Raw genomic sequence first — 53,137 nt, forward strand, 5'->3', positions numbered from 1 at the left:
GGTTTCTTTTTGTATTCCACCAGCAAAAAAACGGGGCTGTCTCTCAGGTCATTTTATGACCCTTTTGAGACAGCCCCGCGAGTCCGATTCATACAGGCTTTGCTTATGGCTCTTCCGTCCGTCAATCGCCGCGGAATGCCCGCTTCATCCGGTCAAAGAAAGACTGCTCCTGTTCATGCGTCTCTTCGCCGTTGAGCGAGGCGAACTGGCGCAGAAGGTCCTTCTGCTCGTCGCTCAGCCGGCTAGGCGTTACGACGACCACGCGGACATGCTGGTCGCCGCTGCCGGTTCCGCGCAGGCGCGGAACGCCCTTGCCTTTGAGCCGGAAGAACGTGCCCGTCTGGGTGCCTGCCGGTATCTTAAGCTTGACCTTCTCGGTCAGCGTCGGAATCTCAATCTCGTCGCCGAGCGCCGCCTGGGCGAACGTCAGCGGCACTTCGCAGAGAATGTCGTCGTTCTCGCGCACGAAGAAATCATGCGGCTTTACCCGGATAATAATGTACAGATCGCCGGAAGGGCCGCCGCGCAGGCCGCCTTCGCCTTCGCCGCTCATGCGGAGCTGGGCGCCGTCGTCGACACCCGCCGGAATCCGCACATGGATTTTACGCTGCTTCTTGACCTTCCCCGCTCCGCCGCAGGTGTGGCACTTCTCCTTGATGATCTTGCCGGTGCCGCCGCAGTTGGAGCAGGAACGGCGGTTGACCATCCGGCCCAGCGGCGTGTTCTGTACAACCTCCTGCTGGCCGCTGCCGTGGCAGACGCCGCAGACCTGCGGCTTCGTTCCCGGCTTGGCGCCGGTGCCGAAGCAGGTATCGCAGTCCTCGGTCCGCGGAATGGTAATATCGGTTTCTTTGCCGAAGACCGCTTCCTTGAACTCGATCGTCATCGTATACTGCAGATCGTTGCCCCGCTGCGGAGCATTCGGATCGCGCCGGCCGCCGCCGCCGAAGAACATATCGAAGATATCGCCGAGACCGCCAAAATCGCCGCCGCCGAAGCCGCCGCCCATTCCCTGGTTCGGATCGATGTGCCCGTACTGGTCGTAACGGGCCCGCTGCTGTCCGTCGCTGAGGACATCATAGGCTTCCTTGACTTCCTTGAACTTGGCCTCGGCGTCCGGCGCTTTGTTCACGTCCGGATGGTACTGGCGCGCCAGCTTCCGGTAGGCCTTCTTGATTTCGTCGTCCGAAGCGCCTTTGTCTATGCCCAGCACCTCATAGTAATCCCTCTTGTCCGCCATCGGTCCTCACCTCCGTTTCCCCTTGCATTCTGTTCAACCTGTGCACTTTGCCTGCAATCAAGCAAAAACGGCTGCACCGTCCCGGTAAGGGACGGCAACCGTTTTGTAGAAATCGGCCTACGCTCCGCGCCCTAGCGCGTCCGGTCGGCTTATTTCTTGTCTTGGTCGTCCACGACTTCGTAGTCGGCGTCGACGACATTGTCTTTCTTCGCTCCGGCCTCGCCTGCCGCTTCGGCTCCTGCGCCTTCGGCCTGGGCTGCCTGCTCATACAGCTTCACGGAGAGCTGCTGTACCACTTCGGTCAGCGCTTCGACCGCTGCGTTGATCTCTTCCAGATTGTCAGTTCCTGCGGCTTCCTTCAGCTTATCCTTCGCGGCATTGGCCTTCTCGACTTCGGAAGCATCGGCCTTGTCGCCGAGGTCCTTGATCAGCTTCTCGGTGGAGTAGATGAGCTGGTCGGCGTTGTTCTTCGCTTCCACCAGTTCCTTGCGTTTGCGGTCTTCTTCCGCATGCAGCTGGGCATCCTTCATCATCTGTTCCACTTCGGCGTCGCTCAGGCCGCTGGAAGACGTAATCGTAATCTTCTGGCTCTTGCCGGTTCCCTTATCGGTAGCCGATACGTTGACGATCCCGTTGGCATCGATGTCAAAGGTAACTTCGATCTGCGGTACGCCGCGCGGTGCCGGCGGAATGTCGTTCAGCATGAATTTGCCCAGCGTCTTGTTGCCGCTTGCCATCTGGCGTTCGCCCTGCAGGACATGGATTTCCACGCTCGGCTGGTTGTCGGCAAAGGTGGAGAACACCTGCGACTTGCTGGTCGGAATCGTTGTGTTGCGCTCAATCATCTTCGTGAACACGCCGCCTGCAGTCTCAATGCCCAGGGACAGCGGCGTTACGTCGAGCAGCACGACGTCTTTGACGTCGCCTGTCAGCACGCCAGCCTGAACGGCAGCGCCCAGAGCAACCACTTCGTCCGGGTTAACGCCCTTGTGCGGCTCTTTGCCCGTCAGGCGTTTGATCGCTTCCTGAACAGCCGGAATACGGGTCGATCCGCCGACCAGCACGATGCGGTCGAGATCGGCCGGGGTCATGCCGGCATCGGTGAGCGCCTGGCGTGTCGGTCCGAGTGTGCGTTCTACCAGATCGGCGGTCAGCTCGTCGAATTTCGCGCGGGTCAGGTTGACTTCCAAGTGCTGCGGCACGCCGTCGACCACGGTGATGAACGGCAGCGATACCGTAGTGGTCAGCACGCCGGACAGTTCTTTCTTCGCCTTCTCGGCGGCATCCTTCAGGCGCTGTACAGCCGCCTTGTCTTTGCCCAGGTCAATGCCCTGTTCCTTCTTGAACTCGGCAACCAGGTAATCGATGATCTTCTGGTCGAAGTCGTCGCCGCCGAGGCGGTTGTCGCCGCTGGTCGCTTTAACTTCAAAGAAGCCGTCGCCCAGTTCCAAAATGGAGACGTCAAAGGTGCCGCCGCCCAGGTCATAGACGAGGATCGTCTGATCTTCGGCTTTTTCCAGGCCGTAGGCCAGGGCCGCAGCCGTCGGTTCGTTCACGATGCGCAGTACTTCAAGACCGGCAATCTTGCCGGCGTCCTTGGTCGCTTGACGCTGGGCGTCGTTGAAGTAGGCCGGTACCGTGATAACCGCCTGCGTCACCGTCTGGCCGAGGTAAGCTTCGGCGTCGGATTTCAGCTTCTGCAGAATCATAGCGGAAATTTCCTGAGGAGAATATTCCTTGCCGTCGATGTTCTCTTTGTGGTTCGTGCCCATGTGGCGCTTGATCGAAATGATCGTGCGGTCCGGGTTCGTGATGGCCTGGCGCTTCGCCGTCTCGCCGACGATGCGTTCGCCGTCCTTCTTGAAGCCTACAACCGAAGGAGTCGTGCGCGCGCCTTCCGGGTTAGGGATAACGACGGCTTCGCCGCCTTCCATTACAGCCACGCAGGAGTTGGTGGTTCCCAAGTCAATGCCGATAACTTTGCTCACTGTGATTGCCTCCTAAAAGTTTTTACGGAGCTATGCTTCCTGAATTTACTTCGCAGTAAAAACTGCTTCGGAAGCATAAGCCAAGTTTTTACGGAGCTTATGCTTCCTGAATGTACTTCGCAGTAAAAACTGCTTCGAAAGCATAAACCAAGTTTTTACGGAGCTATGCTTCCTGTATTTACTTCGCAGTAAAACTGCTTCGGAAGCATAAGCCAAGTTTTTACGGAGCTTATGCCCAAGCCCTTAAACGCTGACTTTGACCATGGCCGGACGAAGCACTTTATCCTTCAGCAGGTAGCCCTTCTGGACTTCCTCCGTTACGATGCCTTCTTCATGCTCGTCGCTCTCCACCTGCATAATCGCCTGATGGAATTCCGGGTTGAACGGTTGTCCTGCCGCTTCCATTACGGTCAGGCCTTCCGACTTCAACACGCCGTCCAGTTGACGGAAAATCATGTTCACGCCCTTGGCGAACGCTTCGGACTCACTTCCGGCCGGCGCTGTCGCAAGCGCCCGTTCAAAGTTGTCCAGAACGGGAAGCAGCTCGGTCACGAGCTTGGCCGTTGCGTACTGGGCCAGCTCTTCCTTCTCTTTCTGCGTGCGCCGGCGGAAATTATCATAGTCGGCCTGCACCCGCAGCAGACGGCCCTGGCTCTCTTCCACCAGCGCCTGAAGGCGCCGGCTCTCTTCCGAAGCTGCATTCGCAGCCGCCGGTTCGGCTTCAGAAGCCGCTTCTGCCGTCTCTATCGCTTCGGCCTGATCGGCCGCCGTTTCCTCATTCACAGCGGCATTGCCTTCCATTTCTCCGGCAACGCCTGTCTCTTGAACCTGTTCCTCTTTCAAGTCTGTTCACCTCCTTAGAATGCGTCACCGCTGTCTATCAGACACACTAAACTCACTTATACCAGTGTGCCAGCATCGCTGTCAAATTTTGCGAGAGTGCGTTCATAATGCCCATCACGCGGGCGTACTCCATCCGGGTCGGCCCCAGGATGCCGATGCTGCCCACCGCCTGGCCGTCCAGCGAATACGTGGCGGTAATCAGGCTGCAATTGGCAAAAGCCTCATGATCGTTCTCGGTGCCGATCCGCACCTGAATGCCGGAGTTCGCCGGCGCCGGGGTCAGAAGCTTCAGCAGCGTCGGCCGCTCTTCCAGAAGGTCGAGAATATCCTTGACCTTGTCGACATCCTTGAATTCGGGCTGGGTCAGCATATTGGTCGTGCCGCTCAGGTACACGCGCTGCTCGCTGTCGTTGTCCAGCGCCGCATCCAGCATGCCCATCAGCTCTTCGTAATGCGTAATATGCCGCTGCATCTCTTCGGCCAGCTCGTTGTAGAGCCGGGTCTTCAGCTTATAAAGAGGAACCCCGACGAGCCGGCGGTTCAGCATATTGACCATCTTCTCCATCTCGGAGAGCGAGATTTCCGGAGGAACGCTGACCGTCCGGTTCTCGACCTGCCCGGTGCTGGTTACAATAATCGCCACCGCCGTCCGGTCATCCAGAGGCAGCAGCTGGAAATGGCGCAGAGAAGTATGAAAAACCTCCGGTCCCAGCAGGATGGAAGTGTAGTTCGTCATATTGGACAGAATCAGAGCCGCGTGCTGGATCACCTGTTCCGTTTCGTTCAGCTTCTCGGCAAAAAAAGACCGGATCGTTCCGGCTTCGTCCAGCTCCGCCGCGCTTCCGGGAACGAGATGATCGACATAATAGCGGTAGCCCTTGTGCGAAGGAATCCGGCCCGCCGACGTATGCGGCTGCTCCAGATATCCGAGCTCTTCCAGGTCTGCCATTTCATTGCGGATAGTAGCGGGACTGTATCCGACATCTCCGCGTTTGGAGATGCTTCGCGACCCTACCGGCTCGGCCGAACGAATATAGTCGTCAACAATCGCATTCAGTATCATTCTCTGACGTTCGGTTAACATTAGCATTCCCTCCCGGCGGTTGTCGTTATCCATTTCGTTAGCACTCATCGAAGACGAGTGCTAACCGCTACTACAAAAATACCAAATTCCAGGCTGCATTGTCAAGCGCAGACACGAATGCAGCACGGGAATTCGGCGTATAATTGCGCGGGTCTGCGGACAGGACAAAGCCCTCCTTCTTCGGGGAAGGGAGGGGCTTCCAACGTCCGCAGCTACCGACGGTTCTTCAGCCGCATCTTCTAGGAAGAGGCTGATTCTTCGCGCCGGAACCGGAAGAGCTTGACCAGCTCCATCAGCACAACGGCGCCGAGCGCGAGTCCGGCTGCGGGCAGCCAGTGCTCCAGGGCGAAGTCACCGGGAATCGAGAAGAACCGGCGGATGCCCGGCAGTACCGTCAAGCCGTACAGCAGCAGACAGACGGCAACCGCGCCCAGCACATACTTATTGGCCAGAAATCCGGCCTGTACAGACGTCTGCGAGTTCGACCGGGCGGCGAACGTCTGCAGCGTGCGTGCCAGAATCAGCGTGGTGAACGCCATGGCGACGCTGATCTCGGATGAATAGCCGAGTCCGATCGCCTGGGAAGTAATGACGGCCGCGCCGATAAAGAGACCGCGGATCAGCACGACGCGCAGCGTCCCTCCGGCGAACAGCCCTTCCTTGATATCACGCGGCCGGCGGTTCATAACGTCGGGCTCCGCTTTCTCCAGGCCCAGCGCAATCGCGGGCAGCGAATCGTTCACGAGATTGATGAAGAGAAGCTGAATGGCCGTGAACGGGTTGATCCAGTCCATCAGAAGCGCGAAGAAGATGGCGAGGATCGCGCCGAGATTGCCGGCGAAGAGGTAGGCAATCGCTTTTTTGATATTGTCAAAAACAGTCCGTCCCACGCTTACCGCCTGGACGATCGAGACAAAGTTGTCGTCCGCCAGAATCATCGCGGCCGCATCCTTGGCGACATCGGTGCCGCTGCCCATGGCCACGCCGATGTCGGCCTGCTTCAGCGCCGGAGCATCGTTGACGCCGTCGCCGGTCATAGCTGTTATCTTGCCTTTGCGCTGCCAGGCGCGGACGATCCGGATCTTGTTCTCCGGCGATACGCGGGCGTAGACGCCGATGGATTCCAGCTTCCGGTCCAGTTCTTCGTCGCTCATCGCGTCCAGCTCCTGGCCCGTTACGGCAATTTCCCCCTCGCCCATCAGACCGATGTCGCGTCCGATCGCCTGGGCGGTCGTCTTATGGTCGCCGGTTATCATGATCGTCCGGATGCCCGCGCGGTTCGCCTCTTCGATTGAACCGTAGACCTCTTCGCGGGGCGGGTCGATCATGGCTGTCAGTCCGACCAGCACTAGGCCCCGCTCATCTTCGGGTCCGACATCCGCGCTGTTGTCTTCGGCCCGCTTGTACGCATAGGCCAGCACCCGGAGCGCCCTCGACGAGAACGCCTCGTTCGCTTCCACGAATCCGCGCCGCAGTTCTTCGGTCAGCGGCGCTTCTTCGCCGTTCAGGAAGACCCGGTCGCAGCGGTTGAACAGCACATCGGGTCCGCCCTTGGTCAGCAGCGTCTTCCTGCCTTCGAATGTATGCACCGTCGTCATCAGCTTGCGGTCGGAATCGAACGGCACCTCGGCCTCGCGGGGGAAGTTCTCCCGAATCTCCCGGTAGTCCCGGTTCCGGCTGTCGCTGAACGCAATCAGCGCCACCTCAGTCGGATCGCCGAGCTGCTTGCCCTCTTCATTGATATGCGAATCATTGCACAGCACGGCGATATGCAGCAGCCGCCGCTCCGCCTCGGACCATTCCTCCTGCTTGTCGGAGAACAGATGATGCCCGGCCTGGGGCAGATAATAATCCACGACCGTCATCTGATTCTGGGTCAGCGTGCCGGTCTTGTCCGTACAGATCACCCCCGCCGAACCGAGCGATTCCACCGCCGGCAGCCGCCGGATGATCGCGTGCCGCTTGGCCATCTTGCTTGTGCCGACCGACAGGACAATGGTCACAATCGAGGACAGGGCTTCCGGGATGGCGGCAACGGCCACCGCCACGGCGAACATCAGCGCGTCCAGGATGGCGGGCATGAGATCGCCGCCGTCCGACGAGAGCCAGACTCGCAGCGCCTGGACGCCGAAGATCACAATGCACAGCAGCAGGATGGCGATGCCGAGCTTTTTGCCGAAATCCTCAAGCTTGCGCTGCAGCGGCGTCTGCTTCGCCTCCGCACTCTCGATCAGTCCGGCGATCTTGCCGATCTCGGTGCCGCTTCCCGTCTCGGTAACGATCAGCCGGCCCCGGCCGTAGACGATCAGCGAACCGCTGAAGACCAGATTGCGCCGGTCGCCGAGCGGCACCTCCTCCGCAATCGGTTCAACGATCTTGTCGACCGGCTCGGATTCTCCCGTCAGCATCCCCTCTTCGACGCGCAGGCTCTCCGCTTCCAGCAGCCGTCCGTCCGCGGGCACGTAGTCCCCGGCTTCCAGAAGCACAACATCGCCCCGCGCCAGCTCCCGGGCGGGAAGCCGCAGCGTCTCTCCGCCGCGTCTCACCTTGGCTTCCGGCGCGGCCATCTTCCGGAGCGCATCCAGCGAACTCTCGGCCTTCAAGGTCTGCACGACGCTGATGACCGCGTTCAGCACCAGCACGCCTGCGATGATCAGTGATTCGGCCGCATGCCCAAGCGCGATCTGCACGCCGGCTGCAACCAGCAGCACGATGACGAGCGGATCGCGGAAGTTCTCCGCGAACAGCTTCCATACCGGAACCCGGCTCGCCCCCTTGAGTTCGTTATATCCCTGTTCTTCCAGCCTCCGCTGCGCCTCATCGCTGCTGAGACCCTGGTCGGCGCTGCCGAGCGCCTCCAGCACCTCGGCGGATGTACGGCGGTAATATTCCATCTGACGCACGCACCTTTCCGTAGATTCTCCCTGGCTTTACGCATGTTCCCCCTATTCTGTCCACCCTCTTTATTATTACCCGCCCGGCTCAACATGATCTTCTCTGCGGCGCACCGGCTGAATGGATGCGAACAAAGCCCTCTTCCGGTATCCACGGAAGAGGGCTTTGGCGAACATATGACATAGACCGACCGGCACCAGGCGGCAGAGCGCCGGACCGGACGGCTCACGAATTCTCGGGAATTCCGCTAGGACAACAGCTTCAGCACAGCGATTTCATCGCAGGCATGCTGCTTCGGACAGTTGACGCAGTCCGTCCAGACTTTCTCCGGAAAAATCTCTTTATCCACGACCCGGAATCCGTTCTTCAGGAAGAAGCTTACGGCGTAGGTGAGAGCCATAATCTTCGGGATGCCCTGCTTGCGGGCTTCCTCGGTCAATTTCTCCACGATCAGGGAGCCGATTCCAAGTCCTTTGCATTCTTCGCGCAGACCCAGCGAGCGAATCTCGACCAGATCGCTGCCCAGACGGCAGAGCGAACCGCAGCCGACCACCTTCCCGTTCACCTCGGCAACGACGAAGTGACGGAGCTGGCGCCTGAGAGCTTCCCGGGATCTGGGCAGCATAATTCCGCGCTGCGCATATTCCTCGATCATCAGGTACAGCGGCTCGATATCCTCCACGGTTGCATTGCGGCATACCGCGGCGTTCGGGACAGTTGGCAGCGTCTTGGGCTTTGCAAGCACTTGTCTTCACTCCCTCGTCAAATACTATGAATAAATATACATCACAGTGTATGACAATTCAAGCGGTAATTTCAAAATTAAATCTCTTCAACCGTCCCGACGAACTCGCCGAATACGTCGTTGCCGAACAGAATTCCCTTGCTGCTGAGCCGGTAGGTGCCCCCTTCGCGCTCCAGCAGCCCGGCGCTTACCAGCTTATGCAGCTGCGGGCCAAAAATATCCTCCACCGGCCGCCCGAACTGCGCTTGGAAATCCTCGCCGCAAATCCCGTCCAGCATACGCAGCCCGACCATCATGAAATCCTCCATCGCTTCGGCTTCCGGTACGGCATGCGTCTCCAGCCGCGGCAGCCCCGAGCGGCAGGCTTCATTGTACGGATTGACGCCCTTGATGTTGACATGCCGCAGACGCTTCGCATAGCCGTGCGCTCCCGCACCGAGTCCGTAATAATCGCGGTTGCGCCAATAGGCAATGTTGTGGCGGCTCTCCTTGCCCGGCTTGGCGAAATTGCTGATTTCGTACTGCTTGTATCCGGCCGCGGCCATCTCTTCCATCAGGAGCTGATACATCCGCAGCTCGTCCTCTTCATTGGGAAGCGGCAGCTGATTCTTGTTGAACAGTGTGTGGAACAGCGTATTCTCCTCTACCTTCAGGCTGTAGATCGAGTAATGGGGCAGATTCAGCTCCAGCGCCCGGCGGACGCTCTCGGCCAGCATATCCACCGTCTGGTTCGGCAGGCCGAACATGAGGTCGATGGAGAGGTTATCGAGTCCGGCGGCCCGGGCATTCTCCAGGCTGCGGTAGACATCGTCGGTATTGTGAATCCGCCCGATTCCGCCCAGCAGGTCGTTCTGGAAGGCCTGCACGCCGAAGCTGACGCGGTTGACGCCCCCCTCCTTCATCACGGCCAGCTTATCCGGATCGGTCGTTCCCGGGTTCGCTTCCATCGAGAACTCGATATCTTCGGCCCAGTTCGGAAAATGCTTGCGGACACTCGCCAGGAAGAACGCCATCTCGTCGGGCTTCAGCACCGTCGGCGTACCGCCGCCGACAAAGATGCTGCGGATCGTCCCCGGCGGGTTGTCCCGCACCGTCAGCTCCATCTCGCGGTCCAGGGCCCGCAAATAGTCCATGACCGGCTGATCCTTCAGCACATAGGAATTGAAATCACAATAGAAGCATTTATTCGTGCAGAACGGAATATGAATATAGACCGCTTCCGGCGGGGAGCCGACGGGCCGTTGCATTTGGCTTACGGAATTCATGGGATTCCCTCCTTCGGGATTATCGGTGGTGGTCTTTCTGCCAAAAAGAAAAAGGAAGCCTGACGGCTTCCTCGTGCCTGCGGCGCTCAGCTATTCGTCGATCTTCAGAACCGCCATAAAGGCTTCCTGCGGCACCTCGACGCTGCCGACCTGCTTCATCCGCTTCTTGCCTTCCTTCTGCTTCTCCAGCAACTTCCGCTTACGCGAGATATCGCCGCCGTAGCACTTGGCAAGCACGTTCTTGCGCATAGCCTTGACGGTCTCGCGGGCGACTACCTTCGTGCCGACGGATGCCTGGATCGGCACCTCGAACATCTGGCGCGGGATAATGCCGCGCAGCTTCTCGCAGATAATCCGGCCCCGATTATAGGCCCGGTCCCGGTGGACGATGAACGACAGCGCATCCACCTGCTCGCCGTTCAGCAGAATGTCCATCTTCACCAGATTGGACTGGCGATATCCGGAGATTTCGTAGTCGAACGAAGCATAACCCTTCGTTCCCGATTTCAGCTGGTCGAAGAAGTCGTAGACGATCTCCGACAGCGGGATCTGATACGTAATGGTAACGCGCGTCGTATCCAGGTACTCCATATTGACGAATTCGCCGCGCTTGTTCTGGCACAGCTCCATGACCGTTCCGACGTAGTCGTTCGGGACGATGATCGCGGCTTTCACAAAAGGCTCTTCGACATAGTCGATCTTGCCGACTTCCGGGTAGTTCGACGGGTTGTCGATCTGAAGCTCTTCCCCGTTCGTCAGCTTGATGCGATAGATTACACTCGGCGCGGTCGTAATCAGCGGAATATTGAACTCGCGCTCGATCCGCTCCTGGATAATCTCCATATGCAGCAGGCCGAGGAAGCCGCAGCGGAAGCCGAAGCCGAGCGCGCTCGACGTCTCCGGCTCGAAGCTCAAGGAAGCGTCGTTGAGCTGGAGCTTCTCCAGCGCTTCGCGCAGGTCGTTGTAATCGGAAGTCTCGATCGGGTACAGGCCGCAGTAAACCATCGGGTTGATCTTCCGGTAACCCGGAAGCGGCTCGGGTGCAGGAGTTTTGGCGTCCGTAACCGTATCGCCGACCCGGGTATCGCCCACATGCTTGATGCCGGCCACAATGAAGCCGACGTCTCCGGGAAGCAGCTCTTCCACAATACTCATTCTCGGCATGAACGCTCCGACTTCGATAACCTCGAACGATTTGTCGGTCGCCATCATCTTGATCTTCGAACCGGCGCGGATACTGCCGTCCACCACCCGGACGTAGACGATAACGCCTTTGTACGGATCATAATGGGAGTCGAAGATCAGCGCTTTGAGCGGATTGTCCATGCTTCCGCTCGGAGGCGGAACCTGCTTGACCACCTGCTCCAGAATCTCCTTGATGCCGATGCCCGCTTTGGCCGAAGCCAGAACCGCTTCGCTCGCGTCAAGGCCGATGACATCCTCGATCTCCTGCTTCACCCGTTCGGGATCGGCGCTCGGCAGGTCGATCTTGTTGATGACCGGCAGAATCTCCAGGTTGTTGTCCAGCGCCAGATACACGTTGGCGAGCGTCTGGGCTTCGATCCCCTGGGCGGCATCGACAACGAGCAGCGCGCCTTCGCAGGCGGCAAGGCTCCGCGATACTTCATACGTGAAGTCTACATGTCCCGGGGTATCGATCAGGTTCAGCAGATACTCCTGCCCGTCGTCGGCCTTGTAGCCGAGCCGGACAGCCTGCAGCTTGATCGTAATCCCGCGTTCGCGTTCCAGGTCCATCTGGTCCAGCACCTGCTCCTGCATCTCGCGGGAGCTGAGGGCGCCCGTGTATTCCAGAATCCGGTCGGCCAGCGTCGATTTGCCATGGTCTATATGTGCGATAATCGAGAAATTGCGGATTTGTTGTTGTCTCTTCTGAACGTCAGTCATTCCTTACCCCCACAGACAGCCTGTTGTTAATCCCCTTATTATATCAGCAGAGCCTGCGCCCAGCAATCCCGAAGGGCGGGAGCCGTCATTCTCCGGAGTCGAACAGGGATACAATCCAGCGGATGCCCGCGCGCGAGGCGTCCTGAAGCAGTCCGGCCGTCTTGTCGGCCAGCACATCGACCGGCGGCTCCGGCGCTTCCGGCACGAGAATCTGGCCGGGGGTCAGCGCCGCTTCCTTCCCGGAAGGCAGTTCGCCGCCTCCGGGGTCCGGCAGCACGGTCTGCCCGCCGGAGGACTTGGCACTCTCCGGCGAAACGGCCGTTCCCGCGCCGGAGCTTCCGGTCCCGGCTGCGGCTGTTCCCGCGGCCCCGGCACTTCCGGACGGCAGAAGCGTCACCGGAATGTACAGGTAGCCGCCCCCGCCGTCCGGCTCGACCCGGTAGCCGGTCACGGCCCCGGTTCCGGCCGCCGGGGCTGCGGCGGCCGGTTGATTCCCGGCGGGCAGCACGCGGTAGCCCGGCACCGGGGAAGAGACGGCGGCTTTCCCGCCGCCGAACTGCATGCCCACCAGAACGCCGATCCCGATCCACAGGCCGAGTACGGCGATTTTTTTGCCAGCCCGGTTCATATCCGTTCCTCCCTCTTCTTCTAATTGGCGGGTGCATCCGCCTTCTGGGCCTCATGGCCGCTCCAGTAGACATCGGCAATGGCTTCGCCCAGCGCGTCTGCCGTCCGCTTCAGTTCTTCCTTCGTACTGTCAACGCCGCCGATCTCGATCAGCACGCTGTTGGGAGACAGCGACTGATTGTATTCGCCGTTGCCCTGCGCCGAAGTCTTTCCCCAGATGCCGCGCGAAATTCCGGGATACTGCTTCTCCAGCCGCTGATGAATCGCGTTGGCGAACGCTTCATTCTTCTTCCAGTCCTTGTTCTCGTGGCCGAGAATGAAGTAGATCTGCGCATAGGACTGCCCGCCGATTACCGTTGTCGTCTTGTCGTGGCGCTGGGAGTCCCGGTGAATGTCGATCATCTCGTCCAGCTCGCCGTTGGCCGCCATCGCCGATTTGACCGTCATCCGGGAGTATTTATAGGAGAAATTCCAATTGTAGTCCGGCATCGTGGAGGCATAATCCTGCGTGGAATGCAGCGTGCCGATGCCTCTCTTCTCCAGGACGGAGGCGACATAGGAGCCGACCAGCATGACATTCCGGTCGGGATCGGCCGAGCTTGGGTTGTCGCTTGCCGTTCCGAGCAGCGGATTATAAGACTCTCTTGCATGGGAATGGTAGATGAGCACCCGTTTCACTGCGGGATCGCCTTCGCCGCTGCTTCCGGCGCCGCCTTGGCCCTGGCTGTCCGGGGCGGCTGATTCGGCCGGCTGCCCGGACGGACCCGGGGACGATGCGGCCGCTGCCGGGTCAGGGGACGGTGCAGGGTCTGTCGACGGCGCAGGGTCCGGGGCAGCCTGTCCGCCGGTTCCCGGATGGTAATCGGCCGGAGCGCCGCCTGCCCCGCCCGAACCCCGGCGAAGCAGCACCGGATCGTCGGCGGCCAGACCCGGAACTTCGCGGGCAATCAGGCTCTTGGGATCGGAAGGATTGATGCTGGTCAGCATCTCCAGCACAAAGGCCGTTACTTTGTTCCCCGACAGCGCCGAACCCTCTTTCGCCTTCGGGAGATGCGCCACCTCCATGCCGAGCATCTCCTTGAAGAACCCGCCGGACAGCGAAGCGGCCAGACCCTGCATCGACGGCAGGGGGGACGGGTTCAGCTTGTGTCCGGCCGCTCCTCCCGCACCCAACAGAACGAAGAAGAGCAGGGAGCCCGCCGAGAGCAGCAGCAGCGTCCGTCCCAAAGCCAGCATGTCCAGGAAGCGGCTGCGCAGCCGCGCCAGGTTCCAGAGTTGAAACCAGTGTCTGTTCATTATCGTTATGTCCTCCTTGCACCCTCTGTAATCTCTTATACTCCCAATCTATGAGGAAGAGGAGAACGATAGAACAGATTCGCCTGCAAAAAGAGACAGGCCGTCATCCCGAAATGTCCCCGGAAGTCCGGCCTGTCCTGTACCCGGATTACGCCGCGCCTTCGCCGCAGCGCCGCCTGTGGTCAGTGCGTATACGCCCCGACATTGCCGGGATCGACGGCTTCATGAAGCGCAGCGTTGAGGCCGCTCGCCACGACATTCGCAATATCTTCAATAAACTCGTCAATCTCTTTCGGCGTAACGATGAGGTCATGTCCGAGCGGCTCCAGCACTTCCTTGACCAGCGAGAGCCGTTCCTGCTCGGAGATGTCGTTGAGCAAGCCCATGATCCGCTTCGTGTGCGGCGCTCCCGTTCCGCCGAAATGCGAGCTCATCATCTCCAGCACATTGTTGACGATGGTGGAGGCGTAGCAGACCGTCGGAACGCCGATGGCGATGCACGGAACGCCGAGCACTTCCTTCGTCAGCCCCCGGCGCTTGTTCCCGATGCCCGAGCCGGGATGAATGCCGATGTCGGCAATCTGGATCGTCGTGTTGACCCGTTCCAGCGAACGAGAGGCCAGCGCGTCGATGGCAATAACGGCCGCGGGCTTCGTTCGTTCGACAATCCCCTGGACGATATCGCTGGACTCGATCCCGGTCAGCCCGAGCACGCCGGGCGCAATGGCGCTGACGCTCCGGTAGCCGGGAGAGACCTGATCCGGCACCAGCTCATAGAACTGGCGGGTAATCAAGGCGTTCTCCACGACGAGCGGACCGAGGGAATCGGGCGTCACATTCCAGTTGCCGAGGCCGACGATCAGTACAGGCGCATCCTTGCCGATGCCGATCCGGGCCATGAACTCCTCGAATTCACGGGCGAATGCCTCGGCGACCTTCTGCTGAAGGCCGGTGTCTCCGGTACGCAGACCGGGCACTTCCAGCGTCACATAGTTGCCCAGGCTGCGGCCGATCGCCTGCGAACCTGCGGCGGTTGTAACGCTGAGCCGGGTGATGGTAATGCCGTCCGCTTCCTCTACATTCTCGCTTACTCCGGGAATGGTACGGGCTCCGCCCCGGGCCGCCAATTCCCGCGCTTCGATGGCAAGATCCGTGCGAACGCCGTACAGGCTCAAATCAAGCTGCATTCCAGTCAGCCTCCTTGGATTAGGGTTGTTTCTATTGTGCGGGAAGGAAGGAGCATTTATACAGGGGAGGAAAGAAGGGAAGCCGCTGATTTTTCAGGAGATAACCACGGTTTGCTTGTTGCATTTTGGGAAGGCGCATGCTAAACTATTTTAAGTTGTGAGTCACAGAGATTTGTACTGCCTTACAGGAGGTGAATGCAATGCCAAACATTAAATCCGCGGTTAAACGCGTCAAGACGACCGAAAAACGCCGTGCCCTGAACGCTTCCCAGAAGTCTGCGCTTCGTACAGCTGTTAAAGCAGCCGACGTTGCTCTGCAAGGAACGGAAGTAGAAACCGCTCAGGTTGCTTTCCAGGCTGCTTCCAAGAAGCTGGACAAGGCCGTTACTAAAGGTCTGGTTCACAAGAATGCGGCTGCCCGCAAGAAATCCCGCCTGGCGAAGAAACTGAACGCTCTTAAGGCGCAAGCCTAAGAAGCTATCATAATGAACAGATGAAGAACCTGAACGCCTTCCTTCCGGAAAGCGGTCAGGTTTTTTTGTGCTATTCGGGAACAAAAAAAGACCGTCCTGCCGACGGTCCCCTTTTGCGAGGCAGGACATCCTCCTTCAATCCGCAGCGGTTCCCTGCGGAGCCAGCCGCAGAATGAACAGCTCCAGGCCAAGCACCTTATCCACGCCGCCGGTCTTCATCTGATAATCCAGATCCGCCAGCCGGCTTAAGATATCGCGAAGCTGGCCGGCCCCGAACTTGCGGGCCTGTTCGCCCGCCAGCTTCACCGCATAGGGATGGACGCCGATCTGGGAAGCGATCTGGCCTTGGGCATAGCTCTGGGACGACAGCTCTTTGACTTGGAGTATAATCCGGAACTGCCGCGTAATCAGCGCGGCAATCTTGATCGGTTCCTCCTTCTGCTTCAGCAACTCGTGGAGCATATCCAGCGCCTGATCCAGCCGGAGCGCAGCAATATGCTCGACGAGCGCAAATACATTCTGCTCCATTCCTTTGGCCACCAGACTCTCGACCGCCGCCGCATCCACCGTTCCGCCGGTTCCCGCGAACAGGCACAGCTTGTCCATCTCGGCCGTCAGCCCCTGAAGCCCGGTCCCGGCGCTTGCAATCAGCGCTTCGGCCGCACCGCTGGCGGCCTGGCAGCCCCGGCTGGCGATGCCCCGCTCCACCCAGCGCAGCAGTTCCTCCGCGCCGAGCGGATTGAACGCCAGCACCGTGCCCGCGGTCTTCATCGTTTTGACAATTTTCTTGCGCTCATCGAGCTTGTCGCTGTTCACCAGGAATACCAGGACGCTGAAGTCGGCCGGCGCATTCAGGTAATCCTGAAGCGCCTCGATCCGGTGGTCCAGCTTGGCGTTCTCCTTGCCTGAGGTGAAGAGGGCCGCATCCCGCACCAGCAGCAGCTTGCGGGGGACCATGAACGGCACCGTCTCAGCCTCCTCCACCACCGCCTGGATCGGCGTCTCCGAGAGATCGAACGGAATGACCGCGAAATCCCGGTCTTCCTTAGAAATCAGTTGTTCCTCCAGAAACTGGACGAATTCATTCATACGAAACTTCTCGCTGCCGTACAGGCAGTATACCGGCGATATCCGGCCTTGTCTGATGTCTTTGGCCGCGCTTTTGGCATCCAAACTGCTTCACGTCCTTTGCTTGCCGCACCTCGGGCGGCCACTCTTCTCTATCCAGTGTACCACAAGCCTCCCTCACCGGCACCGTCCCGCCCGCTCCCCCGGACACGCGAAGGAACCCGGACGGAAAGTCCGGGCTCCTTCTATTCTGGACGGATCATCTATATAAACGGGTGCGGGCAGGCTCTAGAAACCGCTCCGCCGCCGGTCATACCAAGGGTTCCCGCGCACTTGACGCCGCCCTGTATGTCCCGTCCTTCTGCTTCTATTGTATTCTCCGGTTCAACGAAAGGTTCCGTACTCTTCCGTTCCTTGCACAAAAACGGCCGTCGATCTTACGGAGCGCTGCTGGCCCCGGTTCCTTCTGCGCCCGCTGAGGGGGCGGGAGTCGGTTCCGGTTCGGCGCGGACTGCGGGCCTGTACTGCTCCGTCCGTTCCTCTTCGCCGCTTCGGACGGTATAGACGAAGGTCTTCCCGTCGGCCGACCAGCCTCCGCTGACCCATTCTCCGGCAAGCGCCACCGAATTCAGCCGCTGCCCTTCCCGGTAGCTTCCTTGCTCCGGGATACTGTAGAAGTTCAAGCGCCCGTTCTCCAGCCGGGCTGTATACAGGCCATCCGGGGAGGTCCAGGACGAGTCGGCAGCCTCGGCGGGAGCCAGCCCCATTATGCCCGCGGAACCGCCGCCGGCGCTTCTCTCTTCCGGTTCAGCCATAATAGACATTTGGAGCGAATCGTGATCCGCCGCGCCAGGATCGGAGGACGGTGCGGAAGAAGGCGCTGCGGCCTTCTTCTGCTGCGTACCCTGGCGCAGGTCCTTCCGGACATCCGAACCGGAGGCGTCAGTTGCAGGAGTCTTCGCCGAAGGCTGCTTCCGATCCGCCGGTTGCTTCGCCGCCGCAGCGTCCCTGTCCTCGCCGCCGGTCTGGCCGGTGGCGGGAGCGGCTTCAGAAGGCGCCGCCTCTTGGCCAAGCGCATTTGCTGAAGAAGCCGCATTTGCCTGGTCCGGAGCCTGGGCAGCCGTTGCCGCAGCTCCGTCCGGTTCGCCTTCCGGCACGGCAGCCCCTTGCCCCGAGTTCGCTTCCGCATCCGGCGAAGCAGCGGCCGCCGAAGGAGCTGCCGCGTCCTTGGTGCCGGTATCCTGGACGGATAACAGGCTGTTCTCCACTTGAGCGTCGGGAAGCTCCTTGGGCATATTAAAAATCGCAATGCCCAAAATCAGCGCCGCCGCTGCCGCACCGATTCCGAACCGTCCGCCCATTCCCATGCCGCCGCGCCGCCGCGAACGGTCTCCGGAGCGGCGGGTCATTTCGTTCTGCGCGTCCTTCGCCGCCGACAGACCGGCAGGCGGGCGGACTACGGGAGATGACTCCCCTGCCGCCGCCCGGTCGATCTCGTCCAGCCGGGGCAGGATGGCGTCGACCAGGCTGAACGGAGGCCGAACCTCCGGCAGCCGTTCCAGCTCCATGGAGAGCAGCTTCAATTGAGTAAATTCCTCGGCGCAATCCGGGCAGCCGTCGATATGCCGGAACAGCTCAGCCGCTTCCTCACGGCTCAAGTCATGATCCAGATAGCGATGCATCCATTCTCTCACCTCCGCGCAGCTCATCCCGTTACACCACCTTTCTGATAATCCTGTAGTCGGCTCTGCAGCTGCTGGCGGGCCCGGAACAAATAAGACTTCACCGTATTCAGGGGCAGACCCAGACAGTCCGCAATCTCGTTGTAAGACAAATCCTGCAGGTAGCGAAGCACAACCACCGTCCGGTGATGCTCGGGAAGCTGGTCGATCGCCTCGCGGATATCCTCGGCCAGATAGGAGGAGAGCACTTCGCGCTCCACATTCTGCTTCGATGTGAACACCATTTCGTGCTCATCGATGGATACCGTCGGCTTGGCCTTTCTGAACTTGTCGATGCATATATTCGTGACAATGCGCTGTACCCAGGTCTTGAACTGGGCTTTCTCTTCATAGGAATTAATCTTCGTGTAGACGCGGACCAGCGCTTCCTGGGAAGCGTCCAGCGCATCCTGTTCATTATGAAGAATATAGAAGGCCGTCTTGTAGACCTGTCCTTCGATCTGTCGCAATAGGGTGATTAGAGCGTCGCGATCGCCCGATTGAGCGGCTCTGATGAGTCCCTGCTCCACCACGAAGGTTCCCCCTCTCATGCAATCTTACTGACGGGCAAGACTGCGGAATAGTTGCAGACCCGATGCTGCGTTCCGGACTTCATTTGTGACAATTTATGCACCCGGTCAACCTTATGTATAAATGACCCATCCGGGAGATTCCTAATCTAGCATACTAGGGAAGTCCCGGGCAATCAAATCCCAAGTCTTTCTCCGCCAACAGGCAAAAGAGCCGGGAGCAAAACCGCTCCCGGCCCGTCTCACGCGCACGCCCCGCCCGGCGGGCGGTGGCCCCTTAGCCTTGCGCCGTATAAGCGGCTCCGGAGCCGCTTATACGGCGCACCCGGAACCGCCCCGCATGTCAGTCCCAGATCAGCTTCAACGTATGGGTCCCGTCCGCCCCGGTGTAGGTCAGCGAGCCGTCCTCCCGCCTCTCGTAAGAGACCGGCGTTTCTTCCGTCTCCGAATCGGGGTGATAGATTCGCGCCTTCCGTTCATACCCGCCGTTCCCGTCCGGGGTGCTGTAGATATAGAAAAGCGCCGCCTGCTCGTTGTCGATGCCCATCTCGAACTGATAGCCGCCTACCGAATGAAAAGAGACAATTTCCTTGGCTTCCGCCTCTCCGGTTGTCCCGACATTCTTCAGATCCAAGAGCCATAGCTTCTCCTCGCTGGGCTGGGCGGCGCCCGGTAGATGGGCGCTCGTAGACATCAACACATAGGGGCCGACATTGAACAGCGAGTTCAGCCGCATATCGGCGTCGGCTCGGGCCTGCTCCAGATAGACGGTCATCGGCAAGGTGCAGATCAGCCGGGCATCCGTCGCTTCCGCCGACAGCACGCCTTCCTTCTTGGGGCTTAAATACAGCTTGTACGGCGTTGCGGCGTGCTCATCGAGCGTGCCTCTGCCCAGGAGCTTCGGCAGCGGGAACCAGACGATGCCCTCGGGCGACTCCGCCGCATCGACGGCGTATTTCAGCTGCTCGTCCGGCACCTCAATCGAATAGGTGCCGCTCGGCAGCTTGAACTCGGCAGCGGGCGGCGATGGGGCCGGGGACGATGAGGCGGCGGGCGAAGCCGGCGAGAACGAAGGCGCACTGCTGGCAGCCGCCGGCTCCGTGGCCTGCGGCGCGCCGGTCTCGCCCGGCACTGCGGCGGAGGCGGCAGGCCCCGGCGAAGCAGCCGGGGCGGCCGAGACGGCGGCGGCCGATCCGCCGCCGGGCGCTACCCGGGCGGCGGGCCCGGGGCCGCCGTCCCCGCCGCCGGCAAGCTGCGCGGCCGCCGCCACGAGCAGCAGCGCCGCTGCGGCGCCCGCCGCGGCCAGCGCGCGGCGCCGGGTCTGCGGGCGTGCCGCGGCCGCCCGCTCGATGCGGGCCGCAAGCTCCGGCGTCATGCCGCCGGAGCGGTACGGCCCGTCCGCCGCCCGGCCGTACCACGTCGGCCGGGCCTCTTCAGGGGCCTCCGCCTCCGGGCCGGAGGCCTGCCGGTTCAGATAGGGCTTGTCCTGCCTTTCTTCGTCCTTCATTCGCTCTCCTCCTTCTCCAGCGCCTGCCGCACCTTCGCTCTCGCCCGCGCCAGCCGCGATTTCACCGTTCCGGGCGCTACGCCCAGCAGTCTTGCCATCTCTTCTCCGGTCAGATCATACCGGATGTCGAGCACCAGCGCTTCCCGGTAAGGCACCGGAAGCGCCATAATGATTCTCCAGATCGCATCTGTGTACTGGCGGCCCAGCGCCTCCCGCTCCGCGGACGGCGCAGCTTCCGCATCCCGTCTGCCGGTGAAGAAAGGCAGGCTCCTCAGCCGCAGGCTGCGCCGCCAGTTCAGCGCCTGATTGCGGGCAATGGTCAGCAGCCAGGTTTTTACCGTCGAACCGCCGCGGAATGAAGACAGATGCGTGTAAGCTCTCAGAAAGGTCTCCTGGCACACCTCGTCCGCCTGATCCCGGCTTCCCGTCAGAAAATAAGCATAATTCCATATATCATCGCCATACTCCGCCATCAGTTCCCGAAGGGTCCTGTCCGGAGATGATACCATGGCGCGAAGATCGTCTCTCTCCGGCATTTTGTCACGCTCCCGTATAATAAGACACCCGGAGCAGCCAAAGGTTCCCGTTTCTCCACAAAAAAACATTTTCTTTCTTTCAATATGAAATAAGAATATGCCCTAAGAAAGCACTCTTCGCAATCGCTCAACTTCACTAGACCCGATCCCTCCTTGCTGGTTCTGCTGGTTCTGCTGGTTCTGCTGGTTCTTCCGTTCTACTGGATCTGCAGGTTTATCGGTCTACCGGTTCTGCCGGGTCGGTTCCGCCTGTGCCGGTTCCTCCAGCCGATGCCGAACCTGCAGCGTTCCATCTTCGATCCGCATCTGCACCTCTCCCTGCCGGTCAGTCCGGCAGATCTCTGTCCCGGCCGCCGTCAGCCGGGACAGCACCTCCTGCCCCGGATGCCCGTACAGGTTATTCTTCCCCACGGAGATGACCGCCGCTGCCGGATTCCAATAGCGCAGCCATTGCTCACTGCTTGAGGTCCGGCTGCCGTGGTGGGCGACTTTCAGCACATCGACATGTTCTGCGGGTGCGGTCCCGGAACGGGAGGCCGCTTGGGCAGCGACCGTGTCCCGCTCCTGTTCCTTCTCCATATCCCCGGTGAACAGGAAGCTGCGGCCGCTCAAGGTCAGCTTGAAGACCACCGACCTGTTGTTCTGCTCCTTGCAGACCGGCAGTTCCTTCCGTTCTCCCCCGTTCGTTCCTGCCGCCCCCTCCCCGCCCTCCGGCCCAAGGAACTCAAGTGTCGTACTGCCGTCCGGCGCAAGACGCATTCCCCGGTGAACGGCATACAGACGCACCTTCTTGTCCAGCGCAGTCTGCATCAGCTTCCGGTAGGCATCCGTATCGGCGATTGTACCGTTGAAGAGCAGCGCCGACACCGGTATCTCTTCCAGCACTGCCTGAAGGCCTCCGGCATGATCCTGGTCGCCGTGCGTCAGAATGACGGCATCCAGCCGGTGAATGCCCCGCTTCTTGAGCAGCGGAACCAGCGTCTTCCGGCCCACCTCATACGGGTCGCGCCGCATCCGCCAGGGCTCTTTCTTCCCGAAGCTGACGGTTCCTCCGCCATCGACCAGAATATGGCCGCCCGAGGGGGTCTCGATCAGGATGCTGTCGCCCTGGCCCACATCCAGAAAGCTGACGGAACCTTCCGCCGACAGAAACGCCGTCCGGTAGCCGAAGACCAGCAGCCCGGCAAGCGATGCCGCCAGCAGGGACGCGGACAGGCCAAGGGCGCGAGACCGGACATCGTTCGTCCCCTTCCGGCGTTCCGCCTCGATCTTCTTCAGCAGGCCGGGATTCAGCGGTCTTGTCTCGTCGATGCCGAATACCGGCGCATTGCGCCTGTCCGCCCGGAGGCTCAGACTCTTCAGCAGGCCGTACAGCAGGCCGTAGTAGGCTGCGATCCATAACGGACTCGGGGAAGGCCAGATCATCGATCCGGCGAGATCCGCGCACCCGTCCACGGCGGCGAATGTAGCCCGGTTCATCCCGTGCACGGCATAGGCCAGACCGGACGCGCCCGCCTTCCAGACCGGAGCCAGCAGCAGCGCGGCGGTACCCGCCGGAAGCACAACGAAGCTGATGAACGGCACCAGCGCCAGGTTGGCGGCGAACGACAGCAGCGCGAACTGATTGAAGTAACAGATCGTCAGCGGAAAAGAAACCAGCTGCGCCGCCGCCGTAACGGCCACTGCGCCGCGAAGCCGCTTCGGCAGCGCCGATAAGAGCGGCGCCGCCAGGGGAACAAAGACCAGCAGTCCGGCTGTAACCAGAAAGGACAGCTGAAACCCGACATCCGTCAGATGATACGGATTCCAGAGCAGCATCATGAGCCCTGCCGCGCAGAGCAGATGCAGTCCGTCCTTGAGCACGCCCCGGCGCGAGGCGTACAGGCCAATCATCGACATCAGACCCGCCCGGATTACCGAAGGCCCGGCTCCGGTAAGCAGCACATACAGCGGAACTAGAAGCAGCGCAGCCGTAAGCGAGGTTTCGCGCGTCAGCCGGAGCCGGGCCAGCAGGAACAGCAGGCAGCCGACGAATACAGCCACATGCATGCCGCTGATCGCCAGAATATGCGTCAATCCAAGCTTGGAGAAATCGCGGTATGTACCCGGATCCAGGTCATCCTGCATCCCGATAATCAGCCCTTTGAGATACCCGGCATCCTTGTCGTCAAAAATCCGGTCCAGTTCCAAAGCCATGCCGCTGCGCAGGCGGTCCGCCCACCGCAGCGGCAGCCGCAGACTGAAGCCGGCAAGCGGGGTTACCTTCGCCTGCGAAGCGCCTTGGGCGGTCAGGAGCCAGTGAATGCGATGGTTATGCAGATAACGGCGGTAATCGAAACCGCCGAAATTGCGCGGACCTGCAGGCTGCTCCAGATTGCCCGCCAGTCTGATCCGGTCCCCCCTCTGCCAGCCGCCAACGATTCCAATCTCTTCTTCGGCGGCCAGCTTGAGCTGGACCTGTACGATCTCGTCCCGCTCGGAGAAACTGTTCGCATCCGCCTGCTCTTCGTCGGAACCGCTCTCCGAAAGAGAGGGTAGCCCCCCGGTAGTTCCGGTGTTCCTGGTCGCTCCGGCGATTCCGGCGATTCCGGTGGTTCCGATGGTTCCGGTAGTTTCGGTAGTTCCGGTGGTTCCGGCGGTTTCGGTATGTCCTGTTCGGCCATCCCGGATTTCTCCCAGCTTCAGCTTGAAGCTGACTTTATCGCCGTCCCGTTCCACCGTAGAGACGATAATACCCGATGCTGCCACCGGTGCTCCATCCGGTTCTCCCGCCGCGGTCTCCAGCACTTGCGGCAGAAGGCTGACATTGCGGCCTTCAGTCCAGGCTCCGTAGAGGGTGCCGATCACCAGAGCGGCCCACAGCATCGCCGCCCAGCGGACGGCCCGTCCCGCGGATGAGGGCGGTCGTCTTCCGCTGTACAGACAGAAGCCCGTCGCTGCCAGCGCCGCCCCCAGACAGAGCGCCATGCTTCCGGAGGGGTGCAGCAGGGCGACGGCCAGCCCTGCGGTCCAGGCTGCCGTGACGGCAATCAGCGGTCTTCGGTACATCGCAATCCCTCTTTTCTGACATAATGGAATCTTTAAAAGCTGCCGGGGCGTTAGACGCCAAAGAACCCCTGCCGTGTGCATCTTGCGATGCGGCAGGGGTTCTTCCCCGGTCAATCCTTATTCGAATTCTCCCGCGATCCGGGTTCTCTAGTCGATGGCCTCCAGCAGCGTCTCCCTCGGCGGCTCGTAGCCTTCAAGCCGGCGAAACAGAATGCCCTTGGCGTTCATCATGTCCTCCACCTTATCCATATCCTTTCGGTACGGACGGTTGTAGACGATTTCTCGCACCCCGCTGTTGGCCAACATGTTCGCGCAGGTCCAGCACGGCTCGTCGGTCACGTAGACCGTACTGCCTTCCCGGTCGGTACGGTCCGTGAACAGCAGCAGATTCTGCTCGGCATGGATCGTACGGATGCAGCGCTGCTTCTTCACCATCCGTTCCACGCCGTCCTCCATCTTGCGTTCGTACTGCTCGGCCACCATGCATCCCGCTTCAGAACAGTCGGGGAGGCCCATCGGCGCTCCGTTATAGGCGGTGCCGAGCAGCTTCTTGCCTTGAACCAGCACAGCGCCGACATGGCGCCGTGGACAGCGCGAACGGGTGGATACCATGAAGGCAATATCCATGAAATAGGTGTCCCAATCCTTGCGATTCTCCGTGGTCATGTCACTGATCTCCATTTTATGTGCGCATTTTGCCCTATTGTAGCATAACCCCGGCCTGTGTACTACGGGCTTAGCCCCGCCGCCTTCCGAATTCAAAAAGCGACCGCACGCTCAAGCTTCTCCAGCAGCTTCGGACCAATTCCTTTGACCCGTCCCAGATCGGCCAGGTCCCTGAACGGTCCGCCGCCGGCACGCTCGTCCAGAATGGCCTGCGCCTTCTTCTCTCCGATTCCGGGCAGCTCGGTCAGCTCAGCGAGCCCTGCGGTATTGACATTGATCCGCCCGTCCTTCGGGATGCCGGAAGAAGGGGGCGCGGAAGCTCGCGTTGTTCCTGCGCCAATGCCAGCGGCAGCCGTGCCCGCGATCTCCGGGGAAGCGGCGTCGCCGGCTCCGGTGCCCGCGGCTGCCCGGATACCCGAGCCGGCCGGTTCCTTGGCAGCCGGTGCCTTCGCGGCTGCTTCGATGACGCCCGCTGCGGCGCCGGCGGCTTCGGTGACGCCCGCCGGGGCGGCGGCCGGCGTTCCCGGCGCGGCCGAGGCCGAGAGCCGCCCGGCCATTTCGCCATTCAGCGTCTCCCAGCCGCTGATCCCCCGGTCCGTCTGGATGGCGGACCCGATCCAGATCCCGCCGGCAAGCGCCAGAACCAGTCCGGCGGCGATTCGTATTTTGCCCATAATCGTCTTCCTCTCCTTAAATATGCCGGATTCCCAGGCATGAGCCCGGGGTTCGGCGCATACACATAACGAAGAACTTTGCCGTCACGATACTAGCGCGAAGGGAGGTTAACACAGGATGAAAGCGGGATTTATCGGTACCGGCAGCATGGGCAGCCTCCTGATCGACGCTCTTCTGTCTTCGGGCGCGCTCCAGGCCGCCGATGTGCTGGCCAGCAACCGCAGTCCGCAGAAGCTGATCCGGCTCGCGCAGCGTTACCCCGGCCTTTCGCTCTGCAGCCGCAATTCGGAGACCGCGGCAGGCAGCGATCTTCTGTTCCTGTGCGTCAAACCGCTGGAGTTCAAGGCGCTGATCGACGAGATCGGTCCCGTGCTCCGCGCCGAGCAGATCGTCGTCTCCATCACAAGCCCCGTTCAGCTGCATCACCTGGAGAGCGTCCTGCCCTGCAAGATCGCCAAAATCATACCGAGCATCACCCACCGCGTATTCAGCGGCGCCTCACTGTGCATCTTCGGCAGCCGGCTCGGCGAAGACGACCGCCGCTTGCTGCTGAAGCTGTTCTCCCATATAGGCATCCCGGCCGAAATTCACGAGGAACACACCCGGATCGCTTCCGACTTCTCCAGCTGCGGGCCCGCGTTCGTCAGCTATTTCCTGGAACGCTGGGTCGAGGCCGCCGTCCGGGAGACCGGGATCGACGAACGGCTTGCCGTCCGGCTTGCCGGCGAAATGCTGCTGGGGACCGGCCGGCTGCTTACCGAAGGCGAATTCAGCCCCCAGGAGCTTCAAGAACGGGTTGCCGTTCCCGGAGGCATTACGGCCGAAGCCCTGAATCATCTTCGCCGCAGTCTGGACGGCGTCTTTGAGCAGCTGATTGAGACTACGCAGGGCAAGTACGAGGAGGACATCGCCAAGCTGGACCGGCTGTTCGGCCGGGACAGCGTCATTCAGGAGCCGCTGGACCGCTGACCTTGGTTCGCCCGCCCCTCGTGCCAGCGCCAAAAAGCCCGCAGGCAGAGTTCTCTCTGCACTGCGGGCTTGGCGTGCTTCGCCTGCCCCGAAAGATGTTAACCGGATGGTCGGACTTAACCGACGACGATATTCACCAGCTTGCCCGGTACCGCAATGATTTTGCGGACCGTTTTGCCTGCGGTTGCGGCTGCGACGTTCGGAAGAGCGAGCGCATGCTTCTGCATGTCTTCCTGTCCGAGTTCGGCGGCAATCACCGTACGTTCGACAATTTTGCCGTTGACCTGAACGACGATCTCCACTTCCGCATCCACGGTGAGCTTCTCGTCGAACGCCGGCCAAGGCACGTAGCTGATGCCGCCTTCGTGGCCGAGTCGTTCCCACAGCTCTTCGGCGATATGAGGAGCAAGCGGTGACAGCATTTGAACGAAGCTCTCCATCGCGGCTCTCGGCAGCGTATCCTGCTTGTAGGCATCGTTGATAAAGATCATCAGCTGGCTGATCGCCGTGTTGAAGCGCAGGGCCTCGAAGTCTTCGGTAACCTTCTTGACCGATTTATGCCAGGTCCGCTTGAACTCTTCGTTACCGCCTTCCGGCTGAATCTTCGGATTCAGGCTGCCGTCTTCGGCCACGAACAGGCGCCAGACGCGCGAGAGGAAGCGGTGAATGCCTTCCACCCCGGACGCGCTCCACGGCTTCGTCGCTTCCAGAGGACCCATGAACATCTCGTAGACGCGCAGCGTATCGGCGCCGAACTCGCCGACAATCTCGTCGGGATTGATAACGTTGCCGCGCGATTTGCTCATCTTCTCGTTGTTCGTTCCCAGGATCATCCCCTGGTTCACGAGCTTGTGGAACGGCTCCTTCGTGCTGACTACGCCGATATCGTACAGCACCTTATGCCAAAAGCGGGCGTACAGCAGATGCAGCACGGCATGCTCGGCGCCGCCGATGTACAGATCGACCGGCAGCCATTCCTTCTGCTTCTGCGGCGAGCACAGCTCCTGGTCGTTGTGCGGATCGATGTAGCGCAGATAGTACCAGCAGCTTCCCGCCCATTGCGGCATCGTGTTGGTCTCGCGGCGCGCCTTCATGCCCGTCTCCGGATCGACGGTCTCCACCCAATCCGTCACATTGGCCAGCGGCGATTCGCCGGTGCCCGACGGCTTCACGACATCGACATCGGGCAGCATCAGCGGCAGCTGATCCTCCGGGACGGTCTTCATTGTGCCGTCCTCCAGATGAAGAATCGGAATCGGTTCCCCCCAATAACGCTGGCGGCTGAACAGCCAGTCGCGCAGCCGGTAGGTAACTTTGCCTTTCCCGGCCCCCTTCTCCTCGAGCCGGGCAATCATAGCGGCGATGGCGGCGGCATTGTCCAGACCGTTCAGGAAGTCCGAATTGACATGCGGACCGTCTCCGGTAAAGGCCTCCTTCTCAACATCTCCGCCCTGTACCACTTCCACAATGTCCAGTCCGAATTGCTTAGCGAACTCCCAGTCGCGGGTGTCATGCCCCGGAACGGCCATAATCGCACCGGTTCCGTACCCGGCCAGAACATAATCCGCAATCCAGATCGGCAGACGCGCGCCGCTGACCGGATTGACCGCATACGCCCCGGTGAAGACGCCGCTCTTCTCCTTCGCAAGGTCTGTGCGCTCCAGATCGCTCTTGCGCGCGGCCTTGTCGCGGTACTCGTCTACGGCAGCGCGCTGCGCCTCGGTTGTAATCGCGCCCACCAGCTCATGCTCCGGCGCAAGTACGCAGTAGGTGGCTCCGAACAGCGTATCGGGACGGGTCGTGAACACCGTTAGCGATTCGTCCCGGCCTTCAATGCCGAAGGCGACTTCCGCGCCCTTCGACTTGCCGATCCAGTTGCGCTGCATATCCTTGATGCTCTCGGACCAGTCCAGCTCCTCCAGATCTTCCAGCAGCCGCTCGGCGTATTCGGTAATGCGCAGCACCCACTGGCGCATCGGCTTGCGGATGACGGGATGGCCGCCGCGCTCGCTCTTGCCGTCGATGACCTCTTCATTGGCCAGCACCGTTCCAAGCGCTGGACACCAGTTCACCGCCACTTCGTCGACATAAGCCAGCCCTTTGTTGTAGAGCTGGATGAAGATCCACTGCGTCCATTTATAGTACGACGGATCGGTCGTGCTGATCTCCCGGTCCCAATCGTACGAGAAGCCGAGCGATTTGATCTGCCGGCGGAAATTGTCGATATTCTTCTTCGTGAATTCACGCGGGTCGTTGCCGGTATCAATGGCATACTGTTCGGCCGGAAGGCCGAAGGCGTCCCAACCCATCGGATGGAGCACGTTGTAGCCGCGCATCCGCTTGTAGCGGGAGACGATATCCGTTGCCGTATAGCCTTCCGGATGGCCGACATGCAGTCCGGCTCCCGAAGGATACGGGAACATGTCCAGCGCATAGAACTTCGGCTTCTCCGGGTCTTCTCCAGTCTTGAATGTATGCTGCTCTTCCCAATACTTCTGCCATTTCGGCTCCACCTTCTGCGCTTGATAACCCTGCGCGGAAGGCATGTTCTCCTTGATGTCGCTCATGGACATTTCCTCCTAGAATGAATGAAATCCCCCACAAAGTGAGGAGTTGCTCCGATCCTTGGTCGGGGTATCCGGCTAGGACTTCCGTTCCCGCTGGCGCAATCGCCATTAAAAAAGCTCCCCGTCCCTAGCGTTATCGCTAGGGACGAGAAGCCTGAAGTTCCCGTGGTACCACCCTAGTTAGCCGGCGCCATGCTTTGGCCGCCTGCTCACTTGTACACCCGGTAACGGAGGTGAACCGGCGGCGCCTACCGTGCGCCGGAATATTGCGCCGTTACCAGGAAGCCTCTCGCAAGAGATGTTCCATCGGCTGAATCTTCCGCTGCCGCACCTTCGGGCCGCTGCTCCGAGGCGAGTTCGCTCTTCCTGCCAACCGGCTCGCACCAAGAAGCGCCGGCTCTCTGAATGGCATGGCTTGTAAGCTACTGATCCTCATCGTCGCGTATCCCCAACATTATAACCAACGCATGTCATTCTAGTCAATCCGCGTCCGGTTCATATAATAGACTCCCGCATGATGGAGCACGACCTTCCCGGCGGCGAAGATCGGCACCGCCAGAATCAGCCCGACGATGCCGCCGACTTCACCGCCGACCAGCAGCGCAAGAATAATCAGAAGCGGATGAAGATGAAGCGTCCGTCCCACCACATACGGCGAGACGATGTTGCTCTCCACCATCTGGCACAGCGTATTGACGACCACGACATAGAGAACGAGCCGGAATGAAACCGTCGAAGCCATGATGACCGCAGGAGCGGCCCCGAGAAAAGGGCCCAGATAAGGGACAATATCGAAGACCGCCACCATTCCTGCGAACAGAAGCGGATAGGGCATGCCGATGATGGTGTAGCCGATATAGGCGAGCAGTCCGATGACGAGGCAGACAATAAATTGGCCGCGGATGTAGCTGCCGAGCGCAGCGTCGATCTCGCGCAGCAGCTTCACCGTGGATTTGCGGCGCGACCGGGGCAGGCACGAGACCAGCAGCCGCTCGAACACGTCAAAATCCTTCAAGATATAGAAAACCAGGAACGGCACGATAAAAGCGTCGAACAGAATTCCGATGGTCGTGCCGATATGGTCCAGCAGATTAGAGATTCCATGGGCCAGCCGGTTCTCCATCTCCACCAGCCAGCTGTCCATTCCCCGCCCGACTCCCGGCGGGATGATTCCGGTATCCATGCTGCGCATCATGCCCTGAGCCCTGAGGGTCATCTCCGGCAGGTGCTCGTTCAGTTCCTCCAGCTGCTTCAGGAACATCGGAATCAGATTAATGGCGATCACCGTCAATACCGTCAGGAAGACGGTATAGATCAGCAGAACGGCCACGCCGCGCGGCATCTTGCGTTTGCCGAGCCGGGCTACGACCGGATTCAGCACATAGGAGACGATGATGGCGGCAACAAACGGAGCCAGCACCGCTTTGAGGAACAGATAGACGCCGTGCAGCATGGGCCGCAGCAGCCAGAAGAAATACAAGATGATCAGAACAAGCAGAAGCCCGATCAATCGTCGGAACCCTTTTCCCTGAAGCCACTCTTCCACATTCTTCCCTCCCGGTCCGATCCTGGTGGAACGCATGTACAGTCAGTATGTGTGGAAGATGCGGGAATTAACCGTTGGACCGAGGAAATCTTGGAATTTTGTTATGCCGCTTGGGAAGTTGGTATGGCCTCGACCAGAAGAGCAGAGTACGATAATTCCGAAATATAAAACGCTTACATTTTAAGGAGGAATGTTTCGGATGACAAGGTTCAAACGGTTCGGCAGCGGTGCTCTTCTCCTGCTTCTTATTACGCTGATGGCGGGTACCCCTTCCGCTTCGGCCGCTACTACCTTCTGGGAGCCCCTGACTTATTTTAATTCTTCCACCTGGCAGAAGGCGGACGGCTATTCCAACGGCGGCATGTTCAACTGCACCTGGCGGGCCAACAACATTTCGTTCACCAGCGGCGGACAGCTTCGGCTTGCATTGACCAGTTCAGCTTCCAACAAATTCGACGGAGCCGAAATGCGGTCCGTGAACAAGTACGGGTACGGCAAATATGAAGTGAGCATGATGCCGGCCAAGAATACGGGCATTGTCTCCTCGTTCTTCACGTACACCGGTCCTTCAGACGGAGCGCCTTGGGATGAGATCGACATCGAGTTCCTGGGCAAGGACACTACCAAGGTGCAGTTCAACTACTATACCAACGGCGCCGGCGGCCATGAGAAAATCGTCGATCTCGGCTTCGACGCCTCGAAGGGATATCATACGTATGCCTTCGACTGGCAGCCGGGCTCCATCAAATGGTATGTCGACGGCGTGCTGAAGCACACGGCTACAAGCAATATTCCGTCCCATCCCGGTAAAATTATGATGAACCTCTGGAACGGCACGGGCGTTGATTCTTGGCTGGGCTCCTATAACGGTGCCAATCCGCTCTACGCTTACTACGATTGGGTCAAATTTACCGGCAACTGATTTCTCCCTCTCCCGGGCTCCGGCTCTCGCCTATCGCGATAGCCGGAGCTTGCTGCGTCGGCCCCTCCCATCTTCACAATTTGTTATCCGTCTTGTCATCTTGGTATAGCGGCGGCGGATACCCGCTCCGTACAATGAAGACAAGAACAAACGCAGGAGGAGCAGATCTGTGAAGCGCAGCAAATGGATCCTGGCAGGGGCGGCCGCTCTGGGCGTGACCGCGGCCGTATGGGGAGCCGCCGAACGGGCTCCCGCCTCTCCAACCGCCTCCGGAGGATGGGAGGATTCTCTGGACGCTTACCGTCCGGATAAGTGGCACAAAGCCGACGGGTATTCCAACGGCAGCATGTTCGACTGTACCTGGAGAGCCGATAATGCGGCGTTTGCCGGAGACGGCTTGTTGACTCTGTCGCTGACGAAGGCGGCGGACGGCGGGCGCGACGGCGCCGAGTACCGTTCTTCCGGGAAGTATGGTTACGGGCGTTACGAGGTCCGGATGAAGCCGGCGGCCAATCCGGGAATCGTATCTTCTTTCTTTACTTATACCGGTCCTTCGGAGGGCGAGCCCTGGGATGAGATTGATATCGAATTTCTCGGCAAGAACACGACGCAGGTTCAATTCAATTATTTTACCAACGGAGAAGGCGGCCACGAGCATGTGGCGGATCTCGGCTTTGACGCCTCCCGGGAGTTTCACACCTACGGATTTCAGTGGAGCCGGGAGGCGATCACCTGGTATATTGACGGCAAGCCGGTCCATACCGCAACGGACAACCTTCCTTCTGCGCCGGGCCGGGTCATGATGAATCTCTGGAACGGGACAGGCGTCGACTCCTGGCTGGAACCGTATGACGGCCAGGCGCCGCTGTACGCTTATTATGATTGGGTCCGGCATACCCCGGAATAGCGAAGGGCAAATCCCTGTCGCATACAAGAAACCGCCTTAAATTAAGGCGGTTTCTTGTCCCTGCGGCCGTCAGCGCTTCTCCTTGTCCCAGCGGTTGACTTCCCGCGTCATGGCGTCTCCGCCGTACTCGCGCCACTTGCCGACGAAGTCGTCAAACTCGCCGAGGCTGCCGTCTGCAAATATGATTCGCTGATACGTCTTCTGCTCCAGCTTGCGCAACAGTTCCCTGTCGGCTTCCATGGCCGGAATCGGCGGTCCGGTATACTGCTCCTTGCGGGAGGCGTCCTTCTGGCTCAGCAGCACCGGCGCAATATCCTTCGGAATCTCCTTGGTGACACGGGACGGAATCCGGGCCCCGTCGAAGGTCAGCGTGTAGGAGGCCACCCGAATTCCCCCAAGCGGGAGCGCGGAGGGCTCAATGCTGGGCTTGCCGTTCACCATCGTCCAATCGTATCCTTCCGCAAGTCCGTTCGCGAACTCGCCGGTAGACGTGGCGTAGGAGTCGAACAGGTAGTTCTGGTACGTGAACAGAATCTCGGGATGCTTCATTCGCTTGTTGATAAGAATGGCTCCATTGACGGGCAGAGAGCCTCTTCGCTGCACCATTCCTCCGGGACCGGAAGGTATGGCCACGGGAACAACGGCCGACTTCGGTTCCTGGGCGGCGAGCTTCGACAGCGGCCAGCCTCTCATCCAGTAGGGACCGGCTATGATCCCCGCCTTGCCGGAGACAAAGAGATTGGCGGCCCCTTCTTCATCGAACCAGGCGCTGTCCATGGACACATATCCTTTCATCACCCAGTCCTTCATCTGTTCGATGCCCTTGCGGGCTGCCGGCTGGACGGAGCCGTACGCCAGCGAGCCGTCGGATTCGCGGTTCCATTGCTCGGGAACGATGCCGTAAGCGCCGAAGATCCAGCTGCTGTCTCCCATCCAGGTATTGGGTCCGTTCCGGAAGCTGACGGCCAGACCGAACGTATCCTTCTTCCCGTTGCCGTCCGGATCCCGGTTCGTGAAGGCATCCAGTACCCGTTCCAGCTCGTCCATGGTTCGCGGGACGGGCAGGCTTAGCCGATTCAGCCAGTCCTGACGAATCCAGAGAATCGGATCGGAGCTGTACTCATAATCCATAATGGGGATGGCATACTGCTCTCCATTTCTCACAAAGGCATCCCAGGCGGAAGGATCTTCGGCCACCGCCTTCTTCCAGACCGGCGACGCATAGCGTTCGAACAGGCTGCCGACCTCCCGGAACTGACCGGAGCCGATCAGCTCCTGAATGACGTCGGCGTCCCGGGTTGTGACCACATCGGGCATATTGCCCTTGGCCAGCTCCAGGCGAAGCTTGTTGGCGTAGGTCTCCGTTGTGCCGGAGATCGTCCACAAATAACGAATCCGGATGCCGAGCCGTTCTTCGGCCCACTCGGTGTGGACATTGTGCTCCAGGCTCTCGTCCTGCTTGAAGGTCAAATTGGGATTCACGGAACCGACCGTATACAGGTCTACAGGCGGATTGTACCGTCCCTGCTTCGCATCAAAGACGATGTCCGTCTTGGCCGGTCCGGTTCCCGGCTCATCGGCATGGTTCCCCGGGGAACAGCTTGGCAGCATAAGCAGCATGGCAAGCAGCGCGATTCGATGTTTCATGGTGTCTCCCGCTTTCTCACGATTTCTGAAAGAATTAAACCGATTGTATCACAGGCCCTCTGCCGCCCTGTGATATAATTTTTTCATTATTATGCAAAGGATGATCCTATGGCACGGCGGGCAAATCTGTTTGTCAAACTGGTAGCGCTTCTTCTTACGCTCATCTCTGTAACGCTGCTGTTCTACGGAAGGTCTTACCGCAGGGACGTCAGCGTCATTACGAACCAGATCAAGATTACCGACCTGAATCATCTGGAGTTCTTCGCCCAGCAGATGGACAACAACATTAACCAGCTGGCCGGCAATATGTATGCGCTTCAGCGGGACCCGACGATCCGCGATTATGAGCATATTCGCCAGCTCGGGCATCTGGTCGATCCGAATCAGACCAACCTTACCGTGTTGGAGAAGCTCTCCCTCCAGACCGGCTCCAGCACCTGGGAGAATCAGGTCGCCCTGTACAAGCCGCAGAGCGGCGAGACGCTCGGTTCCGATTCGTCGATTCTCTTGGATTCCTCCATGCTGAACCGGCCGCTCCCGGAGAACTGGGAATACATCCGGTCGGCAGAAGGCGGGGATACGGCCGGATTTCAGCTGGTGCTGTCCGATCCCGCAGAGAGCCGCACCGATCCGAAGCAGGCCGAACTTCTCATGACGGTCTTTTTTCCGGTCTCCAATCTGGAGCGCATGTTCGAAACCTACCAGTCGCAGAACATCGGCGATACGTTTCTGTATCATCCCTATTTCGGCTTCATCCTTTCCCGGAACGCCGACCGGGACAAGGCCCGCCAGCTGTCCGCCGCGCTGCCGGAGGAGGGAACCCGGGAATCCTCAAAGATCGTCGCTTTGAGCGAAGGGCGTTATCTCGTCAGCTCCGTGTCTTCCTCCGCCATCGGCTGGAGAATCGTTCATTACTCGCCTCTGGAAGAGATCATCCAGCCGATCAAGGGCAGCCGGTATTCCTTTCTAACGGCCTCGATTCTTCTCCTTGCCATGAGCCTGTTCTTCTCCCTGCACCTCTACAAGCAGGTTCAGAAGCCGGTCAGCCTGCTTCTCCGCTCGCTGAACCGGATGAAGGAAGGACGCTGGTCCACACGCATCCATGTCCGGACGAATGCGGAATTCACGATGCTCAACGAGGAGTTCAACGACATGGCAGCGACGATTCAATCGCTGATCGAGCAGGTGTATCTGGAGCAGATCCGGGCCAAGGACGCGCATTTGAAACAATTGCAATCCCAGATCAACCCGCATTTTCTGTATAACTGCCTCTTCTTCATCAAGAGCAAAGCCGGCATCGGCGATACGGAAGCGGTGGAAGCCATGGCGCTGAGTCTCGGCGAGTATTACCGCTATATGACGAAACTCGACCACTCCCTGACGACTCTCCGGGACGAGCTTCGGCTGCTGGAGAATTACCTGGCGATCCAGAACTTGCGCAAGCAGCGCATCCGCTATCATCTGGAGGTTCCGGAAGACATGCTTGGCCTGGAGATTCCGCGGCTGCTGATTCAGCCGGTGGTGGAGAACAGCATCATTCACGGCATCGAGAAGAAAATCGGCCAGGGCTGCATCCGGATCAGCGCCTGCCGGACCCGCGAAGCGATCCTCGTCACCGTAGAGGACAACGGTGCCGGCATGACCGACGAGGCGATCAGCCGGCTGTACGCCAGACTGAACGATCCGGTCCGGGAAGACCGTCCCGACGAAGGCGGCTGCGGTCTCTGGAACGTCCAGCAGCGGCTGAAGCATCATTACGGCGAAGCCTCCGGACTAAGAATCGCTTCGGTGCCCGAGGGCGGACTGCAAATTATACTTCATATGGAACAACACAAGGAGGTCCCTGATGCACCACATTCTGCTGGTTGACGACGAGCCTTACGTCGTCGATGACTTGTCCATCTCCGTTAACTGGGGAGAACTGGGCTTTGAACAGGTTCATAAAGCCTACTCCGGGCGCGAAGCGCTGGAGATTCTTCAGCACAATCCTGTCGATATTGTAGTGACGGATATCAATATGCCGGAAATGTCCGGTCTGGAGCTCATTGCGGCCATCCGCAGCCGCTGGAAGCCTACCCGGGTGGTCATGCTGACCGGATATGCCGAGTTCGAATACGCCCGCAAGGCGATTGAGGAGCAGGCCAGCGCCTATCTCCTGAAGCCGATCTCCAACGACGAGCTGATCGAAGTGATCGGCCGTCTTCAGCAGGAGCTGCGCGAGGAATGGAGCTCGAAGGCTTCCTATCAGCGGACCCTGCAGACCTTCCGGGAGCATCTGCCGCTGCTTCGGGACCGTCTGCTGGGCGAGCTGCTTCAGGGACGCAAGCTTCCCTCCGCTCAGCTTGCCGAACGGCTGGAGCAGTTCGATCTGCCTCTGCGTCCCGGCCGCCCCGTCTGTCTGGCCGTGGTGCGGCCGGAAGAATTTTTCCGCAATCAGGACATGAACAGCATGCTGCTCTTCGAGTATGCGATTCTGAATATTGCGCATGAGCTTTTTCAGGACGGCTTCCATATCTGGTCCTGCAAGGATGTGCATGACTACCTCGTTATTCTGCTTCAGCCCCGGGCCGAAGAGGAAGAGACGGGCGAATGGGAACGTCAGGTAACTCAGAGCGCGTATCAGCTTCAGAATCATGTCGGCATGCTGATGGGCGGAGGTCTCTCGGTCGTCACGACGGATTGGGGCAGCTTCCCCGGCCAGGTCTACAGCCTCTATCAATCCGCCATTTCCGCAATCCGGCAGCATATCGGCAGCGAGAAGGGCATTTATCTGAATGCCGCGAGCTCCGCTGGCGCTCCCCAGGTAGAAATCCTTCAGCCGCTCTATGAGCCTCCCATGCTGTTCCATATGTTCGAGGCCAACAACTGGGAAGGAATTCAGGCCAAGCTGGATGCAATCATTGGAGAGATGCAGCGCAATCCCGATCTCTCCCTCGAGCATATCCATGAAGTCCGGCTTCATCTGGAGACGGCCTTCTACTACTTCGCCCACAAGAACAACCGGCTGCTCAGCGATATTGTCGGCAATCCGCTGCTGGAGCCCTCTCTGTTTCAGACCCCGGACAAGCTGGGGCAGTGGGCCGAGGCCATGATCGAACGGCTGCGGGATTATTTCGACTCCGAACGGCGCGACAACCGTCTGGGTCTGATACACCGGGTCCACGCCTATATCGACGCCAACCTGCATTACGTGTCGCTTCAGTCAATTGCCGACCATGTCGGGATGCATCCCGTGTATCTGTCCAAAATGTACAAGCTGGAGACAGGCAGGCGCATCAGCGATTACATCAGCGGAGCGAAGATGGAAAAAGCGGCGTATCTGCTGACTCATACGCCGCTTAAAATATACGAGATTTCCGCCGAACTCGGCTATTCCAACGCCCACTACTTCATCAAGCTGTTCAAGGAGTACGCGGGAATGACGCCGCAGGATTTCCGCGACCGGGCGCTCTAGCGCCCGGCTGCTTCAAACTTCAGCTCCACCTCATGCAGGCCTCCGTCGGCCAGGAGAGGAATCCGCCCATTCTCCAGAGGCTTCCCGTCCATCGTCAGCACCGCCGTGTCGTCCTTCACCCGCCGGAATCCTTCCGGCTTGACGATCCGGATGTGATAGGCCGCCCCTTCCAGCCTCAGCGTATAAGACAGCTCGGTGTCCGTATCCGCAAGGACGGGGTCGAGCGCAAGCCCATCCGCCTTGTATTCCAGCCCAAGCGCCGCCATCAGCGACAGCGTGAGCCAGGTTGACGTTCCGCTCAGCATCGGACCGATGTTCTCTCCGGTCTCGCTGTTGTTGTATTGGGTGCAGAATCTCGGGTTGCCGCAGACGGCGAACGGGTCGTCCATTGTACGGAATGGAAATACCCGGTCCATCAGCCGGTGTCCGCTCTGTCCCAGACGCGCCGCGAGCGCCGGGTCCTGCACTTCCTTGGCCCCCTTGAACATCGCAGCCGCCGCCATCATGCAGGCGTGCTTGAACACGCCGCCGTTCTCCCGGTCACCCGGGAAGTATTCGTCGGAAGCCGTATGCGAGGATACGCGTCCTAGCGCGACGGACGAGACCAGCTTCAGCCCGTAAGGCGTCCAGAGCCGCCGATCAAGCGTATCCAGCATAATCTTGATCTGCTCTTCGTCGGCGCAGCCGGAGAGCACGCTCCAGCTGAAGGAATTCAGGAAGTACGAACCGTCGTGGCCCGGATCGGCGGACAAGCCGTCGCCGGCCGCTCCGAGAAAGGCATACTCGCCGTCCGGGTACCGGTTGAACAATACGCGGGCATAGAAGTCCTCTTTCCAGGCATGCTTCTGAATCCGTTCGCGCAGCTCTGCGCCAAAATCCGCAAGTTCAGCCGCGTAAGCCCCGCTGCCCTTCTTCTCCGCCAGCTCCGCCAGTTCATCCACCGCCAGCTTGAGCAGGAAGGCGTTCATGACGCTCTCGGAATAGTCGCTCTCCAGCGGGTCGCCGAAGGTGCCGCCCGCTTCCAGCTGGCGCCGGTAGCGCGCTTCCTTGTCCGGGCCGTTGATGCAGGTGCTGTCCAGCTTCAGGCAGTCGTTCCAGTCCGCATAATCGAGCAGCGGGAGCCCGTGACGCCCGACCGAAATCCGCCCCGAATACGTAATGATCGCCTGCAGTGTCTCAAAGACGGGACGCTGGCGCGAAGTTCCCGCTATCCCGCACGGTTCCTCCAGAAACTCGATATCGCCCGTCAGCATGACGTACCGGTATACCGCCTGAATCAGCCAGAGCGCATCATCCGACCACTTTCCGGGCTCTTTGCCGACCCAGAAGAAGTTGTGGTAGGCATAGCCGAACTCGAATACCATGCCGGTCCACTCTTTCAGCAGACTGCGGACCAGATCGCGGCGCCCCATGCCGACAAAATAATACATCGACGCATACAAATCCTGAATTTCCCGGAACCCGATTTCCCGGTATCCTTTCTGGGTCTGGCAGAAAGAACGCGAGACAAAGGTCTGATACAGCACCTGGAACGGCAGATTGCGGTTCACATAGGCGTCCAGCGGCTCCGACCCGGAAGCAAGCTGCAAAAATTGCCCGTACTCGCGGACAAAGCCGCGCGCTTCTTCCAATGCCGCTTCGGCGGTCTCCGGCGAAGCGAACCGCGCAAGCAGAGCGGCGACTTCATCTTTAAGCGCGTCGTCGCTCCAGACGCCGCCGGCCTTCTCCGAGACCAGTCCGGTGAGCTGGTCAACGGCTACGGTTGCTCCGGCCGCGATCTCAAGCGGAGCGGCGACGGCGAAGAAGCCCGGTCCCTTGCGGTTCAGCACGCTGCTCAGCCTAAGCGCACCCGAAGGGCGGTGCAGCGAGCCGGTCCCGACAAATTCGTTGTAGCTGACGCTGTATTCGCGCGGCAGCTCGGGGCCGTTCGGACCATGGACGACCATGGAATGGAACCGCAGGTCCGTCCGTCCCGCTTGCGGATAATAATCGGGACTGACGGCAGCCACCGCTCCGTCTTCGTTCCGAAGCACGCCGCCCTGCATAATGACATTGCTGTACAGCACATCCTCGAACAGCGCATTCGGAGCGGCCGAACCGAACATGCCGGTGTAGACGAGTCTCAACCGCCGGGACGTCTCCCCGTGGTTGGCAATATCAATCCGCTGCACTTCGGTCGCCAGCGGCTCGCCTGCCCGCTGCGGAAGAATAAAGAGCGTTCGTGTAATCTCCAGCCCGCAGCGGGTCCGGTAGCGGATGACCGTCATGTTCTGGGAATGGGTGCACACCGCCGATTCGATCCGGGCATCCCCCGGTTCCGCCGAGTAGAAGATCTGTTCGCCGTCCTCCAGCAGATAGAACTGGCGGTTGGCCGGAAATCCGTTCTCTTCCTGCCGCATATCCCAGCGGGTAGCCAACACCTGGGTCGCCGCGTGCGACCGGAAGCTTCCCCCGCCCAGCCGGTCTACGACGCTCTTGGGCGTAGTCTGAAGCGCATGGTCGAAGCCGATCCGGTTGCCGAGCAGCAGATTGACCCCGAAGTGCGGGCCGGGCAGCGGACTCCGCAGATCCAGAATATGCTCGCCGTCCTTGTTCAGCGAACCCGCCCAGCCGGCGGCTTCATCCAGCAGGCGCAGCGCCTCCCGGACGGCCGCAGCCGGAACCGCCGCCTCCCGGATCTCAAGGTCGGCTCCGCGCACATGCAGCGACAGCCCTTCGCTTCCTCTGCCCAGGGTCAGCAGCGCCGAAGCGCCGCTTCCCGCCGGGGGAAGAAGGGCAGCCATGCCCGGAAGCGACAGCAGTTCCCGGATCGCCGGCAGCCGGTAAGGCAAGCCGGCTACCCCGATCGCAGCCTCGTGCGAAGAATCCGCAAATACCGCGCTGACCGGGGCATCCGGAGCGATCAGCCCGGAGAATGCCTCTCTCAGCACGTCTTCAGGCGACTTCTTCAATTCTCTTGCAGCCAAGTAATTCAGCATATGAATCTTCCTTCCTGGCACAGCCGGATCAGCCCTTGACGGCCCCGGCGGTCATGCCGCTGATAAAGTATTTCTGGGTCATGAAGAACGTCACCATAACCGGAAGCGTAACCACCGTCGATGCGGCCATCAGCAGATCATAGCGGGTATTGTATTGTCCGACAAAGAGCCGGATGCCGACCGGGATGGTCTGGACATCGGAGCTGGTCGTCAGCACCCAGGCGAAGAGCAGTTCATCCCAGGCCGTCAGGAAGATGAAGATACCGGTCGCGATAATGCCCGGCAGGGAGAGCGGCAGGATGATTTTGTAGAAAGCCTGGAATTTGGTGCAGCCGTCAATCACCGCCGACTCCTCCAGATCCCGGGGGATGGAGACGAAGAAACCGCGCATAATCCAGATACTGATCGGCGTATAGAAAGCCGTATAGACCAGAATCATGCCCCAGTACGTGTCGATCATCGGGAGACCGAACGTATTTTTGATCCACAGGAACATCAGATAAATCGGGAACAGGAACATGATGCCCGGGATGAGCTGGGTGGAGATAATGCTCATGCTGAACAGCTTGGAACCCGGGAATTCAAACCGGGCGAGCGCATAGCCCGCCATCACCGCAAAGGCGCCGGCGAGAAGCGTCGTCACGCTGCAAATAATCAGACTGTTGCGGAAGTAGACGGCAAAGTTGACCGTATCCCACATATTGACGTAATTGACCCACTGCGGCTTCGGCAGAGAGATGGTCGTGATGCCGTTCATAATCTCGTCGTTGGCGTGCAGCGAGGTGAACACCATCCAGAGGATGGGGAACACGGTAATAATGACGATCAGCCAGGTCATCGTCGTCAGCAGGAAAGAACCGGCAGAGCGGCGGGCGCGATGCTTGCTTAATGTACTCATTGTGCGTTCAACTCCGTTCTGAATGAGCGGTACCAGACTCCGACTACGCCCAGCATGGCGATCATCAGCATCAGGGATGCAGCGGAACCCGAGCCGAACGCCCAGTATCCGAAGGATTGACGCGTCAGTGCGGTCATGAGCAGATCGCCCCACTCGCCGGGATAACCGGCCCCGTTGCCGAACATGGTGGAGACGATGTTGTAGGAATAGACATTGTTGATAATCTGGAAGAGCAGCTGTACCGCGATAATCGGCTTCAGCATCGGCAGAGTGATATGCCAGAACTGCCGGATCTTATGCGCTCCGTCAATGGTTGCCGCTTCGTAAATATCCCCTGGGATCGTCTGGAGTCCCGCCAGAAAAATAACCATCAGGAACGGCCAACCTCTCCAGATGGTAGGGATGATAATCGCCCAGATGGTATTATGGCCCATCAGCCAGAAGGGCTTCTCGTCCATCAGGTGCAGCACGTCAACCAGAATATGGTTAATGATGCCGTTCTGCTGCCACATGAATCCCCACAATACGCCGACCACATAGGAAGGTACGACCCAGGGAAGCAGCATGGCGGTACGGGCGATGCCCCGCCCCGGGAAATCCCGGTTCATCAGGATGGCCATCATAAGGCCCATGACCATGACTCCGGCCGTTACAATAACCGAATAGATGATGGTGTTCCGAATCGCATAGTCCAGGCCCTGGCGGACCGGGTTGTCGGAGTTGAACAATAAGCCGACATAATTGTCCAGCCCCACAAACGGCGCCTTCAGGTATTTAACCAGTGTGAACTGATTCAATTTCAGGAACGACATCCAGATGCCCTCAAGCATGGGCAACAGATGGACCATCATCATGAACAGGAGTGTCGGCAGCATCAGCAGATAAGCAAATTTATGTTCTTTGACCTTTTTGCGCCATAACGAGCGTTTCTTGCGGGCGGGGGCTTGGCCCCGGGTGTCGGCTTCCGTATGGAGTCCCATCTCATATCCCTCGCTTTGTCAATGAAGGGCCGCCGCGCCCTTTCAGCCGCAGCGGCCTTTCGTTATTCTTTATTGGTTGACGATCGACTTAACTTCGGATGCGGCCGCATCCAGTTCCTTCTTCACGCTCTCTTCGTTGTAGGTGCCCTTCACGCCGGCAACAATATCCCAGATGTTGGCAAAATGCTTCTGCAGCGCAGTCTCCGTCGGGCCCCACTGCGGAATAGCCGGGTAGCCGCGTCCGTATTTGGTCGCTTCGGCGAATGCCTTCATGCTCACATCCTGGTTCGGATCGTTCAGAACCGACAGCTTGGACGGCAATTGGCCGGATACATCGGCATACGCCTGCTGGGCTTCATCCGTAGACAGGTATTTGATCAGATCCCAGGTGGCTTCTTTATGCTTCGAACCGCTGAAGACCGTCAGGTCGCTGCCGCCTACGAAGGTATACTGGCCGCCGGGTCCTGCCGGAAGCGGAGCAACGGCGAAGTTCTTGGCTGCGGCCTTGTCCGACATCCCGCCGTTCGCCTTCGGAGTCGCAAAGTTCTTGGCAAGCCATGCGCCGGAGATAATGACCGCCGATTTGCCGTCGCCGAAATCGCTTTCGATTTGGGACGAGTTTTTCTCCAGCGACGCTTTCTCGACCAGACCCTCATGCGCAAGACCGGTATAGTACATTACGCCCTGAAGTCCCTTCTCGTCGTTGAACGTTACAGTCTTGTTGTCGTCCGCCAGAACGCTGCCGCCCGCTGCCCAGACCCAAGGGAAAATGTTATGGACAACGTTCCAGTCATTCTTGCCCGGGAGCCCCAGAGCCGCCATCTTCTTGCCGTCGACCGTTACGCCGTTCACCTTTTCCAGAGCTGCTTTGAACGAGTCCCAGTCTTTGAAGGCTGTGGCGGTGTCCACGCCGGCTTGTTTGAATGCGTCGGTCCGGTAATAGATCGCCCGGGCATCGACGAACCACGGAACTGCGTAGATGTCTTCCTGTCCCGATACGGAGGTTGTATCCCAAATTGCAGGCAGGTAGGATTCAGCACCTCCTACGTCGGCCACCTTGTCGTTCAGCTTGTCGATGCCGCCCATGCTGGCAATCGCCGGCACCCAGGTCGTGCCGAGCTGGAGAAGGTCAGGACCGGCTCCGCTCGTAGCGGCTGTCGTAATCTTGGTCCAGGCAGAACCCCAGTCCAGCACGGTAACCTTCACGCTCACGTTCGGATGTTCTTTCAGATACGGATCAATCGTCTTCAGGAAGTCGGCGTCCGGCTTCGGGCTGTTCGGCATGATCCAGGCGGTCAGCGTAACCGGGTCCTTGCTGGCCTCTGCCTCGGCAGGGGCCTTCGAAGCGCTCGGTGCGCTCGAAGCACTTGATGATTTAGCGTTGTTATCCGAACTTTGCTCCTTGTTGTTCCCGGCATTGTTGCCTCCGCATCCGCTGATGGCTACGGTCAGTGCCATGAGCAGAATGCCCAGTGACGCTCCTGTCTTTTTCATTCCTACAATCTCCCCCATTTAGTTAAGGTTGTGTAAAAGAATGCGGAGGCGGCTGTCCGTCCCCCGCATCTTCATTATAAAATCGGCGCTTCCCGGTCTAAATACCAAATCCCGAGCCGGGATAACAAAATATCAACTCGACACCAGGTGTAGGTCATCGATTACAACATCCAGATTGCCTGCGCTGTCCTCGATGTTCCCGAGCTCAAAAGAAACCCGTCCGATCGGCGTGCCGCCTCCGGTTACGTCGAATTCAACGGTATATTCCTTATACTCCGTTCCGAGATCAACGATCTGGCTTCCGTAGCCGTGCCAGGCATAATTATCCGCGGCATCCAGCCAGCCGAGACTGACATTCATTTTGCGCGGCTTGCTGGCCTTAGCCTTGAAAGTAAGAGTGTAATGGCTGCCGTCGTTGTACGTAATGCCTTCATAGTACACCTGCCGGTCCCAGCTGTTGCTTCCCACGGTTCCGACCTGAATCTTCAGCGCTTCATCTTGATTCGAGATGGACAGGGCTCCGCTGTCGGAGGAATAGAAGGTCCATCCCGCAAGCGAAGGGGCCGAGAAGTCGCCGTTAGGCATCAGGTTCTCGGAATAGGGCTGCCCGGCCAGAACGGGATTGACCCGGATCAGCGAGACATTATCCAGCTTCACGATATGCTGGCCCAGCGCCTCCGTAACTTTGCCGAGACTGAATTGCAGCACGGCGGAGACGTCACTGGCCCGAGCGGTAAAGAAGTATTCAAAATGGCCGTTCGCTTCGGTCAGCGGCACGATTTCGTTCAGATAAGTCGTCCAATTCTTGTCTATCGTTCCGTCATGTTGAATCAGCACCCGAATATCGCGGGCAAGCGAAGCTCCTGCATCGAAGCTGAGCTTGTAGGTTCTTCCCTGTTCCAGTGCGAAGGGCGCCTGCTTCACCTGAACATGCCAGTCTTCCTCGCCGCTTCCGCCTACCGTTACGGCCAGTTGGCCGTTATCTGCGGCCATGAAGCTGTTCGGATCGCTTTCCCCATCCTTCTTGAACAGCGTCCAGCCTTCCGTCTCCTGATCCAGTCTCCCGTTCACTACAGCCTCCCGGGAAAGATCCAGCCAGGCCAGCCGGTATCCGCTGCCGCTAAGCCGGAAATAATACGTCCCGGCATCCAGACTCAGCGGTGCGCCGGACAGCGAGCGGTAAGCCGTTCCGGTATTCCCGATCTCCGCTGCATAGACATCGGCGGTCGCAACGGCCTTCTTGGAACTGTCCAGCACGGTCAGCTCCAGCCGCGACGAAGCTTGGTCGCTTCCGGCGCGGATCGTCGGAACGAAAGTCCCCTGCCGGTTAATCTGGACTTTGAAATCCGCATAATCGCCTAGGTCCATTCCAGTCATATCCTTGCTGCCTTCCTGGCCCGGCGCCAGATCAACGCCCGAGGCATTCCAGTACTGATCGGCCTGCATATGCAGATATTGGTCGAGAACCGGAGGCGATGGCTTGCGGACCAGACGAACATTGTCGAGTTCCACGCTTCCTGCGGACAGACCCATCAGAAAGCTGAGTGTACCTGCGCTGTTCCCGGAACCGGGTACCTGAATTTCCGTGCTGTAGGAAGTCCATCCGGTCGAGAGCTCCATCTGCGAACCGTCCGGGTAAAGGGCTTCGCCGTCTTTCGTTGTCAGACGGATGCCGAGCGGTCCCCGGCTGTCCGAACGGGCATCGAACGAGAGCTGGTAAGAACCTGCGGCCAGAGGCAGCCCTGCCTGCGAGAGCACTGCCGCATCAGCCGATGAACCCGGAGTCTTGATGTCGGCGCGGAACTCTCTCTTCATCAGCGGCAGTTCCAGGCGGTTCGTTACGCCGGCCGCAGCCTTGATGCCGGAAGCGGAGTCGGTCCCGAACGTCCAGTAGCCCATTCGGCCGCTGCCCAGTTCGAACCCGCCGTTGTAGATCAGATTGCCGTCGGCAAGAGGCGTCCGCTCCACAGGCAGCGGCTCGGTCTCAACGACCTTGACATTCGTGAAGTAGGCATCGACATCGCTCAATCCGAGGTTGAATTCGAACCGGGCATTGTTATCCGTCGGCTGATTCATGTTAAAGGTATACGTGTAGGAGGCCCATTGGTCGGTCAGATCGAAGAAGCGTTCCTGGGAATAGGCCGTCCAGCCTCCCCCGAATTCGGTCAGCTTGCTCATCACCCGCCGGGCCGAGTCCGCTTTGGCATCGAACGTTACTTTGTAGGCTTTGCCCTTCTCCAGCATCATCGGCATCTGGGTGAGCTGAATCGAATAATTCTGCGTGCCGGCCTGATCGACCGTAACTTTAGCCGCGGTTCCCTTCTCAGCATCGGTTACAACCTGGACATGCCCCGATCCTCCGGCGTTCTCGATGAACTGCCACTCAGCCGGCACGCCGCTCGCCGCAGCTTCTCCCGTGAAATTCCCGTTATAGATCTGGTTGCCGTCCGCTAGAGCCGGACGCTGCGGATGAGCATCGCCCGAATGGACGGGGCGTTCCCCGACTGCCGGCCACTGATCCAGTCCTTTATATTGATAGACGCGGACGTAGTCCACATACATGCGGTCCGACTGGAAGTTATCGGCCGGGTTCCCCGGCCAGGAACCGCCTACAGCCAGGTTGAGGATCATATAGAAAGGCCGGTCGAACGGAGCCGGGTACGTATAATAATCCGGCTGACCTTCTCTTTTGGTTCCCCAGTCGCTCGTCTCAAAGTACTTCTCTCCGTCTACATAGTAGCGGATCAAGCCCGGCAGCCACTCCATCGTAAAATCATGATAGTCGTCGGCGAACGTCTTTCCCGCCGGCAGAACATAAGTCTTCGACTGCGAGACATGCGGAATGTCATAGTGCAGCGAACCGTGAACCGTCCGCGGATACAGGGCGGCATTCGCCTCGTCTCCGGCAACCGGTCCGGTCAGCTCCATGATGTCCATCTCGCCGCTGCCCGGCCAAGGGCCGTATTGATTCTCTTCATCGGTCGGCATCATCCAGATGGCCGGCCACATGCCCTGCTGAATCGGCAGCTTGGCCCGGACCGTGAACTTTCCGTAGGTCCAGTCTCCCTTCATCTTGGAGGTCAGCTTGCCGGACGTATAATTCTTGCCGCCGTACGCCTCTTTCCGCGCCTCCAGCTCCAGGACTCCATGGCCGCTCTCCTTCTTCAGCTTGGCATTGTCCGGATGGTAATACTCGAGCTCGTCATTGTAGACGACGCCGGTATTCTGGACATTCCATTTGGATTCGTCGATCTGCTCGCCGTTGAATTCATCGTTCCACACCAGCTCCCACTGCGAGTCGTCCGTGGAAGGAGTCGCGGTTGGCGATGCAGTCGCGGTTGGCGATGCGGTTGCCGTAGGCGATGCGGTCGCGGTTGGCGATGCAGTCGCGGTTGGCGATGCAGTCGCGGTCGGCGAGGAGCCTGTACCGCTTGTGCCCGCCGTTGCTGCCGCTGGCGGCGAAGAGACCCTATCTCCGGTCAGTCCCTGAAGCACCGTTCCCGATGGGAGCGTCTTTCCGTTAAACTGGATGCCTTCCGCCTTCACTTCCAGCCGGTCCACGGTTCCGCGGTTCTCAATTCGAGAACCGGAGGCTGCTGCATCCACGATAAGCGTGCCTACCCGCACATCCGGCGAAATCACGATGCCGGCAGGCTGGACCAGCTCCAGCCGGGCGGCGGAGCTGCCTTCTTCCAGCACCACCCGGACCGGCGCGGCGGATTTATCCACAATCACCCGCTCCAGCGCGGATTTCCGGAATACTACAGAATGCTCTCCTCCGCCGGAGATCCGGCTCACGCCCGCCACCTGAAGGCCGGTCACATTCACGTCACCCTCGGCGGCTCCCGGAGCTACATACAAATTTCCGGTCACCGCAGCGCCCTGCACGGAGACATTCGGCCGGTTGATAATCAGACTTCCCTGGAGGCTGCCCACCTTGTAGCTTCCTTCGACCGGACTGATCCATCCGATCATCCGGTCCAGCAGCGCGGCAAGCTCGCCCCGGGTAAGCTCCGCCTTCGGCGCTATTCTCCCAGAAGCATCACCGCTGAGATAACCTGCGGCCAGCAGCGCATTCACGGCTTCGCGGGCGTATGCCGAGACTTCGGCCCCGTCAGTTCCGGCGTTCACAAGCGACTTCGAACCCGGCTCCATCCGAAAAGCCCGGTACAGGAGCGCCGCCGCTTCCTGCCGCTGGACGGCGGCATCCGGCCGGAAGCTGCCGTCCGGATAACCGGCTGCAAGTCCGGCTGCATACGCCTGCCGAACCGGTTTCTCATACCAGGAAGAAGCGCTTACATCCGTAAAGGCAGGTTGTCCTTCCGCCGTATACCGGAAGATCCGGGTCATAACGGCCGTCAGTTCGGCGCGGGTGACCGCACGCTTAGGCTCATAGCGGCCTTGGGCGTCTCCCTGCAGAATGCCGGCCGCAGCCAGCTTCTCCGCCGCCCCGGCTGCCCAATGGCCCTTCATGTCCGTGAATTTCGCCTGCGCGGTTGCGGCTCCGGCTGCATCACCGGCGGCGGCAACGGCAACGGCCGGAGCCGCCTGCACGGAGCCGCCGGCCTTGCCTGCTGCTGCTCCGGCCGAAGTGTTCCCGATCGGCAGGCTGGTCAGCAGCAGGAGCCCGACCAGAAGCTTGGAAATGGTAGTGCGATACAAAAGTCATTCCTCCCCCTATGAACATCAACGAATTCCGGCGAATGCATCGCCGGATGCTTCCAGTATAGAGGCCGCTCTCTTGAGGAGGACATACCAATTCCTTAGCCCGCATACCAAAGATGCAAGCCTTCCCGAGTGCGAAGCCTTCAGGGTCACACGCGTGATTTCGCACAAAAACCCGCTCTCCCGGTAGGCGTGAGCCTCCCGAAAGAGCGGGTTTCGTTCATGCTATGTAACTTCTTCGCCGGGCAGACGTTCCCGCCTTACGAAGTAGCCTGAATCTGCGGAAATTCGGGCACGGCTTCCTCGCCGCAAAACAGATCGTCGAGCGAGCTGAGCGTGCCGTCCTCTTCCACCTGATACACCGACATTTTCTCGCCGTTCACCGTCAGTTCGATGAAGCAGCCCCAGCAATAGAATTGATGGGAACCGATCTTGCCTATATCCTTGGACCCGCAGTTTGGACATTTCATTCTCTTCATTCCACCTATCCGTTGACAATATTAATGGCTTTCTCCAGGCGTTCTTCGCTCATTGCGGGGACAAGCAGCGCGTCCTCCCCAATGGATATTTCCTCGGAACACGGCAACCATTTGCGGCCTTCCATCAGATCGGTCACAAGCCCGTCACTGATTTCAAGGGCTACTATTGTGTTTCCCATCTTTTGGTCAAAATAAACATCGGATACCTTGCCGAGAATCGTTCCGGTTGCCGTTACGACCTGGAGATCCTTGAGCTTATTCTTCCCTTCCAGAAAGGTGTATGGAATACGGTCGGAATCCGTCTTCTGAATCGCTTCTTCGCTGGTTATCATAACGGCATCCTCGCCATAGGCGACGATGTCCTTCCATGCCACAACTTTCACATGACCGCCGAAAAAAGACTTGCTTTCCAGTTCTATACCCGCAATCGTCCAGTTTGAATCCAGTATACAGTCAACAATTTTGCCGATGACCTTGCCCTCTTCCACACCGAACACGGAGAGTCCGATCATATCCTGCATCTTCATGTCCTGGGTCTCCTCCCTAATCGATCCTTGCGGGAAGCGGACAAGCCTTACCTTGCGCCGGACTTCACCGCATTGAATGGAGATGAGCGGTCCGAAACCGTGAGCCCATGACCAGCCGCCAAGCGCCTACGCTTACTTACGCAGCCGATGCAAAATGGTTTCAATTTTTCGGGCGACGACTTCCATTTCTTCAGTAGTATTACCCAATCCTGTGCTAAACCGAACCGCGGACGTCAAAAGAGGCTCCGGCAGATTCATGGCCTTCAGCACATGCGATACTTCCAGCGAGCCCGAGTTGCAAGCCGAGCCGCTGGAAGCGGCGACCCCTTCCATATCGAGATTCATCAGCAGGATATCCGAGCGGACGCCGGGGAAGCTCACATTCAGAATATGGGGGGCAAAATGCTCCGGGCTGCCGTTGACGGCATACGCATCCGGTCCGATCCGACGGTCGAGCTGCGAGAGCAGCTCCGTCCGCAGCGCCAGCGCCCGGGCCCGTCTCTCCTCCAGTCCGGAGACCGCCAGCTCCACCGCTTTGGCGAACCCGGCCATGCCGGCCAGATTCTCCGTCCCGGCGCGCCGGGAACGCTCCTGCAGCCCGCCGTGCAGCCGGGGGTGCAGCGGAGCGCCGGAACGCACATAGAGGCCGCCGATTCCCTGCGGCCCGTTAATCTTGTGCCCGGCGAAGCTCATATAATCGACGGGCAGCTCGCGGAGGTCCACCGGCAGCATTCCAAGCGCCTGAACGGCATCGACATGGAGAAGAATACCGCGCTCCCGCGCCAGCTTCCCGATTTCTTCGATCGGCTGTACAGTTCCGACCTCGTTGTTCGCATACATCACACTGATGAGAAAAGTGTCCTCCCGAAGCGCAGCTTCGACATCGGCCGCCGATACCCGGCCCGTCCGGTCCACCGGCAGCCGGGTTACCGCATAGCCGAGCCGCTCCAATTCGTCCGCGGCATGCAGAACAGCGTGATGCTCCACCGCCGTCGTAATGAGATGACCGCCCTGCGGAGCCCGGGCGGACGCAGCGCCGAAGAGCGCCAGATTGTCGCTCTCCGTGCCGCCTGCGGTGAACACCCACTCCGCCGGCGAACAGCCCAAAAAGGCGGCGATCGTATCGCGCGCCTGGCTTACGGTTCCTTTGGCGGAACGGCCAAAGGCATGAACGCTGGAGGCGTTGCCGAACTGTTCCGTCATTATCGTCATCATGGCCGCGGCAACCTCCGGATGAATCGGAGTCGAGGCGGCATGGTCCACATAGATTGAGTTCATCTTCATTCTCCCGGTTCAAGCCTCCGCCCAACAGCAGGTAAATCGGTGGGCTTGGAGGGTTATACATTCTATCACATACTACCCCTTGGAGGCAAAAACATCAACCCGGCGCCTTCCATCCAATATTGTCCAAGCCGCAGATGGTGAAGCTTCAGGAAAGTAAACCGGCCACCTGACATAGAATTTTGAAGAAGAGAAGAATTACAGGAGGTCGGATAAATCGTATGTACGGACATTATTATCACAGACAAGGGTGGCAGCGCACAGCCTTTCAGCCCGTCTGGGCGACCAGCTATGCCCAGGCGCTGGAGCTTATGAAGCAGTCGGTACAGGGCGAGAAAGCGGACGAATGGTTCTATGACCAGCTTATCCGGCTGGCGCCGAACAAGGAGCAGGCCGACATTATCGTCTCCATCCGCAATGATGAGCGAAGCCACAACCGAATGTTCCGTCAGATCCTTCAGGAACTGACCGGACAGCAGGTCGGACCCGGAAATCCCGAAGAAGCTGAATCCCCCCCCGCCACCTTCCGCCAGGGCCTGCAGACCGCTCTCTTCGGCGAACTCTCCGCAGTCGAGCGCTACCGCAAAATATGGTTCGGGCTGCCGCCGGGCGTCTACAAAGACACCGTCTTCGGCATTATGATCGACGAACTCAAACACGCGGACAAGTATAATTACCTGCTGGGTACGCTGCATGAGCACAAGGCTACTTGAGGATAGCATCACCCTTTTCTAAATGTTTCAAAAAAAGCAAGGGAGGAGCCCTTTTTCTTGGACCTTCCCTTGCTAAGTTGATTCAAATAAAGTTGCTGCCGTTATCGTTATTAAGAAGTATACTCATCAACGCTAAAAGTTAAGATTTTGTCAAAGACTACATATTCCGTTCGTTTAGCAAAAGGTCCCTTGTTCCAACTTTTACTAAATCCATATTTATTAGAACCTACACCCGCATCCTTTTGCTCATACCATTTAATAAATTTATTTACTTCAGCTATCGGGAGATCAAATTCTTTTTCAGTTCCGTTTGTGAGGGATATCGTTAGCAACCCTCTATTATTGTCAGGAAATTCAGGCGTAGCCGATGCTTCGTTAGAATTGACACTTTCAACAACATCAGTGGAACCTGTCACCACATAATAATATGTTATTCCAGGCGTAACATTGACATCTGAATAAGTAGTTGCCGTTACATTTGATGCTATTGTTTGATAAGGTCCACCAGGCTCATTCGTTCTCTTGATGCTATAATTTTGTGCGTTCGAAACTGCATTCCAACTAAGATTAATCTTCTCTTTATCTGCTTCTGCTAACAGGCCATTGGGTGCAACCACATTTGAATTAATGAGATATCCCGAACTGTCAATATCAAAAGCATCAAAGGCCACTGCTTTATCATTAAACGTTACCTCAACAGTATGCACTCCTGGAGATAAACCTGTTTTCTCATAAACTAGCGCCATTGCTTTTGGTGCTGGAGCATACTCATTAAAAGTCTCAGGTACACCGCGATCAATAGATATCTTTATATTGGATGATCTGTCGGCATTCATAGGATCGAGTATTCTGAATTTTGTTCCAAAAAACGTGATTACCATTTTACTTCCTGGTAGGAAGGAGGATGTCATAGTGTTTTTCCAAGTAGTAGGGAAAGTGTAAGAACCCCATTTACCAATATAAGCTATGTTAACATTTTGATCATCGACTCGCTGCCATCCGCTTTCGGGTGATATTAAATCTTGTCCCACTGTTGCTGCTTTTGCTGATGACTGAAACGAGAAACATAGGATTATCGCTAAAACGCTAACTAAAACATTCCTACTATTTACTCTTAATTTTCCCATGATAGATTAACCCCCCATAATGTGCATGTGTAAATCTTATACGAAACTGGGAGGAAGAAATATACTATATTTGTGCAAAAATTCACAATATAATTATATGTTATTCATTCATATATTTAATTAATATTCTTCCTTTTTATAACGAAGCTAAGGGAATAGTTTATGCAGCAAGGGGGCTCATTTCTTGAATTGCTCCTTTGGTTATATGACTTTTCTGCATATTACTATTTCCTTTCTTTTGAAAATAGAACTGAATTAGATTATTAGAATTGACTTGAAAATATTTACATGGTAATTTACTGTATATATCTATCAAATTTTTTTCCCACCTGTTGCTGCAATCGGCGGGGTGACAACCGGCTATTTCGCTCTCCTTGGAGCACGAGTCTCAGCTAACAATCACGGTAATGGGGTTTATATCGGTGTAACTTGGGTAGCTGCATTTAATGTTGAACCCTTGTGAATTGGTAAAGAAACATTGAATGAGGAGGTTAACTTCATTGACCACCGGCCTTCAGACCGCCCTATCCCTATTAATTATTGCAATCAGTATATTTTATTTTTCCTTATACTTGAGAATAAGAAGAACAAACACCCCTGTCCCCCAATGAAGTGCACCCCTTAGAATAGACATTGGAAAAACCCCCTGGTTATTCCGATAAAATCTAAGGGGTGCATTTTTAT

General features: G+C 58.9%; 38 protein-coding genes and 1 other annotated feature. Of the genes, 7 read left to right on the plus strand and 31 right to left on the minus strand.

The genetic code is table 11. From position 1 onward, the window contains the following. Window positions 1-121 precede the first annotated feature (121 nt). From dnaJ to gpr, 11 genes are all read right to left on the minus strand, one after another. Complete coding sequence (gene dnaJ / locus RBI05_RS17395) at window positions 122-1,240, minus strand: molecular chaperone DnaJ (RefSeq protein WP_150456962.1); 1,119 nt, start codon at window positions 1,238-1,240, stop codon at window positions 122-124. Between the two features lie 149 nt (window positions 1,241-1,389). Next, window positions 1,390-3,228, minus strand: coding sequence for a molecular chaperone DnaK (gene dnaK / locus RBI05_RS17400; protein ID WP_310551980.1), 1,839 nt, complete (start codon window positions 3,226-3,228; stop codon window positions 1,390-1,392). A 243-nt stretch (window positions 3,229-3,471) separates the two neighbouring features. Next, on the minus strand, window positions 3,472-4,071 hold the full coding sequence (gene grpE, locus RBI05_RS17405; protein ID WP_408638344.1) for a nucleotide exchange factor GrpE: 600 nt from the start codon (window positions 4,069-4,071) through the stop codon (window positions 3,472-3,474). A 52-nt stretch (window positions 4,072-4,123) separates the two neighbouring features. Beyond that, window positions 4,124-5,155 carry a heat-inducible transcriptional repressor HrcA gene (gene hrcA / locus RBI05_RS17410; protein WP_150456964.1) on the minus strand — a complete coding sequence of 344 codons (1,032 nt, stop codon included), beginning with the start codon at window positions 5,153-5,155 and terminating at the stop codon, window positions 4,124-4,126. Between the two features lie 239 nt (window positions 5,156-5,394). Further along, on the minus strand, window positions 5,395-8,049 hold the full coding sequence (locus tag RBI05_RS17415) for a cation-translocating P-type ATPase (protein ID WP_310551981.1): 2,655 nt from the start codon (window positions 8,047-8,049) through the stop codon (window positions 5,395-5,397). Window positions 8,050-8,297: 248 nt separating this feature from the next. Then, window positions 8,298-8,795 carry an N-acetyltransferase gene (locus RBI05_RS17420; protein ID WP_223879765.1) on the minus strand — a complete coding sequence of 166 codons (498 nt, stop codon included), beginning with the start codon at window positions 8,793-8,795 and terminating at the stop codon, window positions 8,298-8,300. A 77-nt stretch (window positions 8,796-8,872) separates the two neighbouring features. Beyond that, entirely contained in the window at window positions 8,873-10,060 is a 1,188-nt protein-coding gene (gene hemW / locus RBI05_RS17425; protein WP_310551982.1) for a radical SAM family heme chaperone HemW, read from the minus strand. Between the two features lie 90 nt (window positions 10,061-10,150). Beyond that, window positions 10,151-11,965: a translation elongation factor 4 gene (gene lepA / locus RBI05_RS17430; protein ID WP_150456967.1), complete on the minus strand. Its 1,815-nt coding sequence runs from the start codon at window positions 11,963-11,965 to the stop codon at window positions 10,151-10,153. Between the two features lie 85 nt (window positions 11,966-12,050). Beyond that, window positions 12,051-12,593: a hypothetical protein gene (locus RBI05_RS17435; RefSeq protein WP_310551983.1), complete on the minus strand. Its 543-nt coding sequence runs from the start codon at window positions 12,591-12,593 to the stop codon at window positions 12,051-12,053. Between the two features lie 20 nt (window positions 12,594-12,613). After that, a complete protein-coding gene (locus RBI05_RS17440) occupies window positions 12,614-13,888 on the minus strand; it encodes a stage II sporulation protein P (protein ID WP_310551984.1) in 1,275 nt (424 codons plus the stop codon). A gap of 182 nt (window positions 13,889-14,070) precedes the next feature. Further along, window positions 14,071-15,075: a GPR endopeptidase gene (gene gpr, locus RBI05_RS17445; RefSeq protein WP_310551985.1), complete on the minus strand. Its 1,005-nt coding sequence runs from the start codon at window positions 15,073-15,075 to the stop codon at window positions 14,071-14,073. Between the two features lie 200 nt (window positions 15,076-15,275). Between gpr and rpsT the strand changes: the two genes are divergently transcribed. After that, complete coding sequence (gene rpsT, locus RBI05_RS17450; protein ID WP_150456971.1) at window positions 15,276-15,548, plus strand: 30S ribosomal protein S20; 273 nt, start codon at window positions 15,276-15,278, stop codon at window positions 15,546-15,548. A 135-nt stretch (window positions 15,549-15,683) separates the two neighbouring features. Here the strand turns inward: rpsT and holA are convergent, their stop codons facing one another. From holA to RBI05_RS17490, 8 genes are all read right to left on the minus strand, one after another. Then, window positions 15,684-16,721: a DNA polymerase III subunit delta gene (gene holA / locus RBI05_RS17455; RefSeq protein ID WP_310551986.1), complete on the minus strand. Its 1,038-nt coding sequence runs from the start codon at window positions 16,719-16,721 to the stop codon at window positions 15,684-15,686. Between the two features lie 332 nt (window positions 16,722-17,053). Continuing rightward, window positions 17,054-18,325: an anti-sigma factor gene (locus RBI05_RS17460; protein WP_310551987.1), complete on the minus strand. Its 1,272-nt coding sequence runs from the start codon at window positions 18,323-18,325 to the stop codon at window positions 17,054-17,056. After that, window positions 18,322-18,870: an RNA polymerase sigma factor gene (locus RBI05_RS17465; RefSeq protein WP_150456974.1), complete on the minus strand. Its 549-nt coding sequence runs from the start codon at window positions 18,868-18,870 to the stop codon at window positions 18,322-18,324. Before RBI05_RS17465 ends, RBI05_RS17460 begins: the two co-directional genes overlap by 4 nt. A 340-nt stretch (window positions 18,871-19,210) precedes the next feature. Further along, a complete protein-coding gene (locus tag RBI05_RS17470; RefSeq protein WP_310551988.1) occupies window positions 19,211-20,374 on the minus strand; it encodes a hypothetical protein in 1,164 nt (387 codons plus the stop codon). Next, window positions 20,371-20,910: an RNA polymerase sigma factor gene (locus RBI05_RS17475; protein WP_310551989.1), complete on the minus strand. Its 540-nt coding sequence runs from the start codon at window positions 20,908-20,910 to the stop codon at window positions 20,371-20,373. The genes RBI05_RS17470 and RBI05_RS17475 overlap by 4 nt, the downstream gene beginning before the upstream one ends. 222 nt (window positions 20,911-21,132) lie before the next feature. Further along, window positions 21,133-23,958 (minus strand): DNA internalization-related competence protein ComEC/Rec2, encoded by a 2,826-nt coding sequence (locus tag RBI05_RS17480; protein WP_310551990.1) that lies wholly within the window; start codon window positions 23,956-23,958, stop codon window positions 21,133-21,135. Window positions 23,959-24,105: 147 nt separating this feature from the next. Continuing rightward, a complete protein-coding gene (locus RBI05_RS17485; protein WP_150456978.1) occupies window positions 24,106-24,624 on the minus strand; it encodes a deoxycytidylate deaminase in 519 nt (172 codons plus the stop codon). A 92-nt stretch (window positions 24,625-24,716) separates the two neighbouring features. Beyond that, on the minus strand, window positions 24,717-25,298 hold the full coding sequence (locus RBI05_RS17490) for a ComEA family DNA-binding protein (protein ID WP_310551991.1): 582 nt from the start codon (window positions 25,296-25,298) through the stop codon (window positions 24,717-24,719). 118 nt (window positions 25,299-25,416) lie between these two features. On the opposite strand from RBI05_RS17490, the gene comER reads away from it, so the two are divergent. After that, on the plus strand, window positions 25,417-26,268 hold the full coding sequence (gene comER / locus RBI05_RS17495) for a late competence protein ComER (RefSeq protein ID WP_150456980.1): 852 nt from the start codon (window positions 25,417-25,419) through the stop codon (window positions 26,266-26,268). Window positions 26,269-26,384: 116 nt separating this feature from the next. On the opposite strand, the gene leuS is transcribed toward comER, so the two are convergent. Further along, entirely contained in the window at window positions 26,385-28,835 is a 2,451-nt protein-coding gene (gene leuS / locus RBI05_RS17500) for a leucine--tRNA ligase (RefSeq protein WP_310551992.1), read from the minus strand. A 138-nt stretch (window positions 28,836-28,973) separates the two neighbouring features. Next, window positions 28,974-29,283, minus strand: a binding site (T-box leader). Window positions 29,284-29,310: 27 nt separating this feature from the next. Beyond that, a complete protein-coding gene (locus RBI05_RS17505) occupies window positions 29,311-30,381 on the minus strand; it encodes an AI-2E family transporter (protein WP_310551993.1) in 1,071 nt (356 codons plus the stop codon). Between the two features lie 199 nt (window positions 30,382-30,580). Here RBI05_RS17505 and bglS (RBI05_RS17510) point away from each other — a divergent pair, with 199 nt between their 5' ends. Both bglS (RBI05_RS17510) and bglS (RBI05_RS17515) read left to right on the plus strand, forming a co-directional pair. Next, window positions 30,581-31,303, plus strand: a complete 723-nt coding sequence (gene bglS / locus RBI05_RS17510) for a beta-glucanase (protein WP_310551994.1) — start codon at window positions 30,581-30,583, stop codon at window positions 31,301-31,303. A gap of 208 nt (window positions 31,304-31,511) precedes the next feature. Continuing rightward, window positions 31,512-32,210, plus strand: a complete 699-nt coding sequence (bglS, locus tag RBI05_RS17515) for a beta-glucanase (RefSeq protein ID WP_310552005.1) — start codon at window positions 31,512-31,514, stop codon at window positions 32,208-32,210. A 69-nt stretch (window positions 32,211-32,279) separates the two neighbouring features. Here bglS (RBI05_RS17515) and RBI05_RS17520 read toward each other — a convergent pair whose 3' ends face one another. Next, on the minus strand, window positions 32,280-33,857 hold the full coding sequence (locus RBI05_RS17520) for an extracellular solute-binding protein (protein WP_310551995.1): 1,578 nt from the start codon (window positions 33,855-33,857) through the stop codon (window positions 32,280-32,282). 108 nt (window positions 33,858-33,965) lie between these two features. Here RBI05_RS17520 and RBI05_RS17525 point away from each other — a divergent pair, with 108 nt between their 5' ends. Next, window positions 33,966-35,726: a sensor histidine kinase gene (locus RBI05_RS17525; RefSeq protein ID WP_310551996.1), complete on the plus strand. Its 1,761-nt coding sequence runs from the start codon at window positions 33,966-33,968 to the stop codon at window positions 35,724-35,726. After that, a complete protein-coding gene (locus RBI05_RS17530; RefSeq protein WP_310551997.1) occupies window positions 35,704-37,311 on the plus strand; it encodes a response regulator in 1,608 nt (535 codons plus the stop codon). Before RBI05_RS17525 ends, RBI05_RS17530 begins: the two co-directional genes overlap by 23 nt. On the opposite strand, the gene RBI05_RS17535 is transcribed toward RBI05_RS17530, so the two are convergent. The 8 genes from RBI05_RS17535 to RBI05_RS17570 all read right to left on the minus strand — a co-directional run bounded on the left by RBI05_RS17535 (window position 37,308) and on the right by RBI05_RS17570 (window position 50,610). After that, window positions 37,308-40,289 carry a GH36-type glycosyl hydrolase domain-containing protein gene (locus RBI05_RS17535; protein ID WP_310551998.1) on the minus strand — a complete coding sequence of 994 codons (2,982 nt, stop codon included), beginning with the start codon at window positions 40,287-40,289 and terminating at the stop codon, window positions 37,308-37,310. The genes RBI05_RS17530 and RBI05_RS17535 overlap by 4 nt on opposite strands. 28 nt (window positions 40,290-40,317) lie before the next feature. Next, window positions 40,318-41,187 carry a carbohydrate ABC transporter permease gene (locus RBI05_RS17540; protein WP_310551999.1) on the minus strand — a complete coding sequence of 290 codons (870 nt, stop codon included), beginning with the start codon at window positions 41,185-41,187 and terminating at the stop codon, window positions 40,318-40,320. Next, window positions 41,184-42,167, minus strand: a complete 984-nt coding sequence (locus RBI05_RS17545; protein WP_150456987.1) for a carbohydrate ABC transporter permease — start codon at window positions 42,165-42,167, stop codon at window positions 41,184-41,186. The genes RBI05_RS17540 and RBI05_RS17545 overlap by 4 nt, the downstream gene beginning before the upstream one ends. Before the next feature lie 69 nt (window positions 42,168-42,236). Then, on the minus strand, window positions 42,237-43,661 hold the full coding sequence (locus RBI05_RS17550; RefSeq protein WP_150456988.1) for a sugar ABC transporter substrate-binding protein: 1,425 nt from the start codon (window positions 43,659-43,661) through the stop codon (window positions 42,237-42,239). Between the two features lie 132 nt (window positions 43,662-43,793). Further along, window positions 43,794-48,323, minus strand: a complete 4,530-nt coding sequence (locus tag RBI05_RS17555) for a carbohydrate binding domain-containing protein (protein WP_310552000.1) — start codon at window positions 48,321-48,323, stop codon at window positions 43,794-43,796. A gap of 263 nt (window positions 48,324-48,586) precedes the next feature. Beyond that, on the minus strand, window positions 48,587-48,796 hold the full coding sequence (locus tag RBI05_RS17560) for a hypothetical protein (RefSeq protein ID WP_150456990.1): 210 nt from the start codon (window positions 48,794-48,796) through the stop codon (window positions 48,587-48,589). Between the two features lie 14 nt (window positions 48,797-48,810). Beyond that, complete coding sequence (locus RBI05_RS17565; protein ID WP_150456991.1) at window positions 48,811-49,332, minus strand: PRC-barrel domain-containing protein; 522 nt, start codon at window positions 49,330-49,332, stop codon at window positions 48,811-48,813. 132 nt (window positions 49,333-49,464) lie between these two features. Next, a complete protein-coding gene (locus tag RBI05_RS17570) occupies window positions 49,465-50,610 on the minus strand; it encodes a cysteine desulfurase family protein (protein ID WP_310552001.1) in 1,146 nt (381 codons plus the stop codon). A gap of 224 nt (window positions 50,611-50,834) precedes the next feature. Between RBI05_RS17570 and RBI05_RS17575 the strand changes: the two genes are divergently transcribed. Continuing rightward, a complete protein-coding gene (locus RBI05_RS17575) occupies window positions 50,835-51,326 on the plus strand; it encodes a ferritin-like domain-containing protein (protein ID WP_310552002.1) in 492 nt (163 codons plus the stop codon). 110 nt (window positions 51,327-51,436) lie between these two features. On the opposite strand, the gene RBI05_RS17580 is transcribed toward RBI05_RS17575, so the two are convergent. After that, on the minus strand, window positions 51,437-52,453 hold the full coding sequence (locus RBI05_RS17580) for a fibronectin type III domain-containing protein (RefSeq protein WP_310552003.1): 1,017 nt from the start codon (window positions 52,451-52,453) through the stop codon (window positions 51,437-51,439). Window positions 52,454-53,137 lie beyond the last annotated feature (684 nt).

The sequence above is a fragment of the Paenibacillus glufosinatiresistens genome (assembly GCF_031470375.1).
Classification (GTDB): Bacteria; Bacillota; Bacilli; order Paenibacillales; family Paenibacillaceae; genus Paenibacillus_AQ; species Paenibacillus_AQ glufosinatiresistens.

Bases quoted from the DNA above. Each gene is read 5' to 3' on its own strand.
- dnaJ (WP_150456962.1), bottom strand. From the start codon at position 1,240: ATGGCGGACAAGAGGGATTACTATGAGGTGCTGGGCATAGACAAAGGC.
- hrcA (WP_150456964.1), bottom strand. From the start codon at position 5,155: ATGTTAACCGAACGTCAGAGAATGATACTGAATGCGATTGTTGACGAC.
- RBI05_RS17415 (WP_310551981.1), bottom strand. From the start codon at position 8,049: ATGGAATATTACCGCCGTACATCCGCCGAGGTGCTGGAGGCGCTCGGC.
- hemW (WP_310551982.1), bottom strand. From the start codon at position 10,060: ATGAATTCCGTAAGCCAAATGCAACGGCCCGTCGGCTCCCCGCCGGAA.
- lepA (WP_150456967.1), bottom strand. From the start codon at position 11,965: ATGACTGACGTTCAGAAGAGACAACAACAAATCCGCAATTTCTCGATT.
- RBI05_RS17435 (WP_310551983.1), bottom strand. From the start codon at position 12,593: ATGAACCGGGCTGGCAAAAAAATCGCCGTACTCGGCCTGTGGATCGGG.
- RBI05_RS17440 (WP_310551984.1), bottom strand. From the start codon at position 13,888: ATGAACAGACACTGGTTTCAACTCTGGAACCTGGCGCGGCTGCGCAGC.
- gpr (WP_310551985.1), bottom strand. From the start codon at position 15,075: ATGCAGCTTGATTTGAGCCTGTACGGCGTTCGCACGGATCTTGCCATC.
- rpsT (WP_150456971.1), top strand. From the start codon at position 15,276: ATGCCAAACATTAAATCCGCGGTTAAACGCGTCAAGACGACCGAAAAA.
- RBI05_RS17460 (WP_310551987.1), bottom strand. From the start codon at position 18,325: ATGAGCTGCGCGGAGGTGAGAGAATGGATGCATCGCTATCTGGATCAT.
- RBI05_RS17470 (WP_310551988.1), bottom strand. From the start codon at position 20,374: ATGAAGGACGAAGAAAGGCAGGACAAGCCCTATCTGAACCGGCAGGCC.
- RBI05_RS17475 (WP_310551989.1), bottom strand. From the start codon at position 20,910: ATGCCGGAGAGAGACGATCTTCGCGCCATGGTATCATCTCCGGACAGG.
- RBI05_RS17480 (WP_310551990.1), bottom strand. From the start codon at position 23,958: ATGTACCGAAGACCGCTGATTGCCGTCACGGCAGCCTGGACCGCAGGG.
- RBI05_RS17485 (WP_150456978.1), bottom strand. From the start codon at position 24,624: ATGACCACGGAGAATCGCAAGGATTGGGACACCTATTTCATGGATATT.
- RBI05_RS17490 (WP_310551991.1), bottom strand. From the start codon at position 25,298: ATGGGCAAAATACGAATCGCCGCCGGACTGGTTCTGGCGCTTGCCGGC.
- comER (WP_150456980.1), top strand. From the start codon at position 25,417: ATGAAAGCGGGATTTATCGGTACCGGCAGCATGGGCAGCCTCCTGATC.
- leuS (WP_310551992.1), bottom strand. From the start codon at position 28,835: ATGAGCGACATCAAGGAGAACATGCCTTCCGCGCAGGGTTATCAAGCG.
- bglS (WP_310551994.1), top strand. From the start codon at position 30,581: ATGACAAGGTTCAAACGGTTCGGCAGCGGTGCTCTTCTCCTGCTTCTT.
- RBI05_RS17520 (WP_310551995.1), bottom strand. From the start codon at position 33,857: ATGAAACATCGAATCGCGCTGCTTGCCATGCTGCTTATGCTGCCAAGC.
- RBI05_RS17525 (WP_310551996.1), top strand. From the start codon at position 33,966: ATGGCACGGCGGGCAAATCTGTTTGTCAAACTGGTAGCGCTTCTTCTT.
- RBI05_RS17530 (WP_310551997.1), top strand. From the start codon at position 35,704: ATGCACCACATTCTGCTGGTTGACGACGAGCCTTACGTCGTCGATGAC.
- RBI05_RS17535 (WP_310551998.1), bottom strand. From the start codon at position 40,289: ATGCTGAATTACTTGGCTGCAAGAGAATTGAAGAAGTCGCCTGAAGAC.
- RBI05_RS17540 (WP_310551999.1), bottom strand. From the start codon at position 41,187: ATGAGTACATTAAGCAAGCATCGCGCCCGCCGCTCTGCCGGTTCTTTC.
- RBI05_RS17545 (WP_150456987.1), bottom strand. From the start codon at position 42,167: ATGGGACTCCATACGGAAGCCGACACCCGGGGCCAAGCCCCCGCCCGC.
- RBI05_RS17550 (WP_150456988.1), bottom strand. From the start codon at position 43,661: ATGAAAAAGACAGGAGCGTCACTGGGCATTCTGCTCATGGCACTGACC.
- RBI05_RS17560 (WP_150456990.1), bottom strand. From the start codon at position 48,796: ATGAAATGTCCAAACTGCGGGTCCAAGGATATAGGCAAGATCGGTTCC.
- RBI05_RS17565 (WP_150456991.1), bottom strand. From the start codon at position 49,332: ATGAAGATGCAGGATATGATCGGACTCTCCGTGTTCGGTGTGGAAGAG.
- RBI05_RS17570 (WP_310552001.1), bottom strand. From the start codon at position 50,610: ATGAACTCAATCTATGTGGACCATGCCGCCTCGACTCCGATTCATCCG.
- RBI05_RS17575 (WP_310552002.1), top strand. From the start codon at position 50,835: ATGTACGGACATTATTATCACAGACAAGGGTGGCAGCGCACAGCCTTT.
- RBI05_RS17580 (WP_310552003.1), bottom strand. From the start codon at position 52,453: ATGGGAAAATTAAGAGTAAATAGTAGGAATGTTTTAGTTAGCGTTTTA.